Below are 56,237 nucleotides of genomic sequence, written 5' to 3' on the forward strand. Positions count from 1 at the left end.
TACTGAGCAGCACATTCGCGTCCTTTGCCCGTACGTTTACCACGCTGGGCGCCGGTGAGATTGGCTGGCTTCTGGTGGATGAAGCGGGGCAAGCGACACCTCAGGCTGCAGTGGGTGCGCTATGGCGTTCGCGCCGGTCAGTGATGGTCGGTGATCCCCTGCAGCTCAAGCCAATCCTGTCCGTTTCTGACGCTGCGCTTGAACACATGCGCCAGCCGTTCAAGGTTGACCCGCGTTGGATCCCCAGTGGGCAATCAGCGCAGTCGGTGGCTGACCAGGGCAATGCGGTCGGCAGGATGCTCGGCCCGGCCGGCATGAAAAGCTGGGTCGGATTACCGTTGGTGGTTCACCGGCGCTGCGACCGGCCCATGTTCGAGCTGGCCAATCTGATCGCGTATGACGGCGCCATGGTGTACGGGACCAGCACGCCATCCCCGGAGAAGGAAACTACCGCCACGCTGCCGACAGGCTGGATCGACGTGCGTGGGCCCTCAAGCGGCAACTGGGTTGAGGCGGAGGGGGTGGCATTGAAGGCGTTGCTGGCCAAACTGGCGCGGGAGGGTGTGCAAGCAAAGGACATCTCGGTGATTACCCCCTTCCAGGACGTTCGTAACCAGTTGCGGGTGATGCTGCGCCAGCCCATGGTCTTTGGGACCATCCACACCATGCAGGGAAAAGAATCTTCTGTGGTCGTGCTGGTGTTGGGTGGTAATTCGGATTCGCCAGGCGCGCGCGAGTGGGCCGTGTCCGAACCGAACCTGGTGAACGTGGCGGCTACCCGAGCCAAGCGTCGGCTGTACGTCATCGGTGACCGGGCGGATTGGTCGAAGCGGCCGATTTTCTGCAACGTGATGCATTTGCTCCCTGAAATCAGAATCTCGGCTACTTCAAACGGTACTCAGGAGAACGGTGCGCCAGCGATGTCTTATGTCCCGTGATTGCACTATTGTCGGCGTCCGAAATAAATGCGGGATTATTGAGTTTGATACACGAAAAGCCCGCTGATGCGGGCTTGTGGAAACTGAGGGTGTTAGACCAAAGTTCAACGGCTGGGCTCTGTCACCAGAGTTTTCTGCCCCTCTGAAACAACGAGGTACGTAACCAAGTTATCTATCTCCTTCAAGAACTCGCACGGGCTTACCAATCTCGCGCTCGATCGCAGCGAGATGAGCCTTCTGATGGTCAACAATATGAAGCTCAACTAGCCGGATCAGCTTCCTTAGCTCGTAAAGTCGATCAAAAGGAAAAGAGATTTCATACTGCAAGTGAAGAACCAGTTCACCTGGTGCGTGGTCCTCCCGAACTGCCACCGTCTCAAACTCATTTTCATCATTGTGCGCAACGTAGGTATGGCGCAGATCCATGATTGTGTTGTGTTGTTCCAGATACGTCTTTTCAGATTTAAATATCGACGAAGCTTCGAGCCTATTCCGTCCTTTCCCAGCACTCACAAAGCATTTCGCATAGGAGTTGAGCGCGCTTTTGAAGTGCCCTAAAAACTCAAGAATTTGGATATATGAGGTCAACAGGTGAGGATGACCAAGCTCTTGTGCTCTGCTGATGTAATAGCTCGCTTCGTTAATCTGCCGCATCAGATGGATCTGACCCTTATAGCTAATCAGCGCACTCATAGAGATTTTCCTAACCAAGCCAGTGGATAGATTCAAGCAACGTTCCAAGCGCGAGCAAAAAAACTTCTCGCTTCCTCATTTGTTTACGGCTGTCATCTTCGCACTTTGACGACGCCTGTTCACCGAATCCGCTGGACCTCGACGATTTGGTTGCGGCGTCCACCTCGATTGGGTTATCTCGTATAACACGCATTCCAAGTATGAGACAGTGGGTGAACTGCGCTCTAAATACAGAGAGTAAAACCCTCGCTAACCTGAAGAACAAGAATCCAGGAGAAGCCATGCCAGTTGAAGGTCCTTTGCCCCAGACCGGGGATCAGCACGACATCAACGCGGACGCGGATCGTTGTTTCAGGGCCCGGTCCCCACGGAACTGGAGGGCTCATGGATTAGAAGGGACGGACGACTACGGCTTGGATTACCAGGTTCAAACGACGCCAGGCCAGCGAGCGACAGATATCTTCCGCGTCCAGCTTAAGGGCACCCGCTCTCCTGAGATCTCGGCCGATGGCAGGTTCGTCTCCATTCAGCTCAAGGCTTCGACCATCCGGTATTACGACAGGCTCGTGGAGCCGATTCTGCTTGTCGTGTGCAATCTTAAAGCGGATCCGGAGCCAGTTGATTGTCCTCTGTATTACGTATGGGTGCGGGACGAGCTTCGCCGCATCGAGGTGTCCAACCTGCCGGCAGAACAGTTGTATGTCACTCTGCGAGTTCCCATCCAGAACCGCTTGACGATTCAAACAGATCTTTCTGCTGACATTGATGGGCAGAATGAGCTTTCGCGCGCGGGGCACGCGATGGATGTCCGCGTCGAACAAACGCACCCCATGATGCAGGCCCAGGAGCGGTTGAACGTAGTACAGGGAGTGACATTGGGGATCGCAGCTCGCAGCACTGCTTTCATCGATGCCCTCGCAGCTCCGGTAGAAGAGCATTGGGTAGCGCCCTCACCTGGCACTCTTGCCTGGCACCTGAATCAAGCCAAGGACCTTCTGCGCACCAACTCCCTTGAGCGTTGCTCACAGAAACTTGACGCGGCAGAAGCGATGCTGACAGCGGCTACGCTGCTTGAGGTAGCAGACTACTGGTTCTTGCGTGGGAAATGGCAGACCGCATCTGGCTCGGACCAGGCGGCGAGCGATGCGTTTAATCGCGCACATCAAGCAAATCCTCTCGCGAAGTATCTCGCCGCCTGGACAGAAGCGGAAATTCGCCTCCGCTACCAAGAAGAAGATGGGCCCAAGCCCTACCCGGACTTGCTTGAAGCGCTCGTAGGGGAAGAACCAGGGGTGCCTTTCGCGAGGTCGAGAGTACTCGCGGCGGAGGGGAAATTCGAAGAAGCCATCGCAGTTGCCGACAAAATCAGCGGCCCTGAACAACATGCAGCGAGAGCACTCGCGCATACGATGTTCAGCAAGCCAGCGGAAGCTCTGGCCGACTGCGACTCAGGTCTCGGGCTGTCTGACTTGCCGGATAACATGCGGCAGATGTTGCTGGTGCTTAGAGCACGCGCGAAGTTTTCATTGGCCCAGGCCAGCGCACCGGTGTCCGGGATCCAGGTGCTGCCACCTAGCGGAGTAACGGGTATCGATTCGGGATTGGTCAAGGAGGCTTGGGAGGCGATCGACAAGGCGGTCGACGTTCTGCGGGAGGCTGGCTGGAGCTCCAACATCGAACTTGTTGCCGATATCTGGGCGGCCACTGCCTCCATACTCGGCAAGCAGAAAGAGGTGTTACCGGCGCTTGCCGAAGCAGCACGTGCAAATCCGCACCTCAAGACCCTACAAGGAGCGTTGGAGTCGGTCGCCGCGCAGTGCGGCGAATTTGCAATCGCTCTGGAAGCGAATGAACGAATTCCAGCTACTCAGACAAGAGGTTTACGACGCACTCTGCTCTTGCACGAAGCGCAAAAGCACCGCACCTGTTTCCAATGGTTTGAGTTGAATATCGACTCCTTTGACAGAGCCCACGAACTCCTCGGCCCGGCCACAATGGTCGCCGCACTCTCCGCGCACAAAATGGCGCAGCCCGAGCTGGTCACCAAATGGTCGGCAATACTGGACTCTGACCCCGTTCTGAGTGAAGACGCTGCGCTTCTACAGTATTTTTTAATGCTGGAGCAAAACAAGCTCGGAAACTCGGAAGCTCTTCGGATGCTCCACACGCGATACGAAGAACTCGGCCGCCCATTCATGTTGGCGGTTGCGCTGCTGCAGGAGTTGAACCCTGCAGACGCAGAGCATGCGCCAATTTGCGTCGAAGTTGCTGGGCGCGTCATGGAGAAAGTCCAGCTCTCGCCCGCGATGGCCGCGCATCTGGGGCTTGCTTTGGGCACCATACAAGATTGGGCGTCACTTCTGGACCTTTGCCGGGGGTTCAAGGTCCGAGCGGACGCGGGCCCACGCATGCTGGCGTTCGAAGCGCTCGCGCTGGACCGCCTAGGCGACACCGAGGAAGCCCGACGACTCCTCGAACAGATGCTTGCCGGCGGTGTCCTCGATAGCTTGGCGATGAACACCTACGTGACCATCATGGTGAGATGCGGCTACGTCCAAGAGGCGCTCGAGGCCGCAGAAAAAATCCTCGAATCAGCGCAATCGAACACGCAGCGGATGGATTGCATCAGACTGCTATTCAACCTGATTCAAAACGCTGACCCCACGAGCAAACGCCTCCTGGCATTGGCAGTCCAAATGGGTGGACTGGCGGACTCCAACTCAGAGGTCCAGGAGGGCATCTACTTGACGATGTTCCTCATGGCCACCCCCGCCGAAACGAACACGCCTTCGCAGCGGCAGGTGACCGAGTTCAGGGAGAGAGCCGATGCGTTCTTCATCAATTTTCCGAACTCCAGAATCCTCAAGAAAGGAGAGATCCGAGAAGACGCTTCACCCGAGGAGTTGTTTGCGCAGCTTAAAGAGATCACTGGCATTACGGCGGACCGTGAAGCCTTGCAAGCCCGACTTGAGAACCAGCTGCAACAGGGACTGACAGTCGTTCCTTTCTCCTGGCGACCAAAGCTGGTTCTCTCGTCAGTGCGCGATGTTGTTCACCTGTGGGAGATTGCGAAGGTATCCGGCAGGGACGACAGGAAATTTCACCTCACGATGCTCGTTGACCCGCAGTGGCAATCTCCGAGCGCCGCCTCGTTACGCGACCGCATCCCACTTCTTGATTTGACGGCCTTGCTCGTCCTGTTCGACCTGGACCTAATCAATCATGTGATGCAATTTTTTGGTAAAGTGGCAATCGCGAAAGCCACCTTGGAGACGCTCGCAACCCTGGTTAACCCGTTTTCCGGCAGCCCAACGAAAAGCAAATGCACAGCCTTGCAAGACGCTCTAAAGCCCTACTTGAGCGCGATCGTCCAGCCGTCGATCTCGAACTTGCCGGATGACGAAGAGGAGGATGACGGGCTCCTTGGACGCGAGCACAAGGAAATCACCCAACTCTGCCGAGATGAGCACAACACCTTTCGCCTCTACTCGGACGATCTCGCGTTCCGCGTTTTCTGCGCAAAAAGCGACACCCCCGACGGTATCTGTACGCTGGACGTGTTGATGGCGCTGGAAGAGGCAGGCCTGCTCACGCGTAACGAAGTCGCGCGGAAGGTCTCGAAGCTTTGTGAATGGCGGGTCGGACTTGTGGTCCGATTCCAGGAGTTCGTGCCCCTTATCCCAAGCAATCTGGCGCAAGCACGGAACGTGAGGCAAGGCATTCAGATTCTCGATGCCAGTCCCGAATTCATGTCTGTTATCTCGGCTATTTGGGACTTCCGGGCGCGGTTCGACAAAACTCTGGAGCATGCTGCGGCGGTTCTACGTCGCCTTGCGGATGAGACTTCTCTTCCTGATGTCGCACTCGCTGCATTGCTGGGCCAGTGGTTCGTGAAAGCTGGAATGAAGAATGACGCGCCAGCGCAAGCTCTTGAAATCCTGACAAAGGCAATCATACGGTCGGCGCAGCCTGCCGATCTCACGAGGAATACCGCCGAGAAATTCTGGGCTGTCTACAAAGCACTCGTCGAGTTTCACCATGGCAATTACATGGACGAATTGAAAGAGCGCGAGGCGATTCGGCTCTTGGGTGTGGAGTGCGCCAAGCTGCAAGTGACAACCCCGGGGGATGGCGAGACGGTCTACATGGGACTGAGACAGGCGCTTACGGATGGCACAAGCGACGATTCCGATTTCTCCTCGGGCTACTCGACCACATTGCTTCATCTGAGAATGCAGTCTCGGCAGCCCCGTAGATAAAGTCCGGCTACTGCGTGCCGCCGCGGGGTTTGGCGTAGCTCGCGGCTGCATCGAAAATCACGCATCTGCGATCACAAATGGCAACAGTAAAAAGGGCACTATGAGAGTTTCGGAAATGTGTAGATTGGCGTTACAACTGCACGAGAATGTAGCCGTCCCGAAACGCCCCCCCCAAACCCGCCGCTATCACTAGTGCACCTCGCAGATCTCGACTCACAAATAGTTACTACAACAGGGACGGCCACCCCCCATTGTATTTTTTCCTAAGGATTGAAAATGCCAGAAATTGTTGATTGGCGCACATCGCAGAGCAGTACACCGACACCCTGTTGTTGGGGAATGGTGCGAGCATGGCTTTGCATCCGGGCTTTGGTTACGGTTCGCTGTTTGAAAGCGCGCTAGAAAACGGTCATATCACCCCAGCAGTCGGGGCAATTTTCGATTAATTTGGAGTTACCGATTTCGAGCTGGTGCTTCGTCGCCTTTGGCAAGCTAGCCTTGTAACGGAAGCCCTAGAGATCCCGCACGGGAGAGTGGAGGAAGCATACGCAGAGGTTCGGAGGGCACTGATCGCAACGGTTAGAGATGTTCATGTCGACTATGATGAGGTGCTTCCCCATCTTCATTTCATTTATCGCTTCATGGCGCGCTTTGGTACCGTCGTTTCACTGAACTACAGATGGGTACTCGGGATAATAGTGTCTCATGGCGTCATTTCGTGGTTTCAGCTGTTTGCGCAAAGGCCGGTCAGGTTCATGCCCTGCTACTGGTTAACCAGCTGGAGTTGCTGTTTGTCGACAGTATTCAGCTCTGAGCAGTCCAGCCCTTGGAAGCCAGCATGCCCGAGCAGTTTCGCGGCTAGATGTGGATGTCCCAGCCGAGTGGCCATAGCTACTGCGGTAACAAAACCGTGTTCAAACTCACTGAGCGCTTTAAGAGGAGTACTCATCGACTTTTCTTACGTGCTGGAAGGGACAGCTGCGACCCAGCATTTTGCGCCGTTGTAGTCGTCGCCACCTTCGGCGATAAAGACGTGACCGTCTGCATCCACCGCGTACACGCCAGGGCGCTCATGGCTAGCATCACGCAATGAATTCTTCCACCCATAAACAGAGCCTTGCCAAACCAGTACGACGCCACCACGGTGTTCAGGGTTGCCTTCACGCCACCGAGCAGCGGTTGCGCGTACTGCTTCGATCAATTGGCTCATGGTCGGATTTCCGTGATCACTTACAGCGATAGGTAGAGAACATAAACTGGTAGACGCTGGCTGTGCTTGGCTGTGCTTTAAGCTCAATGGTCATTCCACGCTTGGCCCAGTTCAGGAAACCATCGATCACGGTTTTGTTAGTAACCAGCTCTGGGATACAGATAGGCCCCCTGCGCTTTAAAACGTGGTCGTTATAGGCATCAGCGTAGGTCCAGGAATCACGCCAAGTTTTGAACTGCACGATGCACATCAACACAAGCGCCGTATCGTCTTGTGTTGCTTTTTCCTGGGGAACGCTCATCCGGGAACAGGTGTCGACAAGACCTTGCCCTGTGGACCAATCGAATCCACCGGCCGAATTGGCAGGGACTGAAAATGCTGCGCTAGCCATTCCCAACGAAAACATGGCGCTGAACACTCGAATTCCTTTTTTCATATCCGCTCCTACGGGCTTAGCCCAAAGCTGCCGGGCCTGTCATTGTCGTATCCCAGGGTGCGCTTGCAAGCCTATCTCGACTTCAACGCTGCTACCACTGATCAAAGCCACATCGCACCTGCTTGACACCGACACGCTTACCTCAGAGACATCGCTCATGAGCTGGATCATATAGCTGAAAACGGCCTGTGCCGCCTGTTCGTAAGGAAGCGAGCCAAGAGACGTTCTAACCACCTCTTGCAAGCTCGACTGCACGGCTTGAGCTTCCATAGAGCTAATACCGCCGGGAAGGCATAACACCCTGTACTCACCCAGCACGACAAGACTGTCTGCACTGACTGACTGGTGATAAAACCTGACCCGTGTGACAGCCTTGCCTTGCTCCGTTGCTGGGTAGGTGAACACCCACGATGTTTCGCGTAGGTCCTCATCAAGGCGAGAGCTGCCGCTGTACCGCTCTGAGTAATCCTTACGGGCTAGTAGAATCGACTCCAGAACCTCACCCGAGTCATTGAAGTTTTTCCCACCGAACTTTGATTTCACTTCATCGAGCATTTCAACAATGCCAGCGCCTGTGATCACGCCCACACCGGTTTCCACGATTTTTTCAACGTCGTCATTGAGCACGGCCCTTAAGCCGTCTGCATTGATCTGAACAGCCCGCTTGTCAGCGGCAAGAATGACATGCTCGCCGAGGTGAGCTACGAGAATGCAGGTCATGGAGTAAATCCTCGATGGTGGGGAACCCTGTGGTTGCATGCCACTTAGCGACTATTGTATGTAGCGCCTCGATAAGCCGACTCAACATCTTTTTCGTTTGCTTGGGCTGCTTACCTGGGGGTTTCAAAATGGAATGGACTCATCCCAGAAGGGATCTTCAGTCTTCTTATCAGAGGTCTTGGTCTTGATTCTCGCTTCGACCGCCTTGATGAAACGGATGGATGAGGCCACGTGATTGAAGATCAGCAGGCTCTCGTCGTAGTTCAGAATTGGATTGTCATGTGCGAGGCTCTTGTTATTGCGCACATCGTTGAAGGCCTCCAGAACCGAGATACTGGATCGTAATATGCGCTCTGTCATCGCCGACTCAAGGTGGCCACTCCCGCGTAGCGCCTTCACATATTCACCGAACACACTGTGTAACGGTTTGTCCCGGCTGACCGTTATGCCATGCGGCTCACAGGTGACCCGGATGAACTTGTTTACGAATGTGTGCAGGCGATCTAAAGCGCCCTCCGGCTCGTTTTTCTCGATGGCTTCGCGCACATGCTGGGCCACCACTTCGAAATCGCGCTCGTCGGCAATCGCCGTCAGTGCCTCCAGATCAGCGACAGGCTGATTACTCAAGAGGCGCTGGGCAATCTTACGGCAGTCATCCTCAAGCGATGAGTTGCTGTTTTTCAGTAGTTTGAATTGGAGCCCGTAGGCAATCAGCCCTTCGAGGACTTTACCAACGGTGTGGTTCTGCCCAATGTCCCAGAAGGTACGCATCCGCTTGGCCTTAGAATCACCACCGACTCGGAACTGGGCAGAGTCAATATCGACACGGAAGTCGAGAAAAAACTCTGCATAGGTGCGATCCGAGAAGTTCAGGACATACCCTTCACCCATACCCAGAAGCATTTCGAGTTTGCGCCGCTCTAATGCACTGATCTCAGCCATGTCTTTGTCTCAACTTCGCGGACGCGAACACCGCGCCCTGGTACTGCGAAAGGCCCTTTCGGGCCGGTGGTGTGCTGCGATATTTCAATAATCAGTCTCTTAGAGCTGTTCGGTATTCCCTATAGGTCATCGGCGGGCTCCTTGGAGCGGGGGGCGATTCAACCAACCCGTACCTAATCTTGAGGGGCGTGCAAGTTTAGCGCGACCGTGGTGCCTTCGTAGAACTACAAGCCTAGCCGCTAGACGACCTGCGGGGATGGCGAGCGATGGCCTATGATGTGATTTTGTATCGGAGGTACGGCAATGTGTAGTCGATACGAAGCACCTTCGTCAGAAAGGCTCCGGGCCGGGTTCGGTGCAGCACCGGACCAGCCTTTCAAAACAGCCCTGTGGCCGGGGTACATCGGGCCTTTCCTGCGTGCTCGAGGAGCCGAAGAGGCCGAGGAGGGAGAGAGCCCTGTGGAGGCACTGGTCGGGATGTTCGGTCTGCTACCGTTCTGGGCGAAGGACACCAAGCTCGCGCGCAGCACATACAATTGCCGGAGTGAAACGGCCGCGTCCAAACCGTCGTTCCGATCGGCCTGGGCCAAAGCCCAGCACTGCATCATTCCGTGCACCGCGTTCTACGAGCCCGACTGGCGTTCTGGCAAGTCAATCCCCACACGCATTACCCGGGCAGACGGTGGTCTGATAGGCATTGCGGGCCTGTGGGAGCGGTGGGTTAATCCGGCGGGAGAGGTGGTGCACAGCTATAGCATGCTCACGATTAACGCGGCGGATCCACCAGTTAATGCGCAATTTTCACAAGCCCGATGACGAGAAGCGCATGGTGGTCATCTTGCCGAATGGCGTGCATCAGGATTGGTTGCGGGCGACGGCGGAGGAGAGCATGGAGTTTATGCGGCCCTATCCTGCCGACCGGCTTATCGCCGAGGCGGAGCCAGTCCAGGGCAAGGCATAGTCGGCACAGCCTTGGCCAGCTAAGCCTCCAGCGTGGGTTTGAGTTTGTCACTGTCGATCATTCGCGTGGTCGAGGTGTCTCGATTGCAATGGGGATTTAGTAGTGCCAGCGGCCTAGCTCGTTGGACCCATTGAATCGGCTGGCCGTCGAGGCCTTCGCATTCATCGACCGGACCGGAAATGGTGTAATCGGCGCCGGGATGCTCGCCGAGAGGGGCCGGCGGGCACGCCCAGTTCAACCCCTCCAGGCGCTTGCGCGCCTGTTCCCAGCTTTCCCCCGGGCGCGCACCGGCTTTCACCTGGTCATCAGTCAGCAGCGGCAGCTTGTTGGGCTCAAGCGACGACATGGTGAAAACTCCTTTCAGACGGATAAGCTTCCTGTTACGGACAAAGTTGAATTCCGTCTAGTCTCGTGTGGGCGATTGGCCTGGGCCACCCCCGCCCACTCCCATACCATGGGTCGGTGGCGGTCTCGATGGTGTTGGCTCAAAACCTTGTAACGCATCCCATCCGGCCCTGTGACCGTCGGCACGCCTTACGCCAGAGTTATCTGGAGTCGGAGTAGGTTTGGGGCCTGGAGCTCCATCTGCACGGCGACCGTCGATTTGACCCACGCCGCTCTGCTGAAGGCCGTACTGCTGAATAACCTCCACCATTATTGAGCGCACTTCGGCTGCCGTTAATGGCTTTTCACAGCCCACGGGATTTGTGAAAAGTACAGCTGGCTGACTAACCTTTTGCGGAATTCCAAAAGCCTTATCGTAGGCGGCCTTTCCATATTTTTTTTCATACCGCTCCATGCACTCCATTGCATAGCTGGACGAAAACTGTGAGCAAGGCGGCTCGCGCGCGCCAGATAGGGGATTGATCACTCCTTCCGCGGTATAGGGTGGGTTATAAGCGTTTCCATAATCGAACATTGCTGCGTTCTGGGGACTCGAACGACAGCCAGCGATCAGCAAAAATACTGCAGCGACCCAGAGCAGTCTTGCCATAACACATCACTCCCTGGCCTAAGATTCTTTTCAAGATTGAATCTAGTTGCGTTTTCCTGTTTAGGAAAGCTGCGTCGATACACTCCGATCTACAAGGAATACATTCGCGTCCTGACTGTCTGGAGGGAGTGGTGCCTAGCCCAACTTTGTCAGCTGGGCTTGGGCCTTACCAAGGTTTTCCTATATGGCAGGGACGTTCTCAATGAACCAAGCTTTTAACCCACCACTCAATCCAAAAAACTGCGATGCCGGTGATTACGATCACAACGGCCGCGATTCCAATACCGCGCCATTTTGCTGCCTTTTGCATGTCTTCTAACTCCTAAACCTATGCTGGCTGTGGATCCTCGACTAACTCGAAATAATCGTATTGAACGGCGCGTACTGTTCCCTCGATACCCGTACCGTCACTCAGCTTTATGTGCGCTCGGGTAAGGCCTGGAGCTTTTAGCAGGGCGACCCCAATTTCGGGAATGACAACCGAGATACACCCGTGCATGCGCTGCATGACCACTTTGACGGTTTTCGGCTCTGCTGTTCGGCCTAATCCGCCTGGCTGACCGTAAATGAGGGTTAATTCAACTGGACCTGTATACAAGCTCACGAAAAATTCCTGTCGTTCGGTAAAAGCGAAAATCGCATCTTTCTACGTCCTCGGCCCCGGGTTTCGGCCGGGGCTTGGAAGTACCTGGGCGGCAGATCCGCACCTTTCCTGGATCAGGTGGTAGGTATGGCTAAGGTAGTACTTTCAACCTCATAGACCACGATACTTGATTGCTCCAACGCCTCATGGATGCGAGGTGTCTCTACCTCATCTCCGTACCAATCAAGGTCAATGGTTACAGGAACAACGCCGGCTATCGAGGTTTTGAGCCGCTGCGCTTCACCAGCCCAAGTTGTAAATGGACTGCTATCACCTGGTAGGGTGAAAACCTCGACCGCAACATCAAGATCGCTATCTGCTCGATGTGTGCCACGAACCCGGCTGCCAAAGAGGTAGGCCTTGCGAACAAGAGGTTGGGTGCCGGCCCACTTCGCAACCGCGGCTGCCATATCATCAAATTCCATGATTTTTCCTTCAGGTGTCGATGTTCGGCCAGCACTCCGCGGTAGGTCGTACTGGTCGACCATGCGCGGCGTCGGCATAGCCAAGACGGGCCAGGCGCTGAGCGCGATAGGTCAGGCTCTGTGCATTGCTCCATGGGGCGCCTGCATCGTGCCGCTTACGACCGACCATATACGGTATATCAACATTGATCGAGTGGTACCCAGCACCCTCGGCAAGCAATCGGGCAACGTAGCGTTCAAGCAGGTCGGCGCGCATGGGACATTCCTAGAACGGTGCGCTGTCGAGCGCAGGCATGGTTTGGGGAATGGTGGGAGAGGGTGACTTGGCTTCGCGGGCTCGCACCTTCGCCCAGGCTTCGGTGCTGTCCTCGCTATGGCCGCAATGCCGGCACTGATAGCCGTCACTGCGCCCGCTCGGATCGGAGTCGCATTCGTGGAACTCCATCGGCGTGAAGTGGCACATGGGCACCGGCCCAATGTCGAGCCTACGCATAACATTTGCTCTGTCATGTTTTCTTCAGCCATCGCTATCGGTTTTGAACAACTCGTTTTGCCATGACGGGTAGGTTTTAAATATCGCTGCCACGACTGCTTCTTCGCCGGCGCCGGTTGCAAGGCCCTGGCGAACCATATCGTCTAACCAGAACAGGAACACGTCGCGCTCAACCTTGCATTTGCCATGATGCTGCTCAATAGCGTCGGCAAGCTGATTGAGAAATTTGAGAGCTTCAGTCTCTTCGCTCATGACAACTCCTATTCAACATTCTTTTGTTTTATCAGTTGGCTTGTGCCGCCCCTTCTCCTTGAGTTCACGGACGACGCTTGAGGCGAAACCTTTTTTGGTACCTGGATGGCCAGCCTGCCTCCGCCCGCCTTCAGTCAAGAGTAATGATCGCGCGTTTCTCTCTCGATAAATGTACGAACCCCGCCAACAATTTTTTTCCCAAGACGGCGCTCGACTTTTTCAATGAACTCATCAATAAATTCATCTTCTTCTGCAAATGTTAAATCCCGGAACAAGCTTCTCATCTCATGATGCGAAGACTTAAGGCCGGACACAATCTCACTAGCCGCCCGCCAAGCCTCCTCCTTAGTCGCAAATTCCGTTGTCATAAATGGTTACCAACAACATAGTTTGACACAACCCCTCACGTAAATCGGGGCCTGTAGGATGATCCGGGGTCCACACAACAGCAACATAGATTGACACAGATGCGTCACACTTCAAATACGGGGCTCGATTTGGAACAACATAGTTTGACACAACAGCGAGAGCAATCATTCATGCCGAAACAGTATGTGAGCGCGACCGGTCACTCAACTGTGTGGAAATAACGGTTTTTCAGCACAGGCTCAGTGCGATGTCTAAATCTGTGCGCAACCTTCGACCGGCCCCCATCAGCACATAAACTGTGTTTTTTGTTCGAAATAAGCAGTCGTGGGTGAAGGAAACACCCAGCGTTGTTCTGACCCAATCACCAGTTGGGAAGCGGCCCTTACTGTCTTGGATAACGGTCAAAGCGTAAACGAGAGCAGGAATTAGCTCTCTATCCGTAATGGCTTTTCGCTGACGTGTTGTAATGTCGAGATCCAATATTGCCCAATCAGCAACAAGACAATAGGCACGGGAAGGGAAATGCAGACGGGCGAGCGCCACAGCATCTGAGGTGGTGAGTTGGCACCCGTCTATTTTCTCACCCGCAGAAAGCACTGAGACAAAATCTGCCAGATTCATTTGTACCTCCGGCCGATCAAAAAAAACCGATTCGAACGAGAAGCATCATTCAGCTTAGCTCCCAGCGACACACGAGATTCCGATGCCGACGAATAACAGCTGGGCCATGTCACAGCTGGTCCGTCTTCTCCCCTCATCTCACTGAACGGGATGATTTCTATGGAGTTGTCACCGGATAAAGTGGTTTGCGCCAGTACCCAGCTATGCCATTGCCGTGCTTGAACCCTACCTCGCGGTAGGTGCCGATGTGGGTGAAACCTAGTGCTTCATGGATGCCCGTGCATGCCGTATCGGCAAGGCGACGCCGGCATAGGCGCATGAAATTCATGTTACTCAAGGAGCGGTAGAAGCCGTTTGGCTGCGGCTGAATCAAAATGACATTCCCTCAGACACTTGAATCAGCATTTCTTCGACTAGATGCGTGCCAAAGGTTGTAGTGACCATCGACGATGGGCTTTCTCCCAAAAAACGGGCTTTGGGTTTGGAAAGCCATTGTTTGGCCTTCCCTTTGTGACCGAAGATCACCTCGGCCATGGCGGTAATGTGTGCAAACCGGAACAGGCGATCGCTCTCATGCAACGTTAAGAGCTGATTGGCTGACAGTTTTGTTTTGAGCGTTTTGGATTGAATGATTCTGTCGCGTTCTTCGTCGCTTAAGGTTCCATCATCACAAAGCACTTTGATCAGGCTGACCGAGAAACCAGCTACTATCATGTCGTGAATGTCCAGATCCGAGGCATTGACGGAGATATGAAGAAGCGCCTCCAGACGCGCGCGGTAAGCATGATAGACATCCTGACGCAGGGCGCCAGCCAACATGGGCCGCACTGATGTTGCGTTGTGCATGGGCGTCAGCACTAATGTGCCATTCGTTACCGTTAGCTCCAGGTCGTCCCCAACACCTAACCCCATTTGGTCAAGCAACTCTTGAGGCAGATCAATGATGATGTCGCCAGTACCGTCTTCAGTATTCTGGCATTTGGCTATCCAACGCTCAGTTTCACTCATGATCGTCCGGCCCTCGTCTGCCATCAGAGAATGACACACATCATTATGCTCGGGCGCAGAGCTGACCAAAGGAACGCGCAAGCCGCTGGTAGACATGCACTGCCGCTGCTCGAACGCCGGATAGCGAGTGAAAATCAAAAAATCGGTCAATGGCTTTGCCTGCCTTTCCACCTTCACATGGTTAAGAGCCTGAGCGTGATCAGGTAACTACACGAAAAGGATATGACATGCACCCTGATGAGCTTTATGTTTCCGTCGACGTCGAGACTTCTGGGCCTATACCAGGCGAATACAGCCTGCTTTCTATTGGAGCCTGTCTTGTAGCCCAACCTGCAACGTCCATCTATCTTGAACTACGACCTGACAGTCCAAAACACGACCCGGAAGCACTGGCAGTATCGGGGTTGAGTTTGGAGAAGCTGGAGCGCGAAGGACTCACTCCGCAACAGGCGATGCTGACATTTGGGGAATGGCTGAAATCATCCTGCCAAACGGGGCAGAAGGTCATTTTCGTAGGACTCAATGCACCGTTTGACTGGTCATTCGTCAATTACTACTTCCACAAATACTTGGAAAACAACCCCTTTGGTTTTACCGCTATCGACATGAAGGCCTACTTCATGGGAGCTGTAGGTTGCAGCTGGCAGGAAACAAAATCATCCAAGATGACTGCTGCGCTGAAGCCACTCAGCGAACCGAACCATAACGCATTGGATGATGCTCGCTTTCAGGCAGAGCTCTTCGCGCTAATGCTGGCGGGTAAAGGTAATCGCTGACGAGCCTCCCATGGCACCGACTTGATGCTTATCTAAGCCAGGTTGCCTCAACATATCTGCCGCCCCTGAACGACCACGCCTTGATGCCTTCTGGTTTTTCGGATTTGCCAACAATAACGGCTATTGGGTGCGGCAGATCCTGCGTGTAACGCGCAGCAAATCTGGAGAAACTTCCTATGTCTGCCGGAGAAATCACCGGAACAGATTGGGGATGCGTATGCCAATAGCCAACCAGACGTAACCCTTGTTCGTTGGCAGCTTGGATCTCCTGACGGCACCGCTCCGCATCCAACTCTAGCCAAGACCAGCCTGACCGATCGGCGCGATGAGGCAACGTGGCCAAGGCCAGCAGCAACCCTTTCGGATCAACCGGGTTGACGAATAACTGTCCCCCTCGCTCCACGCCAAAAAGACCCTGCCGATGACTATCCAAGATATCCGCGACAGCATGCGACACCAATAGCTCGGAATCCACCTCCGCCCATCTCCAGCGCCAAGCGATATCCGTCATACCATTTCATCCTTATGTTCCGGCCATCCGCGCTCGAGTAGAAGTTGCTGCGCCCCCTCTGGCAGTTTGGGCCCATGGTATTGGCCTCCTAAGCTCGGCACATCTTCAGGCCTGTAGATACTGCTAACCCAAGATGCAGTAGCGATGTTGCCGGTCAATGCGCGTAAAGCCGTGTGCGACACCATAGAGGCGATGTTGGTCATCCCCAGCGATCCCCCTGGAATAAAGCTCTCCCCACACGCGGGCAGTGGAACCACACCTCCTCCCGGCCACTCTGTAAACTTATGAAGGAAATCGCCGATGTCCGTGAATAAATGACGGCCATCAAAGGTACCGGCTGGTGCGAATAGCGCGTGGCCTACCTGGGTATACGGTTCGCTCCAGGCTTGTAAAAGTCCCCAAGAAACGCCGCTGGATTTGGCTCGCCATACAGTGACCTCCGACTGCCAATCTGCTGTCGTAATCACCACAAGATCTGCGTTATCGAACACTTCTGGTTTGCTGCTCATAACTACTTCGGCGAAAGTCGAATAAGCGGTGCATTCTGTAGTCGGAAGATCTAACAGAATCTTGTCCCTCAACGCTGAGGCTTTCAGCCTCCCTAGGCTATCCGCTCCCAGAACGTGCCTACCCAGATTGGCTGACACCAGAGTGTCAGGATCGATGAGGGTAAGGTGGCCGACACCGGAGCGTGCCAATTGTATTGCCACCGCACTGCCTAACGAGCCAACGCCAACACAAACGACCCGAGCATTTTCAAGGTGCTTTGCAGTGCCGCTTATATCGCGGGACAGAATGGACGCACGATCAAGCACGTCTAGGGCAGTTGCGCGGACAAGTGCCGGAGGATGTGCATTTGCGATGGCTGGCCGGCGGCGCGCTGTGCGCAAGCCAAACTTTGCCCCCCGCTCTTGCTGTACGCCAAGCGAGCGGACATTGAGGCAATAAGTTGGAGCATCCGTCCCCCCAGGAAGCTCCAGGACAATCCATCGACTCGCCAACGTTCCATGCAGCTCAAACCATGCCAGCAATTGCTCGGCATCGTCTGGTTGAAGGTGTGGCGTGAGCCACAGCAATAAATCTTCTGGATCCGGGGTGCGGATATCCGGATAAGTCTGAAGCTTGACGTAAAAACCAGGAGTTTCGGCCGCGCGAATGACAGCGGAGCGCCCGACAACCCGTCGGTAATGCCCTTTGAGTGCAGCTATGTTCGATGCTAGCCAAACCGTTTCCTGACCGGATGGCACAGCCCGGCGCGGATCGCTGAGAGCAAACAACTGCGAGGCAGCCTGAGGTCGATCCAAAAGTAAAAGGTTCTGGTACGACTGTCCGTGCTGAAAAGACCAGTAGGTAGTGATCTCATTCTGAAATTCAATATCGCGCGTTGCCTGACTTGATCCCATCTTGGACAACGCAACGATCTGGGCCAAGCGAGCAAGACTGTCCTCTACCACGACCTCCGGGGAGCCCATAATGGGGCGTTCCTGAAAGCCATGAAGGCAAAGCCCCGACTTAGTGGCATGCGGCCAGACCAGCCATGGAGAAGGTTCGACGTTCAGCCGCAAGAGCCCACGGGGAAAGTTGGAGGGGAAACCAATACGCAGTCGCCGCTCCTGCCCCGTGTAATCAATGGGCAAGGGGAAGTGAAAGCACGCCGCTTCGTCAGCCCGCATGGGTGCGGGCTGGAGCAATGTATCGGCAGCATCCTGACCTAGGGTGTTTCGCAGTGCGGCGATTCCGCGCTGCAATGGCGTCTTAATAGGATCAGCCAAGGCGTCCAACTGGCTTTACGCTCGACTGAGAGGTTCCGCCACCGCTGACCCCTCCGAAGAGCGAACCCATCGAAGCAGAGTTTCGAGTAGTGCCATCCGGTCGACCGGGCATCGTCCAATTCGCAGGGATTTCATTGTTCACTGCCGTAATGAATGCCGGCGCAATACCGAAATTCTTTTTCACTGCCTCGGCAAAAGAATCATTGGATTCAAAACTTTCCAAACCCAATGACACGGATGCACTGGCGTCCGCATGCCACTTGGCAAATGCTTGGCGATAGCCTTGCCCCTCGCCCGGTCGATTCCACTTCTCTGCAAAGTTTTCGCCGTTATCGGCAGGATTGCAGACAAAGCAATCGCTACCTCTATGCGCGATGTGCTGCGGCATTCTGCGAACGATTTCCAAAATTGCATCGAGCGGTGCCAAAGGCTTCGACTGGGACTCCTTCACGACCTCCAGGTATGCGTGAGTGGCCAGAGTGGTGATAACTGCAGATATGGGACGAGTATCAGCGCTCCTTGTTTTGATGGCCCATTCATCGCGATGCCGCTTCAGCAGCTTTATGGTCGCACGCAGGGGATCTTGATCGATGTAATCCTGATAATGCGGCAAAGGATCTTGTGTCGCGGCATCAAGCATCCGCTGGCTTTTGGCAACCACCAAGCTTTCCAGAGAGATTTCTTGGGCGGAAGCAACCTGCAACCAATTCGAATAAGGAATAGGGCTGCTTGCTTTCCACCCTGTGACCCGATCCGGAACCTCAAGCTTACCCTCGCCGTTTGCTTCGCCATTTCCGTTGATCGCGCGGGCAGGTGTGACATCGATGTGGAAACCTGGATTTTCGTCGGCATAAACGATCCGAATACCACGACGTAGTTGCTTAACTTCTTCCTGAACGCGGGAGCCTTCCCTAAAACGCTGCTCAATCGCCTCTAGAACTTCCTTCGCACCAGCGCCTTGAGCGTGAGGGAGCCAGATAATCGCGTCCGCATCAATGGTGTCCAGATCCGCAGGCGCGCCGGGAATTGGCTTAATGGTCGTTTTCAGCCGCATTGAGCCCTGAACGAAGATATGGGCCTCAGCGAGCAGCGGATTGTCAGAAGCCGAGAGGATTTTTTCCAGTTGTGAGTACCGGTCATTGATTTTTTCGTACTGCGCTTCCGACAGCGAGATTTCCCGCGCGGCGCGAAGCAGAAAATATTCCCAACTGCTGCGCTTGGTCTGTTCGTTGCTCAAAAGCATTACATACCCTCCTGGGCCACGGGACCCAATTGCAGTGTTTGCGTAAACCGATCTTGGTTTTCTTTGTCCCGATCGAAGATCAGGTACGTATGTTGATGCTGTGTGGTGAGCAACGCGCCAAACTCGATGGCCAATGCCGCAGGAATTGCGGCAAAGACGTGGATAGGGTCAGGGGTCTGAGCCTCAAGCTGGCTCAGTCGTATTTGAAGTGCGTCGCGAAAAGCATGAATCACCCGACGGTTCTGTACCATCGCGTAGCTTGGTTCTGGGATCGACAGCTCTGCAATACGTGCACCGGGTAGAGCATCGGTCACGTCGCGAACTGGAACTTGCGCAGAAATGGAGAGCACCAACGCCAGTGGGCCATCGCCGTCGGGTGGAGGCGTAAACAGAAAACCGGGCGGCTCAGCAGACTGATCGGGCCAGCGCAAAAGATGCTCGCGGTGAAAAGAGAAGATTAAGCGTTTGGAACGGTCGCCGATACTCTGGCCCAACATCATCAATGCCGGTATATCGGCCAAGCCTACTACCGCTAGCGCGGGCGAGTCGCCATAGGTGCCGCCGCGACGCTTGAATTGCTGCTCCAACTCATACTGGATGCTGTCTTTGACGTTCTGCCAATAAGTAGTGTCTCTGCCGCGTGGTCCGGGCGCAGCGAAGGTGATTTTGATGCCTTGATCGAAGGCGGTTAATCCTTCGGCAGACATCGCCGTCAACAGATCGCGCACGGGAATATCGTTGATCGTCTGGAAATGCTGGCTCTGGACAATGAGAGGAATGGCTCTGCCACCATCGGGGGTCGTTGCGGCGAGGCGGATGCGTTCCAGGTACGCTTGGTGTAAACCACTCAAATCATTTTCAGGATACCCATCTGCGTCACGATCAATTTTGTCATGACAACCTGGGCACAGGAGCATCAGATTAGCGGTATCGTTTGTGTGCGCCTCAGCATCATGATCCGCGCGTCCCCGAGGGCCTTTGGGACTGGCGGGCAGAATATGCGCCACTTCGCCCCATCTCATTGGCTTGCCGGCACGATAGTCGAACGTTAGATCCGTACCGCACAGTTCACAATGACCAGCGGTCTGTGTCCATACGATCCGCTTCGTCTCATCATTTGTGTTGAAGCGCCCGCTTGCGGGCTTAGCGTCTTCTTGTTCTGCCATTCCGGCCTACCCCCGAGAAACATCCATGATTGAAAACGATGATGGCAAGATAAGATCATATTAAGGGCATTTGCCTCGATTTCAAAAGAGATCTGAGGGTGGCGAATGCTGAGTCGGCTTCGAGCAGGACGCTTTTTTGACTCGCGAAACGGGGGTGATGGCAGCGCTCGTTTTCTGGCAGTGTTAGTGGGTAACGGTGCTGACCACAGCGTATGTATCTAAATTAGCGAGTTTATGCAAAATACATAAACTCGCTAATTTCGATACATATCTACTTAAAACCATACGAAGTTAACTTCGAGGCCACCCCGCACCCGCTCCCGCAAGGGGCGCTAAGGCGTTTTGCATCACGCAATTTGCCATGGCGTGCCTTGAAGCCTCGTTCAGCACCTGATGATGTTATCTATGTCTCTTTTCTTCGCCATCCGTCATCAAACCTCTGCCTGAATTCCGGCACTCGAACGACGTGCTGCGATTACCGATAGAGAAGGAAGCAATCCCTTACAACATCTCGGCGTAGGACTAATAAAAACGTAAACACATCCACGATGGCTGCCAGCAATGGGCTTTCGCCACGAATGGCGTCGTCGACCCATTACTGCTTTCCCGGACTGCGGATATCAGCCAAAAATAGTCATTCGATCACCATCACTTACGTGCAAGTTTCCCTGAACAAGTGGATGTAATGGGTCATGTCCGGCACGACAAAGCGTGCCGGTCACTTTTACCACGGCTGTTTCACTTTTTGATGGACACAATCGTGGCTTTGCCGCCCTCTAGCCGAAAGGAAAATGACACACGGTCTCCGGCCGTCAGCCCTTTCAGTTGATCTTCCGTCACGGAAAAGGCCATGGTCATCGGTGGCCATTGCACAGCTGGAACAGCGCCGTGAGCGATGGTCACCGTATGCTTCGTAGTATCGATAGCCTTGATCGTTCCGTCGGCGGTGGCCACTGCAGCCTGCGTTGTTTCCTGCTTCATCTGCATGCCCTCCATTCCGTCCATTTTCGTGCCCGGCATATCCTCTGCGTGGGCCGAAAGAGACAGCGTAAATACGGTGCTTGCAACTGCAATCAGGGTCAATTTCATACGACTTTTCCTTGAGATGTGGTGGGTACAAATTGGAGGTGCCGGCGGCGCATCAATCGATAGGCTGCCGGAATGACAAACAGGGACAGCAAGGGAGCGGTGACCATGCCGCCGACCATGGGTGCAGCAATTCGGCTCATCACCTCGCTGCCGGTCCCGCTGCCCAGCAAAATGGGCAACAAGCCAGCAATGATGACCGCCACGGTCATCGCCTTGGGTCGCACGCGCTGTACAGCGCCTTCACGAATCGCCGCAACCAGCCCATGTTCAGTGTTGTCGCCGAGGTCTTCACGTTCGGTCCAGGCGTTCTTCAGGTAGAGCAGCATAATCACGCCGAACTCGGCAGAAACCCCGGCCAGTGCGATAAAGCCGACACCGGTGGCGACCGACAGGTTGAACCCCAACAGATAAAGGAACCATGCCCCGCCAGTCAGTGCGAATGGCAGAGTGGCCATGATCAGCAGGGCCTCATCGAAGCGGGCGAAAGTCAGATAGAGCAGCACGAAGATGATCAACAGCGTGGCAGGCACCACCAGTTTGAGTCGTGCGTTGGCCCTTTCGAGAAACTCGAACTGTCCCGAGTAGCTCAGGCTCATGCCGGGCTGCAACTTGACCTGCTCGTTGACCACCCTGCGTAGATCGGCGACTACCGAGGCAATGTCCCGGCCACGCACGTCGATGTACACCCAGCCCGAAGGTCGTGCGTTCTCGCTCTTGAGCATCGGCGGACCGTCCGTGACTTTGACCTTCGCCACTGTGCCGAGGGTGATCTGGCTACCTAGCGGGGTATAGATCGGCAATTGCTCCAAGGCACCGAGCGAGTCACGCCACTCCCGTGGGTAACGCACGTTGATCGGGAAGCGTGCGAGCCCTTCAATGGTCTCACCGACATTTTCACCGCCGATAGCGCCGGCCACGATGGACTGCACATCGGCGATATTCAGCCCGTAGCGGGCGGCGACTTTGCGGTCGATATCCACATCGATATAGCGACCACCGGTCAGTCGCTCGGCCAGAGCCGAACTGACACCGGGTACCCCCTTGGCCACTCGCTCAACTGCCTGGGTGGCCGCATCGATCTCAGTCAGATTGGTGCCGGCAACTTTCACTCCGATGGGACTCTTGATCCCCGTGGCAAGCATGTCGATACGGTTACGAATCGGTGGTATCCAGATATTCGTCAACCCAGGGACTCGTACCACTCGATCCAGTTCTTCCACTAACTTTTCCTGGGTCATGCCTGGACGCCATTGCTCGTGCGGCTTGAACTGGATCGTGGTTTCGAACATCTCCAGCGGTGCGGGGTCGGTGGCGGTTTCAGCGCGCCCCGCTTTACCGAAGACGTGTTCGACTTCAGGCACGGTCTTGATCAGACGGTCGGTCTGTTGCAGCAGTTGTGCCGCTTTCTGCGCTGACAATCCCGGCAGAGCTGAAGGCATATAGAGCAGGTCGCCCTCGTCCAACGGGGGGAGAAACTCGCCACCCAAGCGAGACATTGGCCATAGCGCACTGGCAAAAACCAATAGCGCCACCAGCAGCGTGATCTTTGGTCGACGCAAGACTGCATCCAGGGCTGGCTGATAGATCCGAATCAACCACCGGTTCAACGGGTTCTGATGTTCACTGGGAATTCGTCCTCGAATCCAGTAGCCCATCAGCACCGGCACCAAGGTCACCGACAATCCCGCCGCTGCGGCCATGGCGTAGGTCTTGGTGAAAGCCAAAGGACCGAACAGCCGTCCCTCCTGAGCTTCCAGCGTGAACACCGGAATGAACGACAGAGTGATGATCAACAAACAGAAGAACAGCGCCGGGCCTACCTCTGCCGCCGCTTCGGTCATCACATGCCAATGCCGCTCACCCTTCAGTTCTTCCCCCGGATTGGCCGCGTGCCAAGCCTCAATCTTCTTGTGGGCGTTCTCGATCATCACTACGGCCGCATCGACCATGGCGCCGATGGCGATGGCTATCCCGCCCAAGGACATGATGTTGGCGTTGATGCCCTGGTAGCGCATGACGATAAAGGCAATCAGCACCCCCACCGGCAGCGAAATGATCGCCACCAGGGATGAGCGCAGGTGCCAGAGGAAGATCCCACACACCAACGCGACGACGATGAACTCTTCGATGAGCTTGTGGCTGAGGTTTTCCACGGCGCGGTCGATCAGCTTACTGCGGTCGTAGGTGGTGACGATTTCCACCCCGGCCGGCAGACTGCTTTTCAGTTCGTCGAGTTTGGTTTTGACCGCCGCAATGGTCTCGCGAGCATTCTTGCCGCTGCGCAATATCACCACGCCGCCGACGGTCTCGCCTTCGCCGTCGAGTTCGGTGATGCCACGCCGCATTTCCGGACCCAACTGGATCGTGGCGACATCGCCAAGGGTCACCGGCACACCACCCGAAGCCAGCTTGAGCGGGATCGCCCGAAAGTCATTGAGCGTCTTCAGGTAGCCGGAAGCACGCACGATAAACTCGGTCTCCGCCATCTCCAGCACCGCGCCACCGGTTTCCTGATTGGCCTTGCCGATAGCTTCGGTCACTTCAGCCTGAGTGATACCGAGGCTGGCCAGTTTGAGCGGATCAAGCTGCACCTGGTATTGCTTGACCATGCCTCCCACTGTAGCGACTTCTGCAACGTTGGGCAGAGTCTTGAGTTCGAACTTGAGGAACCAGTCCTGAAGTGCTCGAAGCTGGGCTAAATCGTGACCGCCACTGCGATCCACCAGTGCGTACTGGTAGATCCAACCCACCCCTGTCGCATCCGGCCCCAACGCCGGTTTGGCGCTGGCCGGCAACCGGCTTTGTATTTGGCTCAGGTATTCCAACACCCGCGAGCGGGCCCAGTACAAGTCAGTGCCGTCTTCGAACAGCACATAAACGAAGCTATCCCCAAAAAAGGAATAACCACGCACGGTCTTGGCCCCTGGTACTGAGAGCATGGTGGTGGCCAACGGATAGGTCACCTGATTCTCGACAATCTGCGGCGCTTGTCCTGGATAAGGAGTGCGGATGATCACCTGAACATCGGAGAGATCCGGCAACGCATCGATGGGCGTACTCTGCACCGACCAAATACCCCAAGCCGTGACGAACAGTGTCGCCAGTAGCACCAGGAATCGGTTGGCCACCGACCAACGAATGAGAGCTGCAATCATGGCTGGCTCCCCGATTTATTCAGGTGCTCGACACGCAAGCCATCATCGGTCTGGCTCACCGCGACCCGAACCTTGTCACCAGCCTTGAGGCCCTGCATCAGCGCCGGACTGGCGAGAGGGAACGTCATCGTCATGCCAGGCATGCCCAGCGTCTTGAAGGGGCCATGGGCGAGCGTGACTTCTTTGTCGTTGATTTCAACGATCTGCCCATCCGCCTCATGAAAACTGGAGGCTGCTTCATTGGGCGGAGACTCTTTCTCCGAGCTAGCAACGATGCCTTTGAGACTGGCCTCCGAGTCGAGCAGGAACTGGCCAGAGGTCACCACCTTCTGGCCTTCTTCCAGACCTTTCACTATCGCCGTCTTGCCATCGCTTTCCTGGCCGAGTTGCACTTCAACCGGACGGTAGCGGCCAGCTTCTTCGGCGAGCATCACCAGAGCACGTCGGCCAGTGCGAATGACCGCCTCGCTCGGCACCCACAAGACACTTTGCCCGGTTGAGCTGTTCAGGCGTACGTGCGCCGTCAAACCCGGTCTGAGGCGCCCGTCCGAATTGGGTAGTTCCACCCGCACGCGAAGCGTGCGACTGTCCGGATTGGTCTCGGGCAAAATCGCGCTGACCTTGCCATTGAGCATTGTCCCAGGGAAAGCTGGCAGACGCGCTTCGACTGGCTGTCCCACGGTGATAGCTGCGGAGTCCGATTCTGGAACAGCCACGGCTAGCCAGACACTGCTCAAGCCATTGACGCGCGCCAGAGTGTCGCCAGTCGCCACGGTCATGCCCGTACGAACATTCAACTCTTGCAGCACACCGGCAATAGGGGTGGTGAGTGTCAGGTAGGGCTGAACCTTACCGCCACGCTCTACCTGAGTAATCAGTGTTGCCGGCATCCCTGTGAGCCGCAGTCGTTGTCGGGCCGCAGCCAACAAGTCAGCATCTCCATTGCGCCTCAGCGCAAAAAACTCTGTCTGGGCAGCCGCCCATTCCGGCACCAGAATATCCGCCAATGCCGCATTGGCTTTGAGCATATCGCCTGGAGCATGTGCGTAGACCCGCTCCACAAAGCCAGCGGTGCGTGCCTGGATCACAGCGACATCACGTTCGTTGAACGCCAAGACACCTGTCACGTCGAGGCTGGAATCAAAGATCCCACGGGTGACAGTCGCAAAACGCAAGCCGAGATTCTGGGTCAGACTTGGATCGATACTGACGGTCGCACGGTCCCCTGCTCCGCTGGCATACTGAGGGACCAGTTGCATGTCCATGAAGGGAGACTTACCCGGCTTATCGAACTTTTGCTGCGGGTACATGGGGTCGTACCAATACAGAGCCTTGCCTTCATCCGGTGAACTGAGGCGCTGTTCCGGGGCGGTACCTGGTACTCCGCTCATGCGCTGGTGAGCGAACCAGTAGCCACCGGCAACACCCAATGCCAGCGAGATACCTACAAGCCATGCTCCATTCCATTTTTTAAGGATCATTGGGTGGACTCCCCATAAGCAAAATACAGACGCGCACTGGTCAGTGCTCGTTGCTCTTCCACATCGATCTGTTTGAGGCGGGCCTCGATGAGTTCACGTCGGGCGGCAACAACAGCGTTCAAATCGCCTTTGCCGGACCGATAACTGGCCATGCTGAGTTCGACCTTTTCCTTGGCCAGCGGCAACAGGCTTTCCTGGTTTCGGCGCACGGCACGATTCAGGCGTTCATAGTCAGCCAGTTCGTTTTCCAGTTGCTGAGTGTGCTCGCGTGACAGGGCTTCGCGCTCGGCCTCAAGCTGACTGAGCTCAGCCTGTTTGGCCGCAATTTTGGGGTTTTGCCGCGAGTCAGGAAACAGCGGTAGGTCCCAGGAAAATTGCACGCTGACCATATCGCCAAACTCACGGCCACGGCGCTGGTAATCCAGTTCCCAGCTCCAGTCCGACTGCTTCTCCGACACGGCCTCACGAACCTTGGCTTGCGCTTCGCGGGTCATTGGCGCAAACGCGGCCAATTCGGGGTGGTGTTGCAACTTATGGGAGTAGCCTGAGGTATCTACGGGCCATTCAGGCAAACGACCCACGGGCTTGTCGTTGGCGGCGGAGCCAATCCAGCGCTTGAGGGCTGCTCGCGCCTGGGCTCTTTGGAGAATCAGATCGTCCTGTTGCTCCGCCAGTTGAGCCGCTTCCTGCTTGGGTGTCACCGCATCAGCGGGTTGAGCGCGACCTCCGGCAATCTGGGCTCGGACGGTATCGGTCAGCAGACGATTTTCTTTGTAGAAGTCCTGGAACAGCGCATCTTTGCGCTCAACCGAGTAGCTATTGATCCAAGCTAACGCCGTGGACTGGCGTACCTTCAGACGCTCGACTCGACGCTCCGCAGCGGCGCGATCCACGGCCGCATCGGCGACCTCAATTCGCGCTTTGCGCTTGTCGCTGTTCGGCATCTCCTGCCTGACCCCGACCATTTGCATGGTCATGAAGTCCTGGTCGATGCTCCAGCGATCCGGACCGCCAATGGGGTAGTTCTGCACACCCAGCAGCAGTTTGGGGTCAGGTAGCTCACCGGCTGGAATAGCCGCGCTGCTGGCAGCCTGAATTTTGGCGTCTTGTGCAGTCAGCGACGGCGCATTGTTTTCGGCCAGCCGCAACGCTTCATCGAGTGTCAATGCGGCAGCGAAGCTCGGCAATGCCAGTACGCTTGCCGCCAGACCGGCCACAAGGGACCAACCTGTGCAATAGCACTTGGAGTTCATGTTTACGATTCCTGTGATCATCCACTGCTCGCGTCAAAAGACATGCGCACAGCTAGTCCATCCCCCTAATGCGGAATGAGGCTCAATGTGGGACAGGAATCAAACGCGGGGCGGTCGCCATACCCCGGATGGGGTCTGTATGGGTAGGGAATCGCTGAAAAAGGAAATCGCTACTGGGCTGAACAAGGTTACGGGAGGCTTGAGGATTGAGACTTGCAGCATCCCGCCCGTCTTGCATTCCTGACCCGGCTTGCAAGGCTTACCGTGCTCGGAAGGGCTTTTCATATCGTTGCAGCAGTCCATCCCCATGTCGTCCATCATCGCCATGCCCATCGTCTTCATTGGGCAAGGTTCTGTTGGTGCCTGAACACCCGCCATCCCGCTGAGGGGAAGCGCCAAGCTGATAAAGAAGATGAGGCAAAACCGCAGATAGCGTTTCATGGGCTGGAGTGTAGTCGCTGAAAATGGCTCTTACAATTGGACACGTGTCATCAGCAACCGGTCCTCAGGTCCGACGTAGGCGATAACACATAATGTGAATTAAGCCAGCATTATGTGTAAAAAATAGGCGCTCATGCTGGGCTATTTACCCGTCATAAGTGGGCTCGCAATAGATTTGGGGAGCAATGGAACCAAAAACAAACGTAAGCTCTGCATCTGCCGTTTGGGGAGCAACGGAGCAGAGAGTGCATTTAAGCTCTATGTGGTTCCGTGAGCTTGCCATCCCGAAGGCTGTACTTCCAGGTAGAGTTATGGGGCCGATACGGTCGAGCGAGCCCGCCAAACGCAAGCTGGTATCGCCCGGATATAGATCAATTCCCCAATCAGCTCCACTAGTGTTTGGGTAATCACCGCCGCTGCAGCGAGGCCGCGAACCTCTTCTGGGAGGGCAAGAGCCAGTGGCAAAACCACCAGAGAGTTTCGGGTTGATGCACTGAAGGTGACGGCTCGGGCAGTGGCTGATGGCAACTTGAAGAGCCGCGATGCGAGAGCTCCCATTAGCGGAGCCAGAAGCAGAAAGCCCATGTACACAGGAATAACCGGCGCTAGCTTATCGATGACGCACACCACGGGCGTGATTTGCGAACCCACCACCACGATGAGCACAGCGGCCATTGCGGGTACCGGTAACCACGCCCAGGCAACGCTCCAGGCTCTGACGATAGCTGTGCGCTTGGATAGGGCCTCGGTGACTACGGCCAGCAGTAAGGGGGCTACGATCAGCACCAGGAACGCCTCCATGAACGGACCCACCGATACCACGATAGCCGATTGGCCACTGAGCATGATGCCCAAATAGAAAGGCAACAGTGCGAGCTGGAGCAACAGCAGGATGGGCGTCGCAGAGAGAATAAGCCGGGAATCACCTTTGCCGATGTGGGTAAATACCACTACATAGTCGATGCAGGGCGTCAGCAACACTAACAGCGCGCCTACAAGAATGGCAGGATGCTCGGCGAGTACTCGGGTTAGCCCCCATACCAGCAGGGGGATAAACACGAAGTTGGCGATCAACAGTGCCGCCATGAACGGCTTATGGCTAAGCCCCTCCCGCAGGTTCAAGAAGGGAATTTGCAGGAACATGGCATACATGAGAACGGCAATGGCTGGGGTGACCAACAGCTCCAACCTTTGTCCGGTTGAAGGAGCCATAAGCCCGCCTATCGCTGCCGCTATCACGGCGACGAAATAGATCGGAATCTGGTTCCGCTCAAGTGCATCCCTGTCCATAGTTCCTCCTCTCACCAATCAAAAGTTCGCAAGCCTATGTAATGCGGGGCAGCGCGTCGAGCATCCATGTGCAACGCAGGTAGTATGGCCTCAGTCCGTCACTGATATTTGACCGGGCAGCCATAGGGCTGAGTCGATGGGGTAGACACCGATACCCTAAAAGTTTGCATTTCGGCATCTGCGCTTTCATCGGATCGCTTCTCGATTGTGTGGGGGCTAATTCGCCGAGTGATCACTTCCAATCGCACGTACTTGAAACTTCCGCCTAAACGGCGCGACCAACTGGGCTCGATACCCAGTTGGATAGTCCCGCTCTTGCAGCCCTACCTGCGCATCGCCGAGCTTGTCTGCTCCGTCATAGAAGGTTCCAAACAGGTGATCCCATAAAAGTAAGAACTCGCCGAAGTTTACTTGGGCATCTTCGAACTCTCGCTTATGGTGCCAACGATGTGTCTCCGCGACCCCAATCACGTTGCGTAACCAACCCAGCGAGTAATCCAGGTTCGAATGCTGGAAAGCCAGGTGGACGGTCAAGATGCTGAACCAAGTTGCGACTACAGCAGACGGTGCCCCTGATGCGAGCAGAACCACCAAACCTGGTCCGGCCATCAGCGCGGCATGCAGAGGATGTCTACGTTCCCCGTTCATCCAATAGAGTCGCTCTGCGCTGTGGTGAATCATGTGAAAACTCCACAACCAATGCACCCGGTGGCTGATGCAGTGCATGACATACAAGCTCAGATCGAGCACAGCGGCGACCAGAACCAGCTGCAACCACAGAGGACTCTCGATCGGGAAGAGGCGAACCGAAGTCGGCACCGCATCGCCAAGCTTGGCCAGAATCTCAGCAGTGAACTGAATGACGGAAAGGTTGATCAGCATGTGCAACAGGTCTGTGGTGGTGTCGTTATGATCTTCGAGCCAAGCTTCGCGAAAAGGCTGGAGTCTCTCTAAACCAGCGATGACTAAAAGCCCCACAGCGGCGACCAGGGGCATGATGGGCCACGACGGTATCCCGGTATACAGCGACCAGATCATGAAGGCGGTACTGCCACCAAATACAAGTGGATAGCTCATCCAGCGTATGGCACATCGAAGGGCAAGAGGCATCGCTCAACTCCTGTATAGGGAGCCATAACAATATGTGCAGAGGCTAGCGTTTGAATTGAACGAAAGAGCTACGATCTTGAAAATCCAATATTTCTGTGCTTGACCTTATAGCTGCTAGAAGGTTTGTAATCGATAAGACTATGTCCAATTGGAGAATCGCCCCATGAGCTCCTGTGATAAATCCTGTGGCTGTGGCCCCGCTTCGGTGGGCCCGGAAGTAGCAACTACGCCTTCACCTGAAGGGACCTGGGTCAGCAATTTTTCGGTGCCGAAAATGGACTGCCCATCCGAAGAACGAATGATCCGGCTCGCGCTAAATGGCTTACCCGAGATCGATTCATTGTCCTTTGATCTATCGGGTAGACGGGTAAGCGTATTTCACGAAGGAGCAGTTGATCAGATTGCCATTAAGCTGGAGTCACTTGGCCTTGGCGCAACGCTGCTAGGCACACAACCAGCCAGCCGGGAGTCCGCGTCGGCCAACAGTGCCAATGAAGAGCTGAATGCTTCAAAAGAAGCCGGCACGCTGAAGATCTTGCTCGCCATCAATGCCGCAATGTTTGTCATCGAAATGGGTGCTGGCTTAATCGCTCAGTCGACTGGTCTGATTGCCGACTCGCTGGACATGTTTGCTGATGCTGCCGTCTACGGGTTGGCTCTCTATGCGGTCGGCCGTAGCGCGGGGGTGCAAGTACGTGCAGCCCATTTGGCGGGCTTTTTCCAAATCGTATTGGCTTTGGGTGTGCTTTTTGAAGTGGCTCGACGCTTTCTCTACGGCAGTGAACCTGAATCGATGCTGATGATAGGGATTGGCACCGTCGCGCTGATGGCAAACGTCAGTTGTCTGTTGCTGATTTATGGCCACCGCGAAGGTGGCGCACACATGAAAGCGAGTTGGATTTTCTCAGCCAACGATGTGATCGCGAATATTGGCGTAATCGCTGCGGGGGCATTAGTCGCATGGACGGGATCTCCCTACCCAGACTTGGTGATTGGTACTGTCGTGGGCCTCATCGTCCTGAACGGTGCGCGCCGAATTCTGGCGTTGAAGGCCTAACCATTCGGATCGCCAGATGGCCTTAATACCCTAGGGTCGCACAGCTCGCGAGGAACTCGCTTCGTGCAGGCACACCTCGGCGAGCGCCGATGAGGGATCGATACCCAGTAGCGATCGAAAGGTCCTGGAGAAATGAGCAGAGTCGGAGAAGCCTGATTCGTGCGCGGCATCCGTCATAGGTCGTCCGCAGGCCAAGTATCGAACCGCTTGGGTCAGGCGTAGCCACTTTGCGTAGCTGCGCAGTGGCAAACCAGTTTGTTCCACGAACCAGTGCGAAAATCGAGTTGGGGACAGGTGGACCAGTGCTGCCAACTCTTCGCGTCGCACCTTGCCTTGGTGAATCGCTGTGCTGACTACCGCCACCCGCGGATCTGCGGCTGGGAGGACGTCGAGTACCTGAAGAGCCCTTCGCACCGCAGACTGAGGGTCTCCCGCGCCTTCGTTCAGGGAGTCTGCAATTCTTTGGGCGTCAGATGGTGCGATCTTAATTGGGGTCGGCGTCATGCTCTTTGGCAAAACCTGGGCTTCACCTCCCAGCACATCCAAGTAAATCGAAACGATAAGGGCTCCGCTGATTCGATGGCGGACTCCCGCAGGAATGAACACCGAGAAGCCGGTGTGCTGACTTTGCGGGCATTCCACGGTCACAGGCAAATCGAGGCCGATGGCTATTTGATGAGCCTGATGGTGATGCAAATCCTGATGGCCGGCACGGCCAGCAAAGACCGCCAGCCCAGGTGCTAGCCAAGCGCGACCGGACCACCTGAGCGAGCCGACAATAAGGTCGCGCTTCATTGTCAGCGCTTACCTGACATTGAAGGGCTTATCAGGCTACCCACTAACAAAAACAGTACACCGCCAACAATGGCGATATCAGCGAGGTTGAACGCCGGCCAGTGCCAGCCTTGGTAATGGAAGTCCAGATAGTCCACGACAAACCCCCGGACAGACCGGTCGATGAGATTACCCACCGCCCCACCCAAGACGAGGCTGTAACCCAGGGCTTCGCTCCAACGACATTCTCGGCGAAGGATCACGATGAGCGTCGATGCAACGGCCAGGGCAATGACAACGAAGAGGTAACGCTGCCAGCCGCCAGCGTCAGCCAAGAAGCTAAACGCGGCACCGGTATTACGGGCATGCACCACGTTGAAGAAGGGGCCTACGGCGAAGGACGAGCCCAGCTCATACAGGTGCTCGATGGCGAACTTGAGGCTTTGGTCGAACAATGCCAGGAAGGCCGCGATTCCCCACCACAACCCAGGCATCGGGGCGTGTGTAGCCTCTTGGTAAGTGTTCATTGACTGTCCCGTAGTAGCTGTTTCAGCTCATCTGATAGCGGCATCGGTTGAAAGGCGCTGACTCTTGCTCGTCCGGTATTGCCCAGAGGCACCCACATCTTGGAGAACAGCAAAGCAGCCGGAATGCGCGCCGCCTGGCCAAGCATCTCTCGGTAGTCCCGCTCCTCCCAGCCGGCCAGAAACATCAGCCAATGGCTGTAAGCATGGAGTACAGGCATTCGCTGGGTAAGGATGTGAGCCCTTTCCAGCCAGGGATAAGCCCGCTGAGGGGATTTTGCCCCCAGGGCCTGCCTGGCTTTCAGGAAGGATTCGTCAATAGCCGCGCGCAAGTCGTTGTTCATGTCAGTCTCACTTACGCAGCAAGCGCAGGCCATTCAGGACGACCAACAGGCTCCCCCCCATATCAGCGAATACCGCCATCCACATCGTGGCATGACCGGTGAGCGTGACGACCAGAAAGATGACTTTAATGCCCAGAGCGAGCGCGATATTTTGTGTAAGCACTGCTCCGGTCTGGCGGGATAGACGAATGAAGGCCGGAATTTTGCGCAAATCATCATCCATGATTGCGACGTCGGCGGTCTCGATCGCAGTATCGGTGCCGGCAGCGCCCATGGCGAAGCCCACATTGGCCCGAGCAAGCGCCGGAGCGTCGTTGATGCCATCACCCACCATACCCACAGTGCCTTGGTTATTGATCAGGGCTTCGATGGCATTGAGCTTGTCGATCGGCAGCAGGCTGCCCTTGGCCTCGTCGATGCCCACCTGGGCGGCGATCGCCTGCGCGGTGTGCGGGTTATCGCCCGTCAACATCAAGGTCTTCACACCTAGTGCGTGGAGTTCCTCGATTGCGACCCGGCTGGTGTCCTTTACCGTATCGGCTACTGCAAACAATGCCAGCGCCTGGGTGTCATCGGACAGAATGACCACAGTTTTGCCCTGCCGCTCAAGGTGGTCCAGCGCCACTTCGATGTCCGGCGAGCAGAAACCCAGCTCTTCCAGCAAACGGTGGTTGCCCAATTGGTAGCGCTTCCCCTCGATCGTGCCACGGACGCCGCGACCAAGTAGGGCTTCGAAGTTCTCCACCTCCAGCATACGCAGCGATTGCTCGGCCGCTTGTTTAGCGATGGCCTGCGAAACCGGATGATCCGAGCGGTGGGCAAGGCTCGCGGCGGCAGTGCGATAATCTCCAGGCACTCCATCAGCCAGGGGCAGGAAATCGGTTTGTACGGGCTTGCCGTGGGTAATGGTCCCAGTTTTGTCCAAGGCCAGATGGGTGATCTTGCGACCGCTTTCCAAGTACACACCACCCTTGATCAGGATGCCTTTTCGGGCCGCCGCAGCGAGACCGCTTACGATGGTAACCGGGGTCGAGATCACCAGAGCGCACGGACAGGCTACTACCAGGAGCACCAGCGCCCGATAGATCCAGTCAGTCCATAATCCGCCCATAAGCAGTGGCGGTACTACCGCAATAGCGACGGCGAAGAAGAACACCGCCGGCGTGTAAACCTTGGCGAACTTATCGACGACCCGTTGGATCGGGGCCCTCGAACCTTGGGCTTCTTCAACTGCATGAATGATCCGAGCCAGCGTCGTGTTGCTAGCCTCAGCCGTCACGCGGTACTCAAAGGACCCCGACCCATTGATGGAGCCGGCATACACAGGATCATCGACAGTTTTCTCGATGGGCAGGCTCTCGCCCGTGATAGGTGCCTGGTTGACGGTAGAGTTGCCGGAGGCGACATCGCCATCCAGGCCGATACGTTCGCCGGGGCGTACTCGAACCAAGGAACCGATCTCGACGGTTTTCACATCGACTTCCAGCCAGCTGCCGTCTGACTGGCGCACGGTTGCGCGCTCCGGGGTCAAGTCCATCAGACCCTTGATCGCATTGCGCGCACGATCCAGCGACTTGGCCTCGACCATTTCGGCAACGGTAAACAAAAACATGACCATCGCCGCTTCTGGCCACTGTCCGATCAGCACTGCTCCCGTCACCGCAATGCTCATCAAGGCATTGATGTTCAGGTTAAGGTTTTTAAGCGAGATCCAACCTTTCTTGTACGTCGTGGGCCCGCAGAGTGTGATGGCGAATAAGGCGACGGCAGCAATCACCCATTCCGGGGCTGACTGGGTGAAGTGCAAGACTTCCGCGCCTACCGCTGCAACACCGGACAGCGCTAGTGGCCACCAACTGCTTTTACGCGGTGATGCAGCGTCAGACTGGGCTTGCGGTGTATCCGCGCTGGCTACCTTGCCCTCAGCAGTCAGCGGTTCAGCGTGCATGCCAAGCGATGACACCGCCGCTTCAATACCCAAGGTGTCCGGCAGTTCGTGCCAGACACCTAGAGTGCGGTTCATCATGTTGAATTCCAGTTTCTGAATGCCGCCCATCTTCGTAAGCTTGCCTTCAATCATCGTTTGCTCGGTAGGACAGCACATTTGTCCGATCCGGAAACTACTGAAGCGAGCCGTGTCGCTGGCATCGGCTGAAGACACTTTTGCTGCACAAGCGTTTGAGCCATCCGCACCAGAGGTAGGACAGCACGCGTCGGTAAAGAGATCGTTACCAACCGAGGCGGCAGGTTTGCTCGGTTCGGCGAGGGCATGCAAGGTGGAAGCCGATGTTACGGCAGCGCAACTCGATTTGGCGCCATCCAACGAAGGAGAGCAACAACTGACGCCTTCTGCTTTAGTCGGCACCGGATTAACGACCAAGGTTTTCGCAGCGCAGCAACTGCTCTTGGGCGGGTTCAGGACTGCATTTGTATCGCAAGTCGTTACGGTGGGTGCACAGCAACCTGTCAGTGCTGTCGGGTCAAAAACCTCAACGCCGGCCTGACTTTCAGGTGTTTGCTTATCACCGCAACAGCTTTTCATAAAGGTACTCTCCACAAGTTATGGTGAAGAGTGAACACCCTATAGCCACTATAAGGTCAAGCGCTGATTCGATACCGAAGAGCATTTTTCAGCGCGACCGTTCGTGCTTACCGCGACTGGTTGATTTCGCTCCAAATCAGATCATAGAGCTGCTGGGCACCGAAGTTGGTCAGCGGCTTACCGTTGACGAAAAATGTTGGTGTTCCGCTTACGCCTACGGTTTTCGCATCGGCGGCATCTCTCTCTATCGTGGCGGTGATATCCGGCGACATCATGTCCGCACGAGCCTTGGCCACGTCTAAACCTGCCTGAGCCGCTGCATCCCATGCCGCTGTAGCTTGCGCATCATCATGCCACTGTGGCTGGGCAGCCAGGACAGCTTCAAGCACCGGTGCAAATACGCCCTGTTTGCGCGCGGTCTCGAGGATCCGGATGGCTTCTTCAGACCCTACGTGAAGCTTCACATAGCGCAGCACCAGACGAGTATCGGCTGGGTGCTGGGACATCATTTTTTTAACGATGGGGTAAAAAGCACGGCAGCTTTCACACGACGGGTCAAAGAACTCAACAATAGTCACCGGGGCGTTGGCAGGGCCGAAAGTTGGTGAATTAAAGCGCTCCAGCGAACTGTTTTGCGCCACGGGTGCTGTGGCCTGGGGAACCGTGGCGGCACGATTATAAAAAAATGCGGCGGCGGCGAAGCCGACAATGGCAAGGACACTGATGGCGAGGACGACGGTGCGTCTGCTCATACGGTAAATCTCCGACGGATGAGAACGAGAAGGAAGATCAGGATGCTGAACACTCCCAGCGATAACAGTGGCAGAGGAATACCACTGAGGATGGTCATATCGGCGCCAGAGCACGACGGGCCTGCCCCGCAGGGTTTGATGCTTTCGGACATCAGTCCGAAATAAAGCAGATTGTGATACAGCGCAATGAGCCAGCCCATAACGGCTAATGGCAATGCATAACGCCAGACGCCCGCGTCCGACATGCAGCAAGCGACACCCAGCACCAAGACGAGGGGGAACATGAATGCACGTTGAAACCAGCAAAGAACACAGGGCACTTGCCCCATGACTTCGCCAACGAACAACACGGCAAGTGTTGATATAAGAGCAAGCAACCATGCGCAGAGCAGGAGCGCCCATACCCCGGATTGACGTGGTTGATGTGTGGTTGTCATCGGATCAGAGCCCTGTGTAGTGTGTGAACGCTGAGCATGGATTTGCTTGTCGCCTGACGCGAGTAGAATGAAGGTTCTAGCAACTATAAGGTCAAGAGAAATGAATGCGCCCACGTACACGATCGGTGCCTTGGCGAAGCTGACCGATACCAAAGCCGTAACCATCCGCTATTACGAGCAGTCGGGGCTGCTGTCTTCTGCCGGAAGATCATCATCGGGCTACCGCTTTTACACGGATGAAGAGCGCAACCGGTTGCTATTTATCCGCCGCAGCCGCGCGCTAGGGTTCAGCGTGGATGACATTCGCGACCTGCTGGGCCTTGCCGACCGACGCGACGCTTCCTGCGCTGCGGTGGATGCGAAAGTGCAAGGACAACTACAACAGGTACGAATCCGAATTCAAGACTTACAAGGGTTAGAAGCCGAACTGACACGACTGAGTGTTTGCTGCCAAGGTGGTGTTATAGAGCAATGTCGCATAATTGAATCGCTGTCGAATCGTAGTTAACGTGGCAAAGAGACTTCGTCTGGCGCTGAAATTGTTCAGTATGATCCGCTAGTATTAATTCAATTACGGAAACTCTGAAGAAGACTTCCAGATTTTGGCAAAATACCCGGATTCCACCCGCTGAGTTTCCCCATGAAGCAGATGACCTTCGCTGACGCCGAGTACGCCGGTAAGCGCAAACAAACCCGCAAAGAGTTGTTCCTGATCGAGATGGATCGGGTGGTGCCGTGGAAGGGTTTGATTGCCTTGATCGAGCCGCATTATCCCAAGGGTGAAGGCGGTCGTCCGGCCTATCCGCTGATGGCGATGCTGCGCGTGCACCTGATGCAAAACTGGTTCGGTTACAGCGATCCAGCGATGGAAGAGGCGCTGTACGAGACCACCATCCTGCGCCAGTTCGCGGGGCTGAGCTTGGAGCGTATCCCCGATGAAACCACCATCCTCAACTTCCGTCGTTTGCTGGAGAAGCACGAACTAGCCGCCGGCATCTTGGCTGTCATCAATGGCTATCTGGGCGACCGAGGGCTGTCGCTGCGCCAAGGCACGATCGTCGATGCCACGCTGATCAATGCGCCGAGTTCGACCAAGAACAAGGACGGTAAGCGCGACCCGGAAATGCATCAGACCAAGAAGGGTAACCAGTACTACTTCGGCATGAAGGCGCACATCGGTGTCGATGATGAGTCGGGCTTGGTGCACAGCGTGGTGGGCACGGCGGCCAACGTGGCCGATGTCACCCAGGTCGATAAGCTGCTGCACGGCGATGAGAACATGGTCGGTGCCGACGCGGGTTACACCGGCGTCGAGAAACGCCCTGAACATGAAGGCCGGGAGGTCATCTGGCAGATCGCCGCCCGCCGTAGTACTTACAAGAAGCTTGATAAGCGCAGTGCTTTGTACAAAGCCGCGCGCAAGATTGAGAAGGCCAAGGCTCAGGTACGAGCCAAGGTCGAGCATCCGTTCCGGGTGATCAAGCGCCAGTTCGGTTATGTGAAGGTGCGCTTCCGTGGTCTGGCGAAGAACACGGCGCAACTGGTGACGCTGTTCGCGCTGTCGAACCTGTGGATGGCGCGCCGACATTTACTGGCGAATGCAGGAGAGGTGCGCCTGTAATGTGGGAAATGGCTGCCGCGAGGTGCTCGCGGCGGCTAAAAACACAGAAATAAGCGGGTGATCTGAGCGTTTTTGATCGATTTGCCGCTTTTAAAATCGGCAGGGGCTGAAGTCAGCCAGAAATACACAACTACTTCAGACCATCCTTACGGGACTTACGATTGCCGTGTCGTTCACAAATACACCATCTCAATAGAAGCCGCAGGTAGCGATCATGGAGAAAATCGATGGGACTGACTTTCAAATTCCCCTCGCCGTCTTCATCAGCACCCCACCAACTTCTAACCGCACTCATTCAACTTCTGAACTCAAAGTTCATAATCGTGCGACAGGACAAATTATGACCATTGCCGCTGTAATTGTAGCGTCATGCTGCCGCGCTGCGCATTGACAGAGACAGAATGTTTTCCAGTGCGAACTGTCCGTATCGGATGTGAGTGAAGACGGTTGAGCGCGGTTAACACGATCATCCCGATAAGACAGATGCCCTCAAAAGCTAATCGCAACGGGTGGTCCCTCCCAGTTCCGCGATACGCCGGTAGATCTGAGCAAAGCCTCCGCGTCTACTCCTGTTCTTGCAAAGCTCTCCAGATCCCACTCGAAGAAACTGGAAAAAACCAGGAAGACCTTGCTTGCTACCGCAGAGGTCAATCTTACTGTCGAGTAATTCACCGGGAGCTTCATCCTGATGAGTTCAGAGACAGTCCACACCAACGTTCTCAGACGGAAATGCCATACTGACTCCTGATGAATCTTGATCTGCTGATAAGTAAGGGGAAACCTCTGCTTGCGCAGATAAATTTCATGAGGTAACGAGCCTGGAAGCAGCGATTGCAAATTCCGAATGTTCACTCTCTTCGGATCTTTCGTAACTTTATATAGCTCATCTACGCCCGCTTCGATAAGGGCCGCATACGCGCCGTCTCTTGAATCGACAGACTTTTCGACCGTAACTGCAACTTTTTTAGGTGCATGAAGCTTTGCCATTAGCCATGCGTTATCATTTTCTAGAATCCATTGCGTAGGTTTGTACGCCTTCTTCCAGAGGTATTCGACATCGGCGTCGTTACGTAGCGCTAAAAGCAACTCAATTTTTTGGCGATATCTAGTTTTTTGGCTAGGATGCGATTCTTCGACTTTGGGCGCTCGCGGAGAAACAGATGCACTCAGCAGGATAGACTCATTCTTCAGAGCCTCTTCAAAGTCATCCGCACTGGAAAACAAATGAAGAGCAATGATCAAATGTCGCGCGAGCGGCATATTTAGCTGACCTTTGTCTGATTTTAGCCGGATCCATTGCTCATGTTTCCCGGTGTTATAGGCTGGATCAATTTGCGACAAAAGCTCATCGCCGTAAGCGCTTTGGATGCTATCGAATAGTTTTGCGATACCTGCATTTTTTCCAAAGATAAATCCGCGTTTCTTGCATTGGCGGACGTAGCACGAACTTAATACCGTACTGCCTATCGGAGGAATATTGCGTTGCAAGATATCGTGTGCGAACAGGGCGACTTTCTGTTCCAGTTTTGAGCCCTTGTGAGTCGCTGCGCTGTTTAAGGGGCTCCAACCGCATGCGCATGGCTCAGTCAGATTGGGAAGCAGCTTCAATTTTCGGTAGAACGGGCGAGAGCACTTAGGGCAGGCATGGATCAATGCGTCGCCATGACGCCAACAGACGGCAACACCGGGTATCTGGTGAGATCGATGCCAGTAGGCAGAACCCCGATCAATCAAATCCTCCTGAACGCAGGTAGGACAAAGCTTAGCCTTGCCATGGGTGGACTCTTCTCTGCGGGGCACCCGTACCACCCCGTCATAACCGAGCGGCCCTACGTTGTTCTCCGGCCCCTGCTTAACCCCAAGAAAAGGCCGGTAAGCAGGAAATGTAGTATTGCTACTGATCAGCTCTGCGAGATTGCTCTCCGATTGCCCCGGCAGCCTGTGAGCGAGCCTCTCGATCTGCTTGGGTACGATGCCACCAATGCAAAAGGGTTGCGATGCGAACAAATCGCGGTAGGTTTCTGTCGCGGTTCTGTTGCCTGACAGATAGTGATAGCGGGTGACACGAGAGTGCAGCATTTCATCCGGCATCGACACGGGGAAAAATAATAGATCAGACATTATTTACCGATTAAAGGTAGGGCTCGAAGAGAACGTGCATCCGGCGGGCAGTATATATGCAACCCGTAAAATTCTGTATCCGGTCTGGATTTGTAAATGACACAGCGCTCAACTTTGAATCGTAGTGAATTCATCTAAACCCTGCTGCGCCCGTACTCCTTGAATACAAAACACGTATCGATAACCCGCGTAGGTCAGCCCATGGCTGATTGCAAAACTATTTCGGTTGATCGCGGGTTAGTACGTCTTACTTGCTGAACGTGATCATCCAGCGTCTGCCGGACCTGTTCTGGAGGGTGCAAATTTTCACTAACAGAAAAACAACGTGTTCACGTTGAATTTATTCAGAACATTTTTTAGATGGAGGAAATGGATGGTTGGATTACAGCGTGGGCCGAATGCTCGCGACCCTGTATAGCGAAGAACGTGATACAGGCTTGCCCTCCGAGAGCAATTTGCGTCTAGCCCATCGCAGACGCCTATCGTGAAAGCCTTCGATTGATTCACATACTTCGTCGAGCATTGCTGCACATAGAGGAAGCTTGCAGAGCTGCTTTTCAAAGCGAGACAGAACATGAAGCTCCCGACCAATCCTGGTCCGCGAGATGCGGACAGGCTTACCCGCGAGAGCATAAAGCGTGTTAGCACACTGACGGACTTCACCAGCCAGTCTCGCATCGAGGGCAGCGAACAGTTCAGCGTTATTTAGACCGGGCGTACGATGGGGGCTTGGGTTTACAGTTGACCCCGAAAGCCACTGCCTATCGTGGCGATACAGCCATGCATATCCTCTGCATGCATGTGCTTTGTAAAAGCGATAATCAGCCTCGAAAGCCGCGCGTCTTGCGCAAAGCTCAATGTGAAATCGTGCCTCCCTCCAAGCATCTTGCCCGCCGGGTACATTTCGGATGTGACGATAGACATACGCCAATGAAACGCCTAGAGCGGCAGCGATCTTTTTGGCATCAGCTCCCTCAAGAGCATATTTCCACACAGCGGGTGACGAACAGTCCAGGCCTTCACCAGGCATCACCGGAGAAAGGCGCGTGTGAAGTCGAATGTGAGCTTTCGGACCCCACGCCACCGCCTGTTTCACTGGGCATTGACCATGCAGCAAGCTCACCATGTCAATGCCCAGAGCACTGGCCAATAAAATGTATTTGAGCGGATGGTGGGATGTTATTGGCGTACGAAACAGCTTCGTGACCCATGATGCGGGTGTGCCTCCACGTACTTCCCCGAGTATAGAAAATTCCCATTCTCGCGGGAGTGCAGCAAAAAAACCGGCCATGTGCTGCGCCAGCATGCGCAGATGCAAGCGATGGGCATCAGAGGCAAGGTTGAGCTGCGTTGCCCTTTGTAAAAGCGTGTAGCGCACCGCCTCCGCCGACAAAGCATTGACTTCAGACTCGATGACCTGAAGTGAGCGCAACGCTATATCGTGAAGCGGCTGCATGCACAGCGACGGGGTATCGAGAAGTACCGTGTGTGCTTGCACATTCTCATCACTCGGCAGATTGAGTTGTCGAGAGCTGCGGCTGGACCAGCGAGGATCAAGGATCCTAAGTGACGTGGCGTGATGCGGACATACCAGCACGCCTGGAAGCATGTGAACCCTGTGCCAGTAATCAACTCCCTGTTGAGCCTGATCTTGGGCGATACATTCTGGGCATAACCGCACTCGGGAGGCGAACCCAATACGGCTTGCGTTGACGCCCAGCTTCAACATCAAGCCTTTCCCATCAGCGGTCATCAGCGTCCGAGCGTGTTCTACCTGGCTCATGCTCAAAAACGGCGCATAGTAGGGTAATAACGTGTGACGCATGAGGACGTCGGCTACCGATAACTCGGTACCGCTTGGTAGCGCGTCGACAAAATCCCCTAAATGACTTGGGAATGCCACATTTTGCGAAAATGCTGCCGCCGATTTCACTCCGGCAAATGCTGCTTGGCAATTACGAACACCACAAAGACGGGCATAGCGAGAAATTACGCTGTGCAGCGTCTCGTCGGGAAACGCGGCGGGGAAGAAATGGAGTTTTGGATGCACTTCACCACCCCCAGACTCACGCTTTGTGATACAGCGGTGAGAACTCAAACAGGTCCTCGTTGAGCCAGCCCGCTGCTCGCAGAGCTTCGAGGGGAGCGTCATGTTCGCTTAGCGCTTTAGCCTCTGAGTTTTCCACAGCAGTAACAATGGGCGATGGGTGATCTTTCGCAAAAATGGTTGGAGATGAATCTGCCGGCTTCTCACGGGATACAACGCTTCGAAGCAGGGAAAGGCGATCCTCTCGTGCCAAACCATCGAAGACCATCATTTCGCTCAGCTGATCCTCAATCGGCAGCAAATCGTCGAACTGTCGCATCCGCTTTGGATCTCGGCTACGCAGCGCTGAAAGGGCTGGCTTTAGAATCTGCATTTTTGAGTTACTTACCTTCACCAGGACCTCGGCAGTCAAAAACTCCGAGCCACTCTGGACCGCATAACGCTGACTCAATACCAGCAGCTTGACCAGGAAATCTGTGACGCCTTGGGTGTGCTCGTACAGCGTGTCGAAAATCTCGTCGGTCAGCTCGGCAGTCTGCTTGCACCACTGATAGCTCCAGAGATTTTCGACTAACAACCGCCACTCTTCATCATCCTTTTCGAATCGTTTGAATTCGAGCGTACCGGCACCACAGACTCGGCGGGCAGTCCGCATGGCTTCTGAGAACTGGCTAATCGTCGAGTTCGTGCCACTGAAAACCACCGGGATACCGATGTTGTTCACCAAGTGCAGAAAAAAATTCAGCATGCTCTCCTTACCACCGGTTTTCGCCAGGTGGAGGTTTTGCAGCTCGTCGATCAACAAGGCGCCGATGAAAAACGTGCTGGCCACCTGCTCCATCTGTTGCAGTGCATCATTGATGTTTCGATGCCTGTAGCGCTTGTGGTAGTCCTTGTCTCCTAGAGCGTCACCCACCGCATAAAAAAACTGCTGGCAAAATCCAGCCAGTGATCCATCCCGAGGGCAGTCAAGCTTCAGCCATGTGATTTGGGTATGAACAAACTGCTTTCCGTCATAACGTTCATGACGAATTGTCTGTGGATAAAGGCTTAAAATGGCGTGGAGTGCCGTCGACTTGCCAATGCCGCTCAGGCCGACGACGGTGAACGTTTCTGCAGTGGACTTGAACGCATCGTGGTAACGCTGAGCCCCCGATAAAGAATGCAAATGCCGGACGGTAGCGGGCGACATCGGGTTACGCCCAACATACCCTCGACGGATGAGCAGTGAGAACAGGGCCTCCAGTTCCAGATGTAGCAAGAACGGCTGTACCACGGTTCTCAACCGGTCGATACAGTGAATTCGAGTGGCTCCCTCAAGGGTCAGCTCTTTCGGATCCACCGGCTGAGGAAAATTCGAGATTAGCTCAATAGCCGCCGCCTCCGACAATATCGGAGGCAAAGCTTCGATAAGCGGGTTACCCGCATACTCACTAATTTCCTGTTTGACGTAATTGGCAAACGTCTGCGCACCTTTCATTTCGTCTGTCCTGGCCGAATTCTTTTGAGCAAATCGATAACCTGCGCAGTGCGCTCGCCGGCATATGAATCATGCGCTTTCGGTCTCAATTCAGATTGCAGTGAAGCTGGCTCCGCCCTTACGCCTTCAGGAACAATCGCATTTTCACGCTCACGGAGACGTTCTTGTGCGCGATTCTCGCGGATGTTTCCAGTGGCCTCTGCCTTGGTGGGCGGAGCAGGTTCCAGTTTTCGTTCTGCGAGCGCATGCGTGATGATCTGGTGGACCTGATCGCTAAGCTGGACACGGCTTTCCAGCTCGGCTCGCCGGCGAGTAGGCGGTTTTTGGCGATAGGCTTCGAGCAGATCAAAAATCTCGTCCGAGCGGTAATTCGCGTAACCGGCATCCGATCGTCGAAGATCACAACGGATAAACTGCTTGGCATCTCCCTGAATCCAGATGTGCGCCGCAGAGTTCGGATCAAACCAACACTCTATTGACCAAACGCCCCCTTTGCGAGCCTTGGCAAACCAATCTTTCTCTATGGCCATATCACACACGTAGTGCATGCCGCGAAACATCACTCCGCCCTTTTGAACGGTCGCGCGCTCACGCGGCAAGAGATGGAGGTAAACCAGCTCGTCGGGACGTTTGTTGGATTCGATCAGGTCGTTGTCGCAGGCCCAATTCCATATCCCGTTGGGCGTAGGTTCAACGCCGTCATTCATCATCGCCTGGGTCAGTCGGTCAGGCTGCCGATGGTGCCGGTTATAGTGGAGCACGCAATTGATGAGGATCTGGGTGAACTCTTTGAGGTTCAGCGTGGCATCGAGCCGGTAATCTCGCTCGCCGCGCTCTTTGTCCCGCGCAGCTACCCCGCCAGGTAGCCATCTGATACCCGTCAAATCATTCAAAATGCCGAACCGACTTTCTACCATAGGCTTCCAATCAGGCCGATAAGGTGGAGCAGTGCCCATCTCAATTCCCAATCCTGAAGATAGCCCCTCTGCTGCCAGTGACAGCATCTCTCCCCTGTCCGCATAAATCTGGTGGGGGAGGTGGTGACAATTCCAATCATCTGCGTTGATTTCAACGCCGTTTTGAGCGCAGAACTCGACTTTGGAGGTAAACGCGTTGAAAAGCGCTTGCCTCGCTCCGTTCCAACTGGGGCCTTCCAATCCTACATAGAGACCAACAATCATTCCGGAGAAACTATCCACAACAATATAAACTACGGGCCGGCCAATGAGCATCCGTCTAGAGTAGCTGTTGACCAAATAAATGTCGGCAATAGTTGCGTCAATTTCGAACTGATGACAAGGTCCACGCAGCCAATCGCGAACGGTACCTGACAGAGGACGGCAATCCTTTAACCATCTCCTCAACCCTTTACGGCCACGCTCGGTTTCAATCTCGTCGAAAAAAATCTGTCCCCAATAGTTGAACTGCCTCAAGCTGGGGAGTTCTAAACTAGGCAACAAACGAAGCTCTTCTTCACTGTTTTTTGAGACGTCTCGAACCGAATAGAATCGTCTCAACATTTCGTCATATGCGCTCGAAATAGAAGATTTCTTATCTTTTACATAAAGGGCATACCCAACCCGGATGCATCGTTTATCAACCGCACTGAGCATCTTGGAAGGCGAAGTAAGAACACCTTGAAATTTAGGCTTTCGCCCTGGTGGTCTACTCGGATCATATTTTCTTTCGGCAACACCTACCGCTGTATAATTATTAAGCAATTAGTTTCGAACTTGACCATAAAACCAATATCGGTAAAGAAGCCGATAGATCGTTTTCCGCTGGATTCCGAGCTCTGACGCCCGTTTGCTAACAAGCCGGCCTAACTCACCTCGGACAAATATTTGTCCTGGATATTCAGGATCTAGCAGAGGGGCGATGACGGCCCACTTTTCGTCCCGGCCTTGCTTGGCTCTCTCATCCAACTGTTCTTCAAGCACAAGCATAAACTCGGGCGTGGTAATGGCTGCTGGTTTGGTATGGCCAGACGCTAACGAGCGACGCAGCTCCTCAAGACCAAGAGCGTACGGCTGCCGAGGAGGGTCAGCTAGATCGATCACAACTGCTAAGTCATGAGTTTCATCCTGGTAAATGAGCCTGGCTATCGTAGCGATGACCGACAGATCGGTAACAGGCTCGAAAACGTCATTAACGACAACAGTCATGACACTTGCTCCTTCAACGATACTTGGACAGGGCTCAGGAAAACTTCGAAGTCAGGAACTAGACCAGTAAGGTGGAGAGGAGCGTTAACCAAATCTATCTTCAGCATCTTGTTCCAAACCAGATGGAAGAAAATTGCTTGAGCGTCTATATAGGAAATGGATAGAAGGGATACTATTTTTCTAAGACAGGTGGCCAAGGTCCACGAATATTCCCGGCTGTTTTCTAGGCACTTGATAAAATTCAAATGCAACGGCACCTTCATTAAGTCACGAGAGAGCTTCGAGTATTTTCTGATCAGTCCAAGATTTTTTATAAAATCTTGTGTAAAAAACTCGTCTGTGACGATTTTCCAATCAACACCTTGGCTTTCCCAAAAGCGCTTCTCAATCTCAAGTTTCTCAAGCGTTCTTTTACTTCCATTGCCAACCAGATCGGAACGATACTTCACCGTCCGAGCTACCGATTTGAAGTTTCCGCTCGGGTCCTTAACAGTTAACAGGAAGTCTGTTGTCATCACATAAGGCAGTGTTGTTCTAGGGTATCTGGGATAACGAACATCTATCGCCGACGCTATCGCTTGCGCACGCTCCGTGGGTAGTAACGGATATTGCTCACGAATATCCACGACGTCTTCAGAAAATTCACACACAAGGAAGTACGAACGCTCAAGATCTGACAGGAGGTGATGAATCCTCTCGATCTTCACACCTTGGATCTTGTGCGAACGACCTATCGACGGGACATCTTGTACCCGCAGCCAAGGCACGTAGCTTGCCCCGGCGCCTTCGCCAAATCCATTTGCAATGTGCCGTTCAATGTCCTGCTGTGATGCAAATTTACGACCTCGCAACCCACGCCTCCTCAGTCGATGCGGACCGCTTCACCTCACGCCGAGAAAAAAGCCGTAGAAGAACATGACCGCCGTAGCGACCATATTTTGAAAATTTCTAGACTACACCCGCTGAAAATTGAAGCGATGAATCCAGACCAAAGGAAAGCCTGGAAAGGAAAAACCCCCGTAGATACGGGGGTTTGAGCCTTGTGTCAATCTATGTTTCTGAGTGTCAAACTTTATTGTTTCGTGTCAATCTTTATTGTCAAAAACCAATAAAATTGCTCCTACTCGATCCTGGGGAGCGAAATGCGTCCCCTTTTACTGACTTGGCCCCGGTTGGCCGGGGCTTTGATTACAGCGGACGATTTTTCCTTGTTGTCGCGGTTAAGCGTTGTCTAGGTGCCGATCACGGTCGATATGGAACAGATACTTCCCAAGCGATTTCAGATCGCCTTTCCCGCTCGCTATTTCGTCCAGAATCTCTTCGGCGGCATAATCACTTACGCGTGCCATCCCTTCGACTTCCTGGCGCAGGTATGTCCGGTCAATCCTCGGGAAACTCCGACGATAGTGCGAAAGGTGCGCGAGGGTGCCGGCGAGGATGATTGCCTGGGCGCTGTCATCTGCCGATAGCCCAAGCTTCTCAGCAGCAAGAAGGATGGCCATCGCGTTGAGCTCAACGGTTGCAGCAAGGCGGTGAGGTGGCAATGACCCACTTAGCACCAACTTTCGAGCGGCGCGAAGAACATAAGGCAGGGATGGTGCAGTCTTGTGGTGCAAGGCATACCACTCGCCAATCTGCCGCATCTGGTCTTCGCTGGCGCCAGTCTCAGCTAGGGGCGCCGACCACATTTCGAATGAACTCTTGGGGACCTTCTGATCCTCTGGAAAGGAGCTTAAACAGGTGGCGAATGCCTTCACCAGCTGGAAACCGGTCAAGCTCACGGGCTCATCGAAGATATTCATTTAATGGACTTCACTTCTCAAGTTCGGAAATTTGGACAGCTAACACTGGGCCGTTTTAATTTGCCAAAGCCCAACAGAAGCGGGACATGCCCGTACCCGAGCAGGATATCCCCTTAGCTCTTTCTCAACTCACCAACATAGGCGCGTAGTGCTTTTTCACGTAGCTCGCGATCCAGTTTTACAAGACCCAAGGCCACGCCGTAAAAGCCGCCTGCGGGAGCAGGCTCAATTTCGAGGCCTACGAAGTTGGACACGAAGTCCATAAACTCCATTTCGAAGGCATCCGCGCTTTTGGCCCCACGGAGGAGTGACAGGTCGTCTGTCGCGGCTACCCGCTCAAGGGCAGTGGCCAACTGATCCCGCCACATACGCCGGTCATCACTAACTGGCATCAAATTGGCGAGCAGATCCGCCAGCAACTGAGGTGTCTGTAGGGGGGCTTCACGATCAGTTTCTGTAGCCATAAATTTTTCCTTACAGTTCGACGCGGATAGTCACCTTGGAACCCGACCCCGCAAAAATTGGGCTGCCGACACCATGCTTCGCTGCTGCTTGTTCAGTTGGAAGCTTTTCAGCCGAGGCATCTCAACCAGCAAGGGTGGACAACGCAAGCAGGGCAGGGATGGTGTTCTTCATATCGCCCTCTGAAAGCTTTCGTGGGTACGAAAAACGCGCCCAATAGGGCCTCGGCCCCGGTTTTTTGTGCCGAGGCTTGGGCGTTTTTGGGCGGTAGGTCTGCCACCTTTTCCGTTGAAGGCACCTGCTCGACCTCTATCCCTCTCGCAGGCTTTTCATTCAGATCGTAGCCTGTTGATGTTAAACCATCAGTCTAGGGAAACTCGCCCTAAAACGACCTTTTGATTTGGGCATGCACGCGACAAAGAACTGGATGCGCGGCCTGCAGATCGTTCGTCTTCTTTTTTGCGGCTGCGCACAGCGCTTCGAACTCTTCGTTCGACATAAAAGCCTTGTCGGCTTGGTCCTGGCCGCGCGCCGTGGCGTACTGTTCTTTAGTCCGTTGATCGTTACCGCGTTTATTACGGGCAAGTTGTGTCTCGATCACCTCCGCCTCTGCCATGTGAGCATCGTCAAGCTGCGCATACAACCCTTTGCGCTCTGCGTCGGAGTAGTACTGCCCAATCATTTGCAAGTCCGCCTGGAGGCGATGAGAGCGATCCAGGCCGCGCATGGACTCGGCGAGAACTTCCAGTGGTTTGAGAGCAGTAGCCAGCTCAGAGATGATTTGCTTAAAATCGTTTGGTGTGTCGCTCATTTCCTACTCCAAGTTACGGACGCGATACTGCATCCTTTCAAATTTTTGTTTTACGCACAAAGCCAGGTCGCGGTGGACTTGCGAAGCCCATTCAAGTGTTCATTGGCATCATGGTCGCCCGGGGGAGAGCGCTGCAGAGTGACAGGTCATGGCCAGAGATACGCAGTGAGTGGAAAGATGATTCAGGTGAGGCGCCTCGCGAAACGTGTTTCTACGCTCAACACAGAATGCTTGAGCTGAAAGTACATCTCGACGTCATCATTTACTCGCATGATCGGCTTTGAGGTGCAAAGCAAATGCCATGGCTTTTGGCCCAGCTCCGTCAGAAAATCTGTGGCAGCCGCTGATAGCGCAGAATCAGCGATGGACTGATTGAAGAACACTGGTGTGAAATTCATGGTCGCGCCAAATGCGTCCGCAATTTCATATCCCAGTTTGACGCGTTCGCATCGGCGACTCCGTGATTCGAACTGTTCAGGTTCAACCTGGCAGACGATGCTGACGGGAGTTGGATGGTAGTTGCCATCATCGTTGTCTTGACCCACCGACAAGCCAACATATCCAATAGGTTCCCAGCCCTGGCTGAGTTTTTCGAGCACGGTCGCGTATGACTCGAACGCCTCGCGGTCATTGTTAAACACGCCGTTGCGGGGGCTCACATCCTTGTAGACGGTAAGCACACTCTCCACCTCGAAGGTGCCAAAGGTAGGCTTCACATTCAATTTCCATTCAAGCGAATTGAAAGGCTTGAATGTGTGCTGTAGCAGGACATGCTTGTCCATCGGATTGAAGAGGTCCTCGCCGTCAGAGAGCATTACAAAGGCACCCGTCTTGACGCCGTCCTTGAGAATTTCGCCAGTCTTGGGATTGCGGGCGCTGATCTTGGCATAGCCAGTACCAGATAGCGCGACGCGCTTATGCGGGGGCCGCTGAAATTTCCCGAAGTATGCGGACCAGTCAGCAATCACGTCTCTCCAGACCTGGTCCTCGATCTGCAATCTGTGGTTTGCGCAAACCACGACCTCGCGAATAACACGACTGAGCGTATGGACGCTTGAGAGCGTGAATGAAGTAGTTGGAAAGGGGAGGTCGGCCGTTGAATGAGCGATTTCTGTCCGGATGTAGGCCGCTTTTACGGCCTCAATGATCTTATCCTTATCCAGATCAGGCAGATGTTGGCGAACAATCCTGTCAACTCGTTTCATGCCAATGAAATGGGCCATGAAACTGACGGTCGGATTTTGCAATGCAAGGCTTTGCGCAAAGACTCGAACTCGCTTCATCTCTAGCAGGAGTTCAGCAGGATATTCAAACTGAAAGGCATCGACTTTCGTCGCGTCATCGGGACATAGCCAAATACCATTGGCTTCTGCTCTGATTTCCTCGTTTGTAAGGCCAACTGGTGGTCTTGGACCCCCGGGAGAAGCTGCGTAGATGTGCGCAGCGATTGCTACCCCTTTCACACCAACGGAACCGTCGCCTTTGACTTCGGGACCAATGGTGACGTTGGGGCAATCATAGAAAGAACACATATGGCCCGCGTTGCCTGCAAGGATAATGCGCGTGGCCTGTAAAAAATTGACACGTCGTGACTTAGACATCCGCCAATTACTCTGATTGGGTAGAAATGCGTTGAAAAATGCGCCGCCGAGGTCTCGCTCACTGGATCAGTTTGAGGTCCAGTCGGAGGGTACTCGTGACTATGCGAACAGGTGAGCCAGACCCGCAACCGTAAAGCTCAGGCCTACGAGGAGCGCAATTCTGAAGCGCGTCTGGTAAGGACGATAGTGGGCGCTTTCAATCTTCGAAAACTCGGCTTCTCCGATCGCAGCATCACGCCTCGCGTACAAAGCGATGTGGAGATTGCGCTTTGATTTTTCAGGGTCCCGTTTCGCCTCAACGTAGAGTGAATAGTTCCAGTATGATATCCCAAGCGCCGTTGCGCACAGTGTCCATATCACTGATTGGATGAACAATACGGATGTCACGTTGCTCCTACCTCCTTGAACAAATCCTATCTGTTATCGGCGGCCCGCAATGCCGCCTTGATGGTGTTGCGCCGGGTTGTTGCGCGCCTTGATTTTTCGGCTTTCTCGATCACGCTGTGCAACCCAGCTTTGGCCGCAATCAAATGCGTTGCGTCATCCGATGCAGCCTCAAGGATCGCGCTCAAGTAGCCGGTAACGTCATGCAACGCTTCCAGTTCTTGGGCAGTGACATAAACGCTCGATCCCTTCATGGTTTTCCGTGCTATTCGGGCTTGTTAGTCTGAGCCTCAATCGAGGCCAAGAATACGCGAGCGCCGGGAGATGGGGTTTCGATACCTTCCATCACCATGAATCTGGCCAGCGACTCAGGGGTCACACGGACGCTTGGCCCCTGACAAAACATGATCGTTTCGAAGTGTTTGAACTGGCTGAGGTCATAGGGCTTATTTGCATTGGCTTGCCAAAGCTCGTCCATGAAAAAGAAGGCCAGGCCAGCCTTCTTGCCTTTGAAGTAACTGCCTCGTGGAAGCCTGTCATTGGGGCGCAGCCGTTGACGCCATTCATCGAAGGCGGCCGTTTTCTTGATCTGGCGAAGCCTCTCTCGATCAGCGACGGTAAGGCCCTGTGTAGCGGTGATGGTCTGCATGATTGATCCTGCTCGATCATGGGGAGCGAAAAGCATCCCTCTCCTACGGGCTTAGCCCGCACCGCGGCGGGCTAGTGGGTGTAGCGGGCAACTCTTCCGTTAGCTCATCAACGTAGATTGCCGTTTTGGCTTTGGCGAAGAATGAACGCATCTGATTTTCCTATGATTCCGTCCGCTCCCAGCGCAGCGAACTGATTGCCTTGAATTGACTGATTCCGACTGACCCACGCTCGTTCCTAGCTTTTGATCCAGGCCTAGTTAGGAGTGTCTCAACCGCAGGTCGAGGCGCTTCATAGATCTGAAACGCGTTGTATTCCGCATCGAGCAGCACCAGCAGAACCGTATCGAAGGGCTGGGTTAAATCGATTGATCCGACCCGGCCACCTCGAAGACGTGGATTGGGGAAATATCGACCCTTGATTTGAATCTTGAGAGTCACCCCGTCCCTTGTTTCCGTTGCGTCATAACCGGCTTGCCTGGCGAGCTCCAATTCGAGATCTAAAATCCGAGCAGCCTCGTATTCAGCTACCTCACCAGTAACGCCCAGAGGCTTGCCAGTGAGATGGTAGTACCGCCTGGCAAGGACCTTGGCGTCTCTAAGGATCAGGTAAACCTCGTCGGTCGCATCCATGCTCATTCCTATCCAGCCGTGATTTTGAAACAGGCTACAACAGAACCCATGAAAACGGCTGTGACGATTGCGAAAGCCAAAGGGGCCTTCAACCGGTATCCGAGATATGCAAACAGGATCGCGCAGGCTGCGAGAAAGATCACCAAAGGGCCGCTAGTGAATGCTTGAGAGTCCATAGAATTCCAATTCCGGTAATTACGGCAACCAAACAAAAAAACTAAGCAACTAGCCAAAAGGACCCCCACACCAACCCCACAGACGTGGAACGCCCCTTCAAAAAAGCCCATTAACTCAAGACGCTTTCTGGAGAAGGCTAGATACGGGACCACAAGCACCAAGGTAAGTAACTAAGCTTTAACAGAGGGCACGATCACTTCAGGTTCCACGTTCTTTTCCTTGGGCCTAGTACGGGTAGCGGTGGCGTGCCTTCGCACGCTTGTTGGCTGCCTGGATCATGGCCGGGGTTGCACGCCATACCAAGCAACCGGAAATCAGAGCGATCAACAGTGGAATGGTGAACCATCGCGAATCCATGCCATACAGCACCACTGCGATGACGGCGCTGGCACTCATCAGCACCGTTTGGACAGGTGCAATCTGAAGAGCTGCAATAGCCTCATCCATCGGGTTTCTTTTCATCTTCATTTCCTAGGCTGGTAGACCGTAGGTGTAGACCACTTTGGAAACCCCATTGAGGCGTCACCAGAGGGGAGCCCGGTCGCGCTTCGCGTTAGCTTGCCTGCGGCAAACATCGCTCCCAGGTCGCGGGCCAGTTGCTTGCACTTCGGCGCACCGACGTGCATGAACGTTACCTGAGCTTTAGTCGCATCGGCGTAGGCACACAAAAAGTCGGAATCGAGTACGTCAACACACGCTCGCCCTGGTGCGTCTGCATGCATCCACGCCTCAATCCACTGCTGTCTGTAGATGGGCTTCATGCCGTCCTTTGTGGGCAACTTGCCATTATCACGCTCATATTATCAGTTCCGGACAGAGTGCAAGCCGGCGATGCACTCCCGACCTACAAGGAATACACTCGCGATCCTGACTGCCTGGGAAGCGTTGCATTGAACCTGTTCGATCTGTTGAAACTGTGGGAACCGACATTTTCGCCGGAAAAGGCCAAGGTCCACCTGGCCAGGCACAACGGCGAGGAGCACCCTCTCGATGTGTTCATACAGGGAGGCTTCGACACGTGGCAGAGCCGCCAAAGCAATCGCAATTTCAAACTGCCCTACGTGGTTTCGCTAATTCAGGCGGGCAGTCCAACCCGATGGTTGTTTGCGGGTCTGTTTCGGACAATGGACTGCGTCGAAAGAGACGGCCCCAAGCCAGACTACATCTACACCTTAGAACGTGTGCCGGCCGCGGAGGAGTGGGTGGGGCGGCTGTATCTGAGCAGCAGCTACACCAAACGTAACTCCTATCCGTATGGCGTAACCTTGGTTGGCGACTTGGTGGTGACTGAGCTGTTGGCCGAACGCCTCAGCATTGGCCATTTCCCCGGCTTCAAAAAAGTAAACCTGACCAAAAGTCAGCTTGATGTGGTGGTGCAGCAGAACGTTGATTCCTGGCGCTCAGCACTGTCGAGCGTCAAGGGCATCTACCTCATCACCGATACCCATACTGGGAAGCTCTACGTGGGCAAGGCCGACGGGGAGACCGGTATTTGGGGGCGCTGGTGTACGTATTCGACGACCAGCCATGGCCACAACGTGGCGCTCAAGCGGGAGTTTGGCATTGATCCTCCGCCCGAACGTGAAAAGGATCTGCGATTCTCATTGTTGGAGATCGCAGACCTGCACGCGATGCCGGGGGAAATTGATTCGCGCGAAAGTCATTGGAAGGAAATTCTGTTGACCCGCTTGCATGGGTACAACCTCAACTAGCCAACATCACGGCATCGGCATCGGCATCGGCATCGGCATCGGCATCGAGAGTCGTGAAGGCCCCCCTCTGGGCGTCGGAAATTAATGCGAAACTATCGGGATGGCTGCTATTTGATGGGCGGTGCGGCCGCAGCCCGTCGTACAGGGGATCTTTCCTTCATTAATCCACGGCCGGGAGCCAGGTGTCGCTAGTGTGATTCACCACGGCGCGACACCAGCAGCAACGAAGAAATTCTGTAACTTTTCCAACGCTTCCTTCATCAGGTGTGAATCATCGTCGCTGATGGCTTTGGAACGACAATCGATCAGGTTCAAGCTCCTGACCAGTCGGGCCAAAGCGTAGGCTTCAGCTCGCTCAAATTCGGCAAATGCCGTTTCTCCAGTTCGGGTGTTATCGGCAGTTATGATCAGATCTGGGCTATCACTCATCTGGCATTTCCCTCAATTTTTGTATGCGTGGGCAATTTCGGTTCGCATGAAGGTTATTCTCGGCGAGAGTCTCTTCCGAATTTCGTCAATCAATTCGGTTATCCGTTCGCATTCATCCTTCGTGACACGCAAAAACGGCACGGCCCAGCATGGGCTGGGCTTAGGCGTGGCTGCGTCAATTCCTAGCCCTTTGGGGCTTGTCGGTCTGCTTCACAAAGAACCGAGTAAGCCAACGCTTCAATAGCAACCTGGTAGTTAATTCCAACTTCATGGGCAAGTGATTGATCCGAAGCTGGATCAAGCGAGACGTATGCTTTTCGAGCGTCGCGATACTTTTGGAGACGTTCAATCGTGGGTTCTGAAAAATTCAGTTGCATGAGACTTTCCGCTATCGTTGCAAGGTTGCACTTAAAACCAGTCTGTACTTACAGCTGGATTTATTGTCATCTGCATATCCGCAGTCTCCAAAAGGAATGGTCTTGGATTCTCCTTGAGCCAATTCAACTTTCTCGTTAAGCATTCCTCCAGCCACTGAACTCGATGGAGCCCCCGCACTCCATTTCGCCGTGATAGACACCGTCACACGGTTTTCGGCGGATAATTCTGGAGTCAATTCGAGCCGTACATTGTTTCCATCATCGCCAGTAGGGTTCTCACTCTTCACCGGCAATGTGCCGCCGAGCACGATTGGCGCAGCAAAATTAGTGATTGCCTCATCGCCTTGGAACACACTACCGATGAGATAAACGTTGCTTAGCGAAGCTGCAAATACCGACGCTGACATCAGCATGGCCAGCGCGGAGGTGGTGATAATCGTACAAGCTTTCATGCCTTAATTTTCCTTTATGTCACCCGGCCTTCCGGGGCTTCTATGGGCTTAGCCCATTCAAGGGGCTAACGGACCTGAATCAAACAACCTGATCCAACAAGGTCAGCCAATCCACCTCGGGAACGTCTTCAGTGCTCTGGCCCTGGTACTGCTCAATGAGCATATCGCGCATGCCAACGGCTTGCAGCCCGGTTGTGCCGGAGCCCATGAGTTCAGCAAGATCGTCCAAGTTCATTGCAGCTTCGATTTGCATGTTCATCTCCGATGTTCGTTGAGCTTGTTTTCGACTGGGTGATTTTCGTCCCACCCAGCCCATAGGGGTCTACCTACAACTTAGAAAACGACACGGAATACAGCGAGCTTACTGCTTCAACAGATCGGCCAGCAGTTCCCACCGAAAAGGCTTCTGCTTTCTCAAATTTTCCATTGCCAGTTTTTGCAGCTTCCTGAGGATCGGTAATCAGCCAGCCGTAAAGAGTATGCGGCGAGGGTGTGTTCCCCATGCACACTTTCAGCGCAGCCTTGGTCCCGCCCGGGTCTTTGACATCGGCGCTGACACAATCACCGTCTGGAACGGTCAACACAAACTGTTGCGGGCCAGCAGGGGTTTTAGCTGTTACTTGCACCTTCCACAG

The 56,237-nt window shown here is 54.6% G+C and carries 54 protein-coding genes and 3 pseudogenes (2 of these 57 cut by a window edge); 10 read left to right on the forward strand and 47 right to left on the reverse strand.

The window, feature by feature from the left end:
- Window positions 1–938 carry the end of an AAA domain-containing protein gene (locus tag QMX98_RS00225; protein ID WP_200618039.1) on the forward strand. The gene continues 2,341 nt to the left of window position 1, outside the view, so only the last 938 of its 3,279 coding nucleotides appear in the window; the start codon falls outside the window, past its left edge; the stop codon is at window positions 936–938.
- Window positions 939–1,106: 168 nt separating this feature from the next.
- Here QMX98_RS00225 and QMX98_RS00230 read toward each other — a convergent pair whose 3' ends face one another.
- Window positions 1,107–1,631, reverse strand: coding sequence for a hypothetical protein (locus QMX98_RS00230; protein ID WP_282409987.1), 525 nt, complete (start codon window positions 1,629–1,631; stop codon window positions 1,107–1,109).
- A gap of 281 nt (window positions 1,632–1,912) precedes the next feature.
- On the opposite strand from QMX98_RS00230, the gene QMX98_RS00235 reads away from it, so the two are divergent.
- Both QMX98_RS00235 and QMX98_RS00240 read left to right on the forward strand, forming a co-directional pair.
- Window positions 1,913–5,890 (forward strand): DUF4365 domain-containing protein, encoded by a 3,978-nt coding sequence (locus tag QMX98_RS00235; protein ID WP_282409988.1) that lies wholly within the window; start codon window positions 1,913–1,915, stop codon window positions 5,888–5,890.
- Window positions 5,891–6,240: 350 nt separating this feature from the next.
- Window positions 6,241–6,897 (forward strand): annotated as a pseudogene (locus QMX98_RS00240) (DUF4917 family protein).
- Here QMX98_RS00240 and QMX98_RS00245 read toward each other — a convergent pair.
- The 4 genes from QMX98_RS00245 to QMX98_RS00260 all read right to left on the reverse strand — a co-directional run bounded on the left by QMX98_RS00245 (window position 6,849) and on the right by QMX98_RS00260 (window position 9,198).
- A complete protein-coding gene (locus tag QMX98_RS00245; protein WP_282409989.1) occupies window positions 6,849–7,100 on the reverse strand; it encodes an antirestriction protein ArdR in 252 nt (83 codons plus the stop codon). The pseudogene QMX98_RS00240 and the gene QMX98_RS00245 overlap by 49 nt on opposite strands.
- Before the next feature lie 16 nt (window positions 7,101–7,116).
- Window positions 7,117–7,536: a hypothetical protein gene (locus QMX98_RS00250; RefSeq protein WP_282409990.1), complete on the reverse strand. Its 420-nt coding sequence runs from the start codon at window positions 7,534–7,536 to the stop codon at window positions 7,117–7,119.
- 39 nt (window positions 7,537–7,575) lie between these two features.
- Window positions 7,576–8,256, reverse strand: coding sequence for a hypothetical protein (locus QMX98_RS00255; protein ID WP_282409991.1), 681 nt, complete (start codon window positions 8,254–8,256; stop codon window positions 7,576–7,578).
- A 123-nt stretch (window positions 8,257–8,379) separates the two neighbouring features.
- Window positions 8,380–9,198: an abortive infection family protein gene (locus QMX98_RS00260; RefSeq protein WP_282409992.1), complete on the reverse strand. Its 819-nt coding sequence runs from the start codon at window positions 9,196–9,198 to the stop codon at window positions 8,380–8,382.
- Window positions 9,199–9,501: 303 nt separating this feature from the next.
- On the opposite strand from QMX98_RS00260, the pseudogene QMX98_RS00265 reads away from it, so the two are divergent.
- A pseudogene (locus tag QMX98_RS00265) lies at window positions 9,502–10,159 on the forward strand (SOS response-associated peptidase).
- A gap of 19 nt (window positions 10,160–10,178) precedes the next feature.
- On the opposite strand, the gene QMX98_RS00270 reads toward QMX98_RS00265, so the two are convergent.
- The 7 genes from QMX98_RS00270 to QMX98_RS00300 all read right to left on the reverse strand — a co-directional run bounded on the left by QMX98_RS00270 (window position 10,179) and on the right by QMX98_RS00300 (window position 15,114).
- Window positions 10,179–10,505, reverse strand: coding sequence for a hypothetical protein (locus tag QMX98_RS00270; RefSeq protein ID WP_282409993.1), 327 nt, complete (start codon window positions 10,503–10,505; stop codon window positions 10,179–10,181).
- Between the two features lie 1,365 nt (window positions 10,506–11,870).
- Entirely contained in the window at window positions 11,871–12,221 is a 351-nt protein-coding gene (locus QMX98_RS00275) for a nucleotidyltransferase domain-containing protein (protein WP_282409994.1), read from the reverse strand.
- A 10-nt stretch (window positions 12,222–12,231) separates the two neighbouring features.
- Window positions 12,232–12,477, reverse strand: a complete 246-nt coding sequence (locus QMX98_RS00280) for a hypothetical protein (protein WP_282409995.1) — start codon at window positions 12,475–12,477, stop codon at window positions 12,232–12,234.
- A 261-nt stretch (window positions 12,478–12,738) separates the two neighbouring features.
- Window positions 12,739–12,966, reverse strand: a complete 228-nt coding sequence (locus QMX98_RS00285) for a hypothetical protein (RefSeq protein ID WP_282409996.1) — start codon at window positions 12,964–12,966, stop codon at window positions 12,739–12,741.
- Between the two features lie 134 nt (window positions 12,967–13,100).
- Entirely contained in the window at window positions 13,101–13,334 is a 234-nt protein-coding gene (locus QMX98_RS00290; RefSeq protein WP_282409997.1) for a hypothetical protein, read from the reverse strand.
- Window positions 13,335–13,563: 229 nt separating this feature from the next.
- The gene (locus QMX98_RS00295) at window positions 13,564–13,956 is read right to left on the reverse strand and encodes a hypothetical protein (RefSeq protein WP_282409998.1); all 393 of its coding nucleotides are present in this window, start codon (window positions 13,954–13,956) and stop codon (window positions 13,564–13,566) included.
- Window positions 13,957–14,325: 369 nt separating this feature from the next.
- Window positions 14,326–15,114 carry an antitoxin Xre/MbcA/ParS toxin-binding domain-containing protein gene (locus tag QMX98_RS00300; protein WP_282409999.1) on the reverse strand — a complete coding sequence of 263 codons (789 nt, stop codon included), beginning with the start codon at window positions 15,112–15,114 and terminating at the stop codon, window positions 14,326–14,328.
- 77 nt (window positions 15,115–15,191) lie between these two features.
- On the opposite strand from QMX98_RS00300, the gene QMX98_RS00305 reads away from it, so the two are divergent.
- On the forward strand, window positions 15,192–15,740 hold the full coding sequence (locus QMX98_RS00305) for a 3'-5' exonuclease (protein WP_282410000.1): 549 nt from the start codon (window positions 15,192–15,194) through the stop codon (window positions 15,738–15,740).
- A 28-nt stretch (window positions 15,741–15,768) separates the two neighbouring features.
- Here the strand turns inward: QMX98_RS00305 and QMX98_RS00310 are convergent, their stop codons facing one another.
- The 11 genes from QMX98_RS00310 to QMX98_RS00360 form a co-directional block, all read right to left on the reverse strand.
- Window positions 15,769–16,251: a Mov34/MPN/PAD-1 family protein gene (locus tag QMX98_RS00310; RefSeq protein WP_282410001.1), complete on the reverse strand. Its 483-nt coding sequence runs from the start codon at window positions 16,249–16,251 to the stop codon at window positions 15,769–15,771.
- Window positions 16,248–18,032, reverse strand: a complete 1,785-nt coding sequence (locus QMX98_RS00315; RefSeq protein WP_348967354.1) for a ThiF family adenylyltransferase — start codon at window positions 18,030–18,032, stop codon at window positions 16,248–16,250. Before QMX98_RS00315 ends, QMX98_RS00310 begins: the two co-directional genes overlap by 4 nt.
- On the reverse strand, window positions 18,016–19,266 hold the full coding sequence (locus QMX98_RS00320) for a nucleotidyltransferase (RefSeq protein WP_282410003.1): 1,251 nt from the start codon (window positions 19,264–19,266) through the stop codon (window positions 18,016–18,018). The genes QMX98_RS00315 and QMX98_RS00320 overlap by 17 nt, the downstream gene beginning before the upstream one ends.
- Entirely contained in the window at window positions 19,266–20,432 is a 1,167-nt protein-coding gene (locus tag QMX98_RS00325; protein ID WP_282410004.1) for an SAVED domain-containing protein, read from the reverse strand. Before QMX98_RS00325 ends, QMX98_RS00320 begins: the two co-directional genes overlap by 1 nt.
- A 738-nt stretch (window positions 20,433–21,170) precedes the next feature.
- Window positions 21,171–21,521 (reverse strand): copper-binding protein, encoded by a 351-nt coding sequence (locus tag QMX98_RS00330; RefSeq protein ID WP_282410005.1) that lies wholly within the window; start codon window positions 21,519–21,521, stop codon window positions 21,171–21,173.
- Window positions 21,518–24,676, reverse strand: a complete 3,159-nt coding sequence (locus tag QMX98_RS00335; RefSeq protein ID WP_282410006.1) for an efflux RND transporter permease subunit — start codon at window positions 24,674–24,676, stop codon at window positions 21,518–21,520. Before QMX98_RS00335 ends, QMX98_RS00330 begins: the two co-directional genes overlap by 4 nt.
- A complete protein-coding gene (locus QMX98_RS00340; RefSeq protein WP_282410007.1) occupies window positions 24,673–26,157 on the reverse strand; it encodes an efflux RND transporter periplasmic adaptor subunit in 1,485 nt (494 codons plus the stop codon). Before QMX98_RS00340 ends, QMX98_RS00335 begins: the two co-directional genes overlap by 4 nt.
- On the reverse strand, window positions 26,154–27,410 hold the full coding sequence (locus QMX98_RS00345) for a TolC family protein (protein WP_282410008.1): 1,257 nt from the start codon (window positions 27,408–27,410) through the stop codon (window positions 26,154–26,156). The genes QMX98_RS00340 and QMX98_RS00345 overlap by 4 nt, the downstream gene beginning before the upstream one ends.
- A gap of 99 nt (window positions 27,411–27,509) precedes the next feature.
- Window positions 27,510–27,851, reverse strand: coding sequence for a hypothetical protein (locus QMX98_RS00350; protein WP_282410009.1), 342 nt, complete (start codon window positions 27,849–27,851; stop codon window positions 27,510–27,512).
- Between the two features lie 309 nt (window positions 27,852–28,160).
- Window positions 28,161–29,141: an arsenic resistance protein gene (locus QMX98_RS00355; protein WP_282410010.1), complete on the reverse strand. Its 981-nt coding sequence runs from the start codon at window positions 29,139–29,141 to the stop codon at window positions 28,161–28,163.
- A 216-nt stretch (window positions 29,142–29,357) separates the two neighbouring features.
- On the reverse strand, window positions 29,358–30,251 hold the full coding sequence (locus QMX98_RS00360; protein ID WP_282410011.1) for a sterol desaturase family protein: 894 nt from the start codon (window positions 30,249–30,251) through the stop codon (window positions 29,358–29,360).
- Between the two features lie 163 nt (window positions 30,252–30,414).
- Here QMX98_RS00360 and QMX98_RS00365 point away from each other — a divergent pair, with 163 nt between their 5' ends.
- Complete coding sequence (locus tag QMX98_RS00365) at window positions 30,415–31,308, forward strand: cation transporter (protein WP_282410012.1); 894 nt, start codon at window positions 30,415–30,417, stop codon at window positions 31,306–31,308.
- A gap of 30 nt (window positions 31,309–31,338) precedes the next feature.
- Here QMX98_RS00365 and QMX98_RS00370 read toward each other — a convergent pair whose 3' ends face one another.
- The 6 genes from QMX98_RS00370 to QMX98_RS00395 form a co-directional block, all read right to left on the reverse strand.
- On the reverse strand, window positions 31,339–32,103 hold the full coding sequence (locus tag QMX98_RS00370; RefSeq protein ID WP_282410013.1) for a helix-turn-helix transcriptional regulator: 765 nt from the start codon (window positions 32,101–32,103) through the stop codon (window positions 31,339–31,341).
- A 2-nt stretch (window positions 32,104–32,105) separates the two neighbouring features.
- Entirely contained in the window at window positions 32,106–32,609 is a 504-nt protein-coding gene (gene lspA, locus QMX98_RS00375) for a signal peptidase II (RefSeq protein WP_282410014.1), read from the reverse strand.
- Window positions 32,606–32,950: a DUF3703 domain-containing protein gene (locus tag QMX98_RS00380; RefSeq protein WP_282410015.1), complete on the reverse strand. Its 345-nt coding sequence runs from the start codon at window positions 32,948–32,950 to the stop codon at window positions 32,606–32,608. The genes lspA and QMX98_RS00380 overlap by 4 nt, the downstream gene beginning before the upstream one ends.
- A gap of 7 nt (window positions 32,951–32,957) precedes the next feature.
- Window positions 32,958–35,054, reverse strand: coding sequence for a heavy metal translocating P-type ATPase (locus QMX98_RS00385; protein ID WP_282410044.1), 2,097 nt, complete (start codon window positions 35,052–35,054; stop codon window positions 32,958–32,960).
- A gap of 545 nt (window positions 35,055–35,599) precedes the next feature.
- A complete protein-coding gene (locus tag QMX98_RS00390; protein WP_282410016.1) occupies window positions 35,600–36,244 on the reverse strand; it encodes a thioredoxin domain-containing protein in 645 nt (214 codons plus the stop codon).
- Window positions 36,241–36,681 carry a disulfide bond formation protein B gene (locus QMX98_RS00395; RefSeq protein WP_282410017.1) on the reverse strand — a complete coding sequence of 147 codons (441 nt, stop codon included), beginning with the start codon at window positions 36,679–36,681 and terminating at the stop codon, window positions 36,241–36,243. The genes QMX98_RS00390 and QMX98_RS00395 overlap by 4 nt, the downstream gene beginning before the upstream one ends.
- 100 nt (window positions 36,682–36,781) lie before the next feature.
- Here QMX98_RS00395 and QMX98_RS00400 point away from each other — a divergent pair, with 100 nt between their 5' ends.
- The 3 genes from QMX98_RS00400 (at window position 36,782) to QMX98_RS00410 (ending at window position 38,693) form a co-directional block, all read left to right on the forward strand.
- Complete coding sequence (locus QMX98_RS00400) at window positions 36,782–37,189, forward strand: helix-turn-helix domain-containing protein (RefSeq protein ID WP_282410018.1); 408 nt, start codon at window positions 36,782–36,784, stop codon at window positions 37,187–37,189.
- Window positions 37,190–37,321: 132 nt separating this feature from the next.
- Complete coding sequence (locus QMX98_RS00405) at window positions 37,322–38,302, forward strand: IS5-like element ISPre1 family transposase (RefSeq protein WP_011077862.1); 981 nt, start codon at window positions 37,322–37,324, stop codon at window positions 38,300–38,302.
- Window positions 38,303–38,516: 214 nt separating this feature from the next.
- Window positions 38,517–38,693, forward strand: a complete 177-nt coding sequence (locus tag QMX98_RS00410) for a hypothetical protein (protein ID WP_282410019.1) — start codon at window positions 38,517–38,519, stop codon at window positions 38,691–38,693.
- Window positions 38,694–38,791: 98 nt separating this feature from the next.
- Here the strand turns inward: QMX98_RS00410 and QMX98_RS00415 are convergent, their stop codons facing one another.
- From QMX98_RS00415 to QMX98_RS00475, 13 genes and pseudogenes are all read right to left on the reverse strand, one after another.
- Window positions 38,792–40,423: a TnsD family Tn7-like transposition protein gene (locus QMX98_RS00415; protein ID WP_282410020.1), complete on the reverse strand. Its 1,632-nt coding sequence runs from the start codon at window positions 40,421–40,423 to the stop codon at window positions 38,792–38,794.
- Between the two features lie 382 nt (window positions 40,424–40,805).
- Window positions 40,806–42,473: a TnsD family Tn7-like transposition protein gene (locus QMX98_RS00420; protein ID WP_282410021.1), complete on the reverse strand. Its 1,668-nt coding sequence runs from the start codon at window positions 42,471–42,473 to the stop codon at window positions 40,806–40,808.
- 16 nt (window positions 42,474–42,489) lie between these two features.
- On the reverse strand, window positions 42,490–43,950 hold the full coding sequence (locus QMX98_RS00425) for an ATP-binding protein (RefSeq protein ID WP_282410022.1): 1,461 nt from the start codon (window positions 43,948–43,950) through the stop codon (window positions 42,490–42,492).
- Window positions 43,947–46,115, reverse strand: a pseudogene (locus QMX98_RS00430) (Mu transposase C-terminal domain-containing protein). Before QMX98_RS00430 ends, QMX98_RS00425 begins: the two are co-directional and overlap by 4 nt.
- Window positions 46,112–46,966, reverse strand: a complete 855-nt coding sequence (locus tag QMX98_RS00435) for a TnsA endonuclease N-terminal domain-containing protein (protein WP_282410023.1) — start codon at window positions 46,964–46,966, stop codon at window positions 46,112–46,114. The pseudogene QMX98_RS00430 and the gene QMX98_RS00435 overlap by 4 nt, the downstream one beginning before the upstream one ends.
- 369 nt (window positions 46,967–47,335) lie before the next feature.
- Window positions 47,336–47,917, reverse strand: a complete 582-nt coding sequence (locus tag QMX98_RS00440; protein WP_282410024.1) for a hypothetical protein — start codon at window positions 47,915–47,917, stop codon at window positions 47,336–47,338.
- A 113-nt stretch (window positions 47,918–48,030) separates the two neighbouring features.
- The gene (locus QMX98_RS00445) at window positions 48,031–48,381 is read right to left on the reverse strand and encodes a hypothetical protein (protein WP_282410025.1); all 351 of its coding nucleotides are present in this window, start codon (window positions 48,379–48,381) and stop codon (window positions 48,031–48,033) included.
- A gap of 380 nt (window positions 48,382–48,761) precedes the next feature.
- Window positions 48,762–49,190, reverse strand: coding sequence for a hypothetical protein (locus QMX98_RS00450; protein ID WP_282410026.1), 429 nt, complete (start codon window positions 49,188–49,190; stop codon window positions 48,762–48,764).
- 182 nt (window positions 49,191–49,372) lie between these two features.
- The gene (locus QMX98_RS00455; protein WP_282410027.1) at window positions 49,373–50,791 is read right to left on the reverse strand and encodes a hypothetical protein; all 1,419 of its coding nucleotides are present in this window, start codon (window positions 50,789–50,791) and stop codon (window positions 49,373–49,375) included.
- A gap of 413 nt (window positions 50,792–51,204) precedes the next feature.
- Window positions 51,205–51,429, reverse strand: a complete 225-nt coding sequence (locus tag QMX98_RS00460; RefSeq protein WP_282410028.1) for a hypothetical protein — start codon at window positions 51,427–51,429, stop codon at window positions 51,205–51,207.
- Between the two features lie 11 nt (window positions 51,430–51,440).
- Window positions 51,441–51,824: a hypothetical protein gene (locus QMX98_RS00465; RefSeq protein ID WP_282410029.1), complete on the reverse strand. Its 384-nt coding sequence runs from the start codon at window positions 51,822–51,824 to the stop codon at window positions 51,441–51,443.
- A 160-nt stretch (window positions 51,825–51,984) separates the two neighbouring features.
- Window positions 51,985–52,455, reverse strand: a complete 471-nt coding sequence (locus QMX98_RS00470; protein WP_282410030.1) for a hypothetical protein — start codon at window positions 52,453–52,455, stop codon at window positions 51,985–51,987.
- A gap of 402 nt (window positions 52,456–52,857) precedes the next feature.
- Window positions 52,858–53,094, reverse strand: coding sequence for a hypothetical protein (locus tag QMX98_RS00475; protein WP_282410031.1), 237 nt, complete (start codon window positions 53,092–53,094; stop codon window positions 52,858–52,860).
- Between the two features lie 254 nt (window positions 53,095–53,348).
- Between QMX98_RS00475 and QMX98_RS00480 the strand changes: the two genes are divergently transcribed.
- A complete protein-coding gene (locus QMX98_RS00480) occupies window positions 53,349–54,344 on the forward strand; it encodes a GIY-YIG nuclease family protein (protein ID WP_282410032.1) in 996 nt (331 codons plus the stop codon).
- 198 nt (window positions 54,345–54,542) lie between these two features.
- Here QMX98_RS00480 and QMX98_RS00485 read toward each other — a convergent pair whose 3' ends face one another.
- The 5 genes from QMX98_RS00485 to QMX98_RS00505 all read right to left on the reverse strand — a co-directional run.
- On the reverse strand, window positions 54,543–54,773 hold the full coding sequence (locus QMX98_RS00485) for a hypothetical protein (protein ID WP_282410033.1): 231 nt from the start codon (window positions 54,771–54,773) through the stop codon (window positions 54,543–54,545).
- 182 nt (window positions 54,774–54,955) lie between these two features.
- On the reverse strand, window positions 54,956–55,150 hold the full coding sequence (locus QMX98_RS00490) for a hypothetical protein (RefSeq protein ID WP_282410034.1): 195 nt from the start codon (window positions 55,148–55,150) through the stop codon (window positions 54,956–54,958).
- Window positions 55,151–55,161: 11 nt separating this feature from the next.
- Window positions 55,162–55,602: a hypothetical protein gene (locus QMX98_RS00495; protein ID WP_282410035.1), complete on the reverse strand. Its 441-nt coding sequence runs from the start codon at window positions 55,600–55,602 to the stop codon at window positions 55,162–55,164.
- Between the two features lie 79 nt (window positions 55,603–55,681).
- Complete coding sequence (locus QMX98_RS00500) at window positions 55,682–55,855, reverse strand: hypothetical protein (RefSeq protein ID WP_282410036.1); 174 nt, start codon at window positions 55,853–55,855, stop codon at window positions 55,682–55,684.
- Window positions 55,856–55,928: 73 nt separating this feature from the next.
- On the reverse strand, window positions 55,929–56,237 hold the 3' portion of the coding sequence (locus QMX98_RS00505) for a hypothetical protein (RefSeq protein ID WP_282410037.1). It continues 87 nt past the right edge of the window; the window shows 309 of its 396 coding nt (coding positions 88–396); its start codon lies off the right edge, out of view; it ends in the stop codon at window positions 55,929–55,931.

Source organism: Pseudomonas sp. PS02303, from assembly GCF_029959925.1.
GTDB classification, from domain to species: Bacteria; Pseudomonadota; Gammaproteobacteria; order Pseudomonadales; family Pseudomonadaceae; genus Aquipseudomonas; species Aquipseudomonas mandelii.

What these genes read in the sequence shown, in the direction of transcription:
- QMX98_RS00230 (WP_282409987.1), bottom strand. Translation starts at nt 1,631, where the DNA reads ATGAGTGCGCTGATTAGCTATAAGGGTCAGATCCATCTGATGCGGCAG.
- QMX98_RS00235 (WP_282409988.1), top strand. Translation starts at nt 1,913, where the DNA reads ATGCCAGTTGAAGGTCCTTTGCCCCAGACCGGGGATCAGCACGACATC.
- QMX98_RS00245 (WP_282409989.1), bottom strand. Translation starts at nt 7,100, where the DNA reads ATGAGCCAATTGATCGAAGCAGTACGCGCAACCGCTGCTCGGTGGCGT.
- QMX98_RS00250 (WP_282409990.1), bottom strand. Translation starts at nt 7,536, where the DNA reads ATGAAAAAAGGAATTCGAGTGTTCAGCGCCATGTTTTCGTTGGGAATG.
- QMX98_RS00255 (WP_282409991.1), bottom strand. Translation starts at nt 8,256, where the DNA reads ATGACCTGCATTCTCGTAGCTCACCTCGGCGAGCATGTCATTCTTGCC.
- QMX98_RS00260 (WP_282409992.1), bottom strand. Translation starts at nt 9,198, where the DNA reads ATGGCTGAGATCAGTGCATTAGAGCGGCGCAAACTCGAAATGCTTCTG.
- QMX98_RS00270 (WP_282409993.1), bottom strand. Translation starts at nt 10,505, where the DNA reads ATGTCGTCGCTTGAGCCCAACAAGCTGCCGCTGCTGACTGATGACCAG.
- QMX98_RS00275 (WP_282409994.1), bottom strand. Translation starts at nt 12,221, where the DNA reads ATGGAATTTGATGATATGGCAGCCGCGGTTGCGAAGTGGGCCGGCACC.
- QMX98_RS00280 (WP_282409995.1), bottom strand. Translation starts at nt 12,477, where the DNA reads ATGCGCGCCGACCTGCTTGAACGCTACGTTGCCCGATTGCTTGCCGAG.
- QMX98_RS00285 (WP_282409996.1), bottom strand. Translation starts at nt 12,966, where the DNA reads ATGAGCGAAGAGACTGAAGCTCTCAAATTTCTCAATCAGCTTGCCGAC.
- QMX98_RS00290 (WP_282409997.1), bottom strand. Translation starts at nt 13,334, where the DNA reads ATGACAACGGAATTTGCGACTAAGGAGGAGGCTTGGCGGGCGGCTAGT.
- QMX98_RS00295 (WP_282409998.1), bottom strand. Translation starts at nt 13,956, where the DNA reads ATGAATCTGGCAGATTTTGTCTCAGTGCTTTCTGCGGGTGAGAAAATA.
- QMX98_RS00305 (WP_282410000.1), top strand. Translation starts at nt 15,192, where the DNA reads ATGCACCCTGATGAGCTTTATGTTTCCGTCGACGTCGAGACTTCTGGG.
- QMX98_RS00310 (WP_282410001.1), bottom strand. Translation starts at nt 16,251, where the DNA reads ATGACGGATATCGCTTGGCGCTGGAGATGGGCGGAGGTGGATTCCGAG.
- QMX98_RS00320 (WP_282410003.1), bottom strand. Translation starts at nt 19,266, where the DNA reads ATGCTTTTGAGCAACGAACAGACCAAGCGCAGCAGTTGGGAATATTTT.
- QMX98_RS00325 (WP_282410004.1), bottom strand. Translation starts at nt 20,432, where the DNA reads ATGGCAGAACAAGAAGACGCTAAGCCCGCAAGCGGGCGCTTCAACACA.
- QMX98_RS00330 (WP_282410005.1), bottom strand. Translation starts at nt 21,521, where the DNA reads ATGAAATTGACCCTGATTGCAGTTGCAAGCACCGTATTTACGCTGTCT.
- QMX98_RS00335 (WP_282410006.1), bottom strand. Translation starts at nt 24,676, where the DNA reads ATGATTGCAGCTCTCATTCGTTGGTCGGTGGCCAACCGATTCCTGGTG.
- QMX98_RS00340 (WP_282410007.1), bottom strand. Translation starts at nt 26,157, where the DNA reads ATGATCCTTAAAAAATGGAATGGAGCATGGCTTGTAGGTATCTCGCTG.
- QMX98_RS00345 (WP_282410008.1), bottom strand. Translation starts at nt 27,410, where the DNA reads ATGAACTCCAAGTGCTATTGCACAGGTTGGTCCCTTGTGGCCGGTCTG.
- QMX98_RS00350 (WP_282410009.1), bottom strand. Translation starts at nt 27,851, where the DNA reads ATGAAACGCTATCTGCGGTTTTGCCTCATCTTCTTTATCAGCTTGGCG.
- QMX98_RS00355 (WP_282410010.1), bottom strand. Translation starts at nt 29,141, where the DNA reads ATGGACAGGGATGCACTTGAGCGGAACCAGATTCCGATCTATTTCGTC.
- QMX98_RS00360 (WP_282410011.1), bottom strand. Translation starts at nt 30,251, where the DNA reads ATGCCTCTTGCCCTTCGATGTGCCATACGCTGGATGAGCTATCCACTT.
- QMX98_RS00365 (WP_282410012.1), top strand. Translation starts at nt 30,415, where the DNA reads ATGAGCTCCTGTGATAAATCCTGTGGCTGTGGCCCCGCTTCGGTGGGC.
- QMX98_RS00370 (WP_282410013.1), bottom strand. Translation starts at nt 32,103, where the DNA reads ATGAAGCGCGACCTTATTGTCGGCTCGCTCAGGTGGTCCGGTCGCGCT.
- lspA (WP_282410014.1), bottom strand. Translation starts at nt 32,609, where the DNA reads ATGAACACTTACCAAGAGGCTACACACGCCCCGATGCCTGGGTTGTGG.
- QMX98_RS00380 (WP_282410015.1), bottom strand. Translation starts at nt 32,950, where the DNA reads ATGAACAACGACTTGCGCGCGGCTATTGACGAATCCTTCCTGAAAGCC.
- QMX98_RS00385 (WP_282410044.1), bottom strand. Translation starts at nt 35,054, where the DNA reads ATGTGCTGTCCTACCGAGCAAACGATGATTGAAGGCAAGCTTACGAAG.
- QMX98_RS00390 (WP_282410016.1), bottom strand. Translation starts at nt 36,244, where the DNA reads ATGAGCAGACGCACCGTCGTCCTCGCCATCAGTGTCCTTGCCATTGTC.
- QMX98_RS00395 (WP_282410017.1), bottom strand. Translation starts at nt 36,681, where the DNA reads ATGACAACCACACATCAACCACGTCAATCCGGGGTATGGGCGCTCCTG.
- QMX98_RS00400 (WP_282410018.1), top strand. Translation starts at nt 36,782, where the DNA reads ATGAATGCGCCCACGTACACGATCGGTGCCTTGGCGAAGCTGACCGAT.
- QMX98_RS00405 (WP_011077862.1), top strand. Translation starts at nt 37,322, where the DNA reads ATGAAGCAGATGACCTTCGCTGACGCCGAGTACGCCGGTAAGCGCAAA.
- QMX98_RS00410 (WP_282410019.1), top strand. Translation starts at nt 38,517, where the DNA reads ATGGAGAAAATCGATGGGACTGACTTTCAAATTCCCCTCGCCGTCTTC.
- QMX98_RS00415 (WP_282410020.1), bottom strand. Translation starts at nt 40,423, where the DNA reads ATGTCTGATCTATTATTTTTCCCCGTGTCGATGCCGGATGAAATGCTG.
- QMX98_RS00425 (WP_282410022.1), bottom strand. Translation starts at nt 43,950, where the DNA reads ATGAAAGGTGCGCAGACGTTTGCCAATTACGTCAAACAGGAAATTAGT.
- QMX98_RS00440 (WP_282410024.1), bottom strand. Translation starts at nt 47,917, where the DNA reads ATGAATATCTTCGATGAGCCCGTGAGCTTGACCGGTTTCCAGCTGGTG.
- QMX98_RS00445 (WP_282410025.1), bottom strand. Translation starts at nt 48,381, where the DNA reads ATGGCTACAGAAACTGATCGTGAAGCCCCCCTACAGACACCTCAGTTG.
- QMX98_RS00450 (WP_282410026.1), bottom strand. Translation starts at nt 49,190, where the DNA reads ATGAGCGACACACCAAACGATTTTAAGCAAATCATCTCTGAGCTGGCT.
- QMX98_RS00455 (WP_282410027.1), bottom strand. Translation starts at nt 50,791, where the DNA reads ATGTCTAAGTCACGACGTGTCAATTTTTTACAGGCCACGCGCATTATC.
- QMX98_RS00460 (WP_282410028.1), bottom strand. Translation starts at nt 51,429, where the DNA reads ATGAAGGGATCGAGCGTTTATGTCACTGCCCAAGAACTGGAAGCGTTG.
- QMX98_RS00465 (WP_282410029.1), bottom strand. Translation starts at nt 51,824, where the DNA reads ATGCAGACCATCACCGCTACACAGGGCCTTACCGTCGCTGATCGAGAG.
- QMX98_RS00470 (WP_282410030.1), bottom strand. Translation starts at nt 52,455, where the DNA reads ATGGATGCGACCGACGAGGTTTACCTGATCCTTAGAGACGCCAAGGTC.
- QMX98_RS00475 (WP_282410031.1), bottom strand. Translation starts at nt 53,094, where the DNA reads ATGAAAAGAAACCCGATGGATGAGGCTATTGCAGCTCTTCAGATTGCA.
- QMX98_RS00480 (WP_282410032.1), top strand. Translation starts at nt 53,349, where the DNA reads ATGCATCCACGCCTCAATCCACTGCTGTCTGTAGATGGGCTTCATGCC.
- QMX98_RS00485 (WP_282410033.1), bottom strand. Translation starts at nt 54,773, where the DNA reads ATGAGTGATAGCCCAGATCTGATCATAACTGCCGATAACACCCGAACT.
- QMX98_RS00490 (WP_282410034.1), bottom strand. Translation starts at nt 55,150, where the DNA reads ATGCAACTGAATTTTTCAGAACCCACGATTGAACGTCTCCAAAAGTAT.
- QMX98_RS00495 (WP_282410035.1), bottom strand. Translation starts at nt 55,602, where the DNA reads ATGAAAGCTTGTACGATTATCACCACCTCCGCGCTGGCCATGCTGATG.
- QMX98_RS00500 (WP_282410036.1), bottom strand. Translation starts at nt 55,855, where the DNA reads ATGCAAATCGAAGCTGCAATGAACTTGGACGATCTTGCTGAACTCATG.